A 57,671-nucleotide genomic window follows, 5' to 3' on the forward strand; every position below is an offset into this window, starting at 1 on the left:
AGGGTGAGGGGCTTTTGATCCTGGCGCAGAACATCAACTCCCCGCCCCACCATGCGCCTCTTCAAAAAAGTAATCCTTCCAGCTCCCCGCCTTGTTTTTCAGCACGCCCAATTCCTGCAATTTCTCGGCATAGATAAACGTACGTTGCGGTACCACCGTGAAGTCGATCTCCGGATCGTTGACGATCTGCTCTACCAGCGCCAACGGCAGTTTCGACTGTTCGACCCGAATATAGGCCTGCGCAGCTGCCGGTTTGTCAGCCTTGATGATCTTCTCGGCCTCGGCCAGGGCGTCGTAGAACGCCTTGTAGGTCTTGGGATTTTCGTCGTGGAATTTTTCCGTGGTGTACAGCACGTTGAACGTCGCCTGGCCGCCGAGTACGTCGTAAGAGCTCAGCACTTTATGCACGTTGGGGTTCTGCAGCGCCTGGTACTGGAACGGCGGGCTGGAGAAGTGCGAGTTGATTTCCGAGCCACCGGCAATCAGCGCGGCCGTCGCGTCGGGGTGCGGCAGGCTGACGGAGATGTCGTCGAATTTCTTGTACTGGGCATCACCGAACAGCCTGGCGGTTTCGATCTGCAGGGTGCGTGACTGGAAGCCCACCCCGGCAGCAGGCACGGCGATGCGGTCTTTTTCGCTGAAATCCTTGAGGGTCTTGATCTTCGGATTGTTGGTCAGCAGGTAGTTGGGCATCGAGCCGAGTGCGGCGATGGCCTTGACGTTCTGTTTGCCTTTGGTGCGATCCCACACGGTGAGCATCGGCGGTACGCCGGCCGAGACCACGTCGAGCGAACCGGTCAACAGCGCTTCGTTCATCGCGGTGGCGCCGGAGATGCTGTTCCAGTCGACCTTGATGTCGAGGCCCTGGGCTTTGCCGTGTTTTTCGATCAATTGCTGGTCGCGGACCACGTCGAGAATCAGGTAACCGATGCCGAACTGCTGGGCGATGCTGATCTTGCCTTCGGCCTGAGCACCGGTGCTGAACAACGCTGTGCCCGCCAGGGCGGCGGCCAACAGGGTCAATGCGGAACGTTTCAACGGTGTGGCCATGACAACCTCGCAGCAGGGGGTGGTTTGCTGAAAGGCCTGACTTTATCGCTATAAAAAACAGAACTTAAATATCTTTATTGCATATCGTTAGCACCGGCCGCCTAACGCAAACCTTACGTTGGCTCCCGCGTTATCGTTCACAGCCTGACACAATTAATCCCCCGGCAAAATCCGTGTCGGCACAAACACCCCCCGCTGCGTTACATCAACAGCCATGGGGGTTTCAAAGGGTTTGCCGTGCCCGCCAGCCCTTGTATCTGCGGATCACCCGAGCGTTTTAAAAGGCAATCAGATGGCCGAGCCTTGCTATCATCGCGCACACTTTTATGACGGTTTGATGGCGGGAAGGTCTTTTTGTGAGCGCTCTTTTCAACCGGTTGCGGCAACCGCACGCCCGACTGTTTTCTCTGCTGCTGTTGGTATTGATCGTGCCAATGGGCCTGCGCGCGGCGTTGGGCTGGTCGAGCACGCTGGGTTATCTGTCGGATCTGGCGGTGGGCAGCCTGTTGCTGGTATTGCTGCATCGCCGCGCGTGGTGGCTGGCTCTGCCGGTGCTGTTGTTGTGGGGCTTGCTGGCGGTGGCAACGGCGGAACTGGTCAGCGCAGTCGGTCGGTTGCCGACCCCTTCCGATGCCCATTACCTGATCGACCCGCAGTTCGTGGAGAACTCCAGCGGCGGCGGCCTGACGCATCCGGCGTTGGGCGTGACCCTGCTGCTGGCATTGCTGGTGTGGCTGCTGACCCGGTTTGCCGGCCGGGAGCGGCCGCTCACTGCCCTGCCCCGTGCAGCCTGGGGCGCACCGCTGCTGCTGTTCGCCGCGCATTGGGGGGCGCAGAACCTGTGGCCCAACGAAGCCGACCCATGGCGGCTGTATAACCTGCCACACCACCTGCTCGCCAGCGAAGTGGCCGATCTGCAGATTCGCACCGAGGAATGGCTGGACGGCGACGGCGAAGAACCCGCGCCGGCCATGGCCGGGCTGACCGACGTCGACCTCAACGGGGAAAAACTGCTGGCCGCACCGGGACAAGCGCGCAACGTGCTGATCATTGCGCTGGAGGGCATTCCCGGCGCTTACATCCGCGCCAACCGCGAGGCCATCGGCAGTCATTATCAGGAAGACCTGATGCCCAACCTCAGCCGCTGGGCCGAGCGCGGCATGAACACCCCGGATTACGTGTTACATACGCACCAGACCATTCGCGGTCTGTACGCCATGCTCTGCGGCGACTACGACAAACTCGACAACGGCACGCCCAAAGGCGTGGAAATGCTCACCCTCAACGAGCGCAATCAGGCCTGTCTGCCGGCACAACTGCGCGACCACGGTTTCAGCACGCATTACTTGCAAGGCGCCGGGCTGCGCTTCATGGCCAAAGACAAGATCATGCCGCATATCGGCTTCGATGCCACCCATGGCCTGGAATGGTTCAGCAACAGCAACTATCTGGAATTCCCGTGGGGCAAGGATGACAAGGCGTTCTTCGAAGGTGCACTGGATTACGTCGGCCAACTGAAGAAAAACAAACAGCCGTGGATGCTCACCCTGCTCACTGTCGGCACTCACCAGCCCTACTCCGCACCGGACGATTATCTGCAGCGTTACGAAACGCCAAAGCAGGCCGCCGTCGGTTATCTCGACGATGCACTGGACCAGTTTCTCAGTGCCCTCGAACGTAAGGGCGTGCTCAAGGACACGCTGGTGGTGATCACATCCGACGAATCCCACGGCATCGACGGCGTGCGTCTGGCCTCCTCGTGGGGGTTCAATCTGACTCTGGCACCGGAGCAGGCGCAACTGCCGCATCTGAACAAAGGCGTCTATGGTCACGTCGATCTGAGCACGTCGATTCTCGACTACTTCGACCTGCCAGTGCCCTCCGCGCTGAGTGGCCGTTCGCTGTTCCGTGACTACGACTCTGGCCGGGAAATCATGTCGTTCACCAATGGCAAGCTGCGCTATCACGATGGCCGCGGGATCTTCTCCGAATGCGACATGCCGCGTCGCTGCCGCTACTATCAAAGCCCTGGCTTCATCGCCGACAGCGCCATTTACAAGGGGCGCTACAGCGGTCATCCGGCCCGGCAGATTGCCGCCCGCGCCAATGCGCTGGATCTGTCGCTGCTGCGCACGCCGCTGAATCATCGCTATCAGTTCGGCAGCAACAACATCATCCCGCTGCAAGCGCAGATCAAGGATGACTGGGCCGACAACCTGATCGGCGCGCAGTATCTGGAAATGCCCAAGGGCTCGCACACCCGCGTACGCCTGACCGTGCGCGCGGTCGACCCGCAGCAAGCGGCGTACATACAACTCAAGGCCAAGGAGTTCGAACAGGACGTGCAGCTGGGCTTACCGGCGGAAATGGTCGCCACGGCGGATCAGCCGCTGGAGATGGACTTCAGCTTTGAAAACCCGCAACAGCGCAAGGCGTTTTCGTTTCATTTGCTCGGTTATGGGCAAGGCGCGGTGGAGGTCAGTGACTTCAGCGTAATCACTGAGCTGCCGGGACAAGAGGATATTCTCGACGACGTGCCCGATGACGACACGGCGCAATCGAGCTGATCCTGCTGATCAGAAGCCAGCGCAGCGCTGAGAGAGTTTGCCTATCGGCACGCAATAGCTGCGCTATTAGCTGGTTTGCCAACTCGGGTCTAGCCTTACAAGTCCGAAGTCGGCACCAGCCGGCCGCAGCAGACCTGATAGGGACTCGAACATGGCAAGCGAATCGAAATGCCCGTTCAACCACGCCGCTGGTGGCGGCACGACCAACCGTGACTGGTGGCCGAATCAACTGAACCTGAAAATCCTCAGTCAGCACTCGCCCAAGTCTGACCCGCTGGGCAAGGACTTCGACTATGCCAAGGCGTTCAAGAGCCTGGACTTCCAGGCGCTGAAGCAGGATATCAGCGCCTTGATGACCGACTCTCAGGACTGGTGGCCGGCGGACTTCGGCCACTATGGCCCGCTCTTCGTGCGCATGGCCTGGCACAGCGCCGGCACTTATCGCACCGCCGATGGCCGCGGTGGTGCCGGCTCCGGTCAGCAACGGTTCGCCCCGCTGAACAGTTGGCCGGATAACGTCAGCCTCGACAAGGCGCGCCGTCTGCTCTGGCCGATCAAGCAGAAGTACGGCCGCAATATTTCCTGGGCCGACCTCATCGTGCTCACCGGCAACGTCGCGCTGGAATCCATGGGCTTCAAGACCTTCGGTTTTTCCGGTGGCCGCGCCGACGTCTGGGAACCGGATGAAGACGTGTACTGGGGCTCGGAAACCGAATGGCTGGGCGGCGACAATCGTTACGGCAAGAGCAACGGCCCGGTGCAGGAACCCGGTGACGGTACGCTGGTAGCCGAACCGGACTTGCATGGTCGCGAGGAAAGCCGCACCGATCAGGGCGAACGCAATCTGGAGAACCCGCTCGCTGCCGTGCAGATGGGCCTGATCTACGTGAACCCGGAAGGTCCCGAGGGCAACCCGGACCCGGTCGCTTCGGCCAAGGACATTCGCGAAACCTTCGGCCGCATGGCCATGAACGATGAAGAAACCGTGGCGCTGATTGCCGGTGGCCACGCGTTCGGCAAGACCCACGGAGCCGGCCCGGCCGACAACGTTGGCCCTGAACCGGAAGCGGCCGGCCTCGAGCTGCAAGGCCTGGGCTGGAAAAACGCCTTCGGCACCGGCAAGGGCGCGGACACCATCACCAGCGGTCTGGAAGTGACCTGGACCACCACGCCAACCCGCTGGAGCAACAACTACCTGGAAAACCTGTTCGGCTTCGAGTGGGAACTGACCAAGAGCCCGGCCGGGGCGCATCAGTGGCAACCGAAAAACGGCGCCGGTGCCGGCACGGTTCCGCATGCCCATGACCCGAGCAAAAAGCTTTCACCCACCATGCTCACCTCTGACCTGGCGCTACGCTTCGACCCGGCTTACGAGCAGATCTCGCGACGCTTCCTGGCCAATCCCGAGCAATTGGCCGACGCCTTCGCGCGCGCCTGGTACAAACTGATCCACCGCGACATGGGCCCGCTGTCTCGCTATCTCGGCCCGGAATTGCCCAACGAAGAATTGCTCTGGCAAGACCCGCTGCCTGACGTCAGCCATGTCTTGATTGGCGACAGCGACGCCGCCGCGCTGAAAAGCAAAATCCTCGCCTCAGGCCTGTCCGTTTCGCAACTGGTCTCGACGGCCTGGGCTGCCGCCTCGACCTTTCGCGGCTCGGACAAACGTGGCGGCGCCAACGGCGGGCGTTTGCGTCTGGCACCACAGAAGTTCTGGCAAGCCAACCAGCCAGAGCAACTGGCCCATGTGCTGCAAACCCTGGAGGGCATTCAGGGTGAATTCAATGGCGCAAGCACCGGCAAGAAAATCTCGCTGGCGGACCTGATTGTGCTGGCGGGCAATGCCGGGGTCGAGCAAGCCGCACAGAACGCTGGTCATTCCGTGAGCGTGCCGTTCTCGCCCGGGCGCGTGGATGCCTCGCAGGAACAGACCGATGTCGAGTCGTTCGGCTTCCTTGAACCGATTGCCGACGGTTTCCGCAATTACAGCAAGGGCAAATACACCGTCGCGGCTGAAACCCTGTTGATCGACAAGGCGCAACTGCTGACCCTCACCGCCCCGGAAATGACCGTGCTGCTTGGCGGCCTGCGGGTGTTGAACACCAACGTCGGGCAGACCCGCCATGGTGTCTTCACCGATAAACCGGAAGCGCTGAGCAATGACTTCTTCACGAACCTGCTGGACATGGGCTTGGAGTGGCAACCAACAACGCGCGATGCTGATGAATTCGAGGGACGGGACCGCAAGACTGGCGCGCCGAAATGGACGGCAACCCGGGTGGATCTGGTGTTCGGTTCCAATGCGCAGTTGCGCGCGCTGGCCGAAGTGTATGCCAGTGCGGATGCGCAGGAGCAGTTCGTCAATGACTTCGTCAAAGCCTGGACGAAGGTCATGAACCTGGATCGGTTCGATCTGAAGTAACGGCCCCAAAAAACGCCGCTTGTTCAAGCGGCGTTTTTTATGCGTTGAATGTCAGGGTTTCTGACCGCCAAGCGCAGTATCAACCGATAGCCGCATACCCTTCGATCTGATCCGGCCACGCGGTCAGCACTTCAAACCCCGTCTCCGTCACCGCGACCATGTGCTCCCACTGTGCCGACAGCGAGCCATCCTTGGTCAACACCGTCCAGCCATCGGGCATGTTCTTCACATGGCGTTTGCCGGCGTTGAGCATCGGTTCGACGGTGAAAATCATTCCCGCCTTGAGCTTCATCCCTTGATTGGGAAAGCCGTAATGCAGAATCTGCGGTTCATCGTGGTAGATCTTGCCGATGCCATGGCCGCAATACTCGCGCACCACACTGAAGCCTTCTTTCTCGGCGAGGCTTTGAATGGCGTGGCCGATATCGCCCAGCGTGGCGCCCGGCTTGACCGCACGAATACCCGCGCACATGGCGTCATAGGTGGTCTTGATCAGATGTTGCGCTTCCGGCGTGGCCTCACCCACCACATACATGCGGCTAGTGTCGCCGAACCAGCCGTCCTTGATCACGGCGATGTCGAGGTTGAGGATGTCGCCATCCTTCAGCGGCGTAGCTGAGGGAATGCCGTGGCAGACCACGTCGTTGACCGAGGCGCAGACGGTTTTCGGGAAACCGTGATAACCGACGTTGGCCGGGACGGCTTTCTGTACGTTGACGATGTAGTCGTTGCACAGCCGATCCAGTTCATCGGTGGTCACCCCCGCCTTGACGTGGGGCACCAGCATTGCCAGCACTTCGGCGGCCAGTTTGCCGGCAGCGCGGGATTTCTCGATCTCGGCCGGGGTGTTGAGCTTGATCTGGTTTCTCATGCGAGGGCGACTTCCTGTGTCAGTTGGTGCAGGTCGAGCCCGCCAGTCTGTTCGGCGCGGATCAGCAGGCGGCAGATGGCGCTGTGGTCGAGGTTGGGGTGCAGCTCGGCGAGCATGCCGATGCGCATCCAGTGCTCGGCCTGCGCGTTGATCGAGCGGCTGAGTGCGTTGCTGGAGATGCGCAGGTTTTCGTGCATGTCTTCGGAAATTTTTACGATGCCCATGGGTGCGACCCGATACGAAATGTATATGGATCGTATATTAGCTGCGGGGGTTCCTGGATTGCAAATCCGGGTTGTGACTTTGGGATTTTTCAGGATCTGGAGGCTGGTGGTAAGAAGCATGCGGCCGGCTTTGGACTTGTAGTGACCCGGCCCCTCACCCCAGCCCTCTCCCCCTGGAGAGGGAGCCGATCTTTGTTAGCTTCTGAATTTGTGTTCAGCTCGGTACTCGGTGTGGCCATATGTCGCCCAAACACCGCGGTCAGTCCCCTCTCCCTACGGGCGGTCCGACGTTTCGGGAGGGCTAGGGTCAGGGACTTTTGATCTGCATTGATGGCTGGCTTGATCCCGACTCGCCAACAGATTCATCTCCCCCTCAACCGCCCAAATCGTCTACCATGCCGCCGCCGGTTTCCGCATGGGATTAATAGGGAATCCGAGGTGCTTGCTCAGCATCGATCGGAACTGCCCCCGCAACTGTAGGTGCCGAGCCTGCTCCACGACTGCCACTGGGTAACCCTGGGAAGGCCGGAGCCAGGCGATGACGCATCAGTCAGGAGACCTGCCGGCACAATGACTACTAACCGGCGGGGTGTCCGGGAAGGACATCGTGCCGTGCGCGTTTTTACGTGATGAACGGCCTTGCGCTATTTCCTGATGGCGCTTGATGGTGTGTTTCCAAACCGTACCCGCCCTCCCCGTACGGTTCCATTGGAGACAGACCCATGCTTCTGCCCCGCATTGCCACCTTGATCACCGGTCTGAGCTTTTGCACCTTTGCGCAAGCGGCACCCACCGTTTATCCGCTGACGATCGAGAATTGCGGCAGCAGCCTGACCTTCCAGCACGCCCCCACCCGCACAGTCACTATCGGCCAGGCCGGTACGGAAATGCTCTATGCCCTGGGGCTGGGCCACAAAGTCGTTGGCACCTCGCTGTGGTTCAACGACGTGCTGGCCCAATACAAGGCGCAGAACGACACGATCGAGCGCCTCGCCGATAACGAGCCGAGTTTCGAAGCGGTGATCGGCAAGCGCCCGGAACTGGTCGCTGTAGAGCTGGAATGGATGGTCGGCCCGCAAGGCGCGGTCGGCACCCGCGAGCAGTTTCATGAATTGAAGATTCCGACCTACCTGCTGCCCTCCGATTGCGAAGCCAAGGACAACCTCGTCGGCTCCGATGGAACGCGGCTGGCGCCGTTTCGCATCGACAGCATTTACAAGAGCGTGAGCCAGCTGGCGCAGATTTTCGACGTGCAAGCGCGTGGCGAACGGCTCAACGAACAGCTCAAGGCCAGCCTAGCGCAATCGATCGCCACGGCGAAAACCCAGCAGCGCAAAGACGTCAGCGCAGTGGTCTGGTTTTCCAGCGCCGAGATGGACATCGAGCCGTTTGTGGCCGGGCACAAAGGCGTTCCGGATTTCATGCTGAGCACGCTGGGCGTGCGCAATGTGGTCGAGTCGGATGAAGAATGGCCAACCGTTGGCTGGGAAACCATCGCCAAGGCCAACCCGACTTTTCTGGTGATCGCGCGCATGGATCGCCGGCGTTTCCCGGCTGACGACTATCAGAAGAAACTCGCGTTCCTGCGCAGCGACCCGGTGACGCGCAACATGGACGCGGTGAAACACAACCGCATCATCATCCTCGACGCCATGGCCATGCAGGCCAGCCTGCGCACCTTCGACGGCCTCGCACAACTGGCCGCCGCCATCAATGCCTACGACCTGGCGCCATGAGCAGACGCCTGATCCGTACGCTGCTGGTTGTGCTGACGCTTGCGCTTGCGCTGATCGGCGGCGTGGCGATCGGTGAGACGTCGATCGAGCCGAGCGTGGTGCTGCAGGTGCTGGCCAACAAGCTGTGGGGCGCCGGTTATGTGCTCGACCCGATCGATGAAGGCATTGTCTGGAATTACCGCCTGACCCGTGCTTTGGTCGCTGCTGCCTGCGGCGCCGGACTGGCGACCTGCGGGGTGATCTTGCAGTCGCTGCTGCGCAATCCGTTGGCCGATCCTTATCTGCTGGGCATCTCTGCCGGGGCGTCGACTGGCGCGGTGATGGTCGCGTTGCTGGGGGTTGGTGCGGGATTGGTGTCGCTGTCGGCCGGCGCGTTTGCCGGTGCGGTGACGGCGTTCGTACTGGTCATTCTGCTGGCGCGGGTCAGCGGTTCGGCCAGTGGCACCGGACAGATCATTCTGGCCGGGATTGCCGGTTCGCAATTGTTCAATGCACTCACAGCGTTTTTGATTACCCGCTCGGCGAGTTCCGAGCAGGCTCGCGGGATCATGTTCTGGCTGCTCGGCAACCTCGGCGGGGTGCGCTGGCCGTCGGTGTGGCTGGCGGTGCCGGTAGCCTTGCTCGGGCTGGTCGTGTGCCTGTGGCATCGGCGCGCGCTGGATGCATTTACCTTTGGTGCGGATTCGGCGGCGTCGCTCGGCATACCGGTGCGCCGCGTGCAGATTCTGCTGATCGGCTGTGCGGCGCTGGTAACAGCCGTGATGGTATCGATTGTCGGTTCGATCGGTTTTGTCGGCCTGGTGATTCCCCATGCAGCGCGGTTGTTGCTTGGCACTGGTCATGCTCGATTGCTGCCAGCGAGTGCCTTGGGCGGCGCGGTGTTTCTGATCGCTGCCGATGTGCTGTCGCGGACCCTGATCAAGGGTCAGGTGATTCCGGTCGGAGTGATCACCGCGCTGGTCGGCGCGCCGGTGTTTGCGCTGATTCTGGTGGGCCGGAGATCGGCGCGATGACAGCGGTATTGAGTTGTTCGCAACTGAGTTTCAAGGTGCGTGGCGCTGAGTTGCTGCGAGCTGTGAGCCTTGAGGTGCAACGCGGCGAAACGCTGGGCATTGTCGGACCGAATGGCGCGGGCAAATCGACCCTGTTGAAGCTGTTGGCCGGTCTGCGCGACCCGAGCGCTGGCGAGGTACTGCTAGAAGGTCAGCGTCTGCGCAAAATGGCGCGCCGCAGCGTTGCGCAGACACTCGCGGTGGTCGAGCAACAGGCTGACACCGATGACGGCATTCGTGTGTTCGATGCGGTGGCGCTGGGGCGTACGCCTTGGTTGTCGGCGCTGCAACCGTGGTCGGCTGCCGACACTGCCATCGTTGAGCAGGCGCTGGTTGATGTCGATGCGGTGCATTTGCGTCAGCGCATCTGGCGCAGTCTGTCGGGGGGTGAGCGGCAACGGGTGCACATTGCTCGTGCCCTGGCGCAGCGTCCGCAGATTCTGTTGCTCGATGAGCCGGCCAACCATTTGGACATTCAGCATCAGCTGACGATTCTCAGCGTCGTGAAAGCGTTGCCGGTGACTACGTTGATTGCTCTGCATGATCTGAATCAGGCGCTCAAGTGCGATCGACTGGCGGTGCTTGAGCGTGGGGAGTTAGTGGCGCTGGGCAAGCCGCTGGAGGTGCTGACGCCGCAGCGCTTGCTGGAGACGTTTGGGGTTCGGGCGCGGTATTTGACTGATCCGTTTGATGGTGAGCGGATTTTGCGGTTTCACTCGTAGCTTTGGGGGGCAGGCCTTTTTTTGATTGGGTGCATATCCGTTGCTGCGGGTGCTGCGGCTGGCGGTTTCGCCCTTACGGCGAGGCACTTTTTCCAGACGCCGAAAAAGTACCCAAAAAGGCTTGCTCCTACGTACGGCCCTCGCAGGCTCGGGTTCCTTCGCTCCGGGATCGATCCGGGCGCAGCGGCTACGGTTTGCTGCGCTGCACCTCCTTCCGCTGTGTCTGGCTGCGCCAGACGGTCGCTGCGCTCCCACGCCCGGATCAATCCCTCCGCTCAGCCTTCCGATGTCGCTGGTTAGGCAAGATCAAGGGCACTCGAGCTAACGCTCATTGTTGAGTGGTTAGAAGCGGGGGGTTGGCTTGGGATTTGTGGTGGGGCTGCCCCTCACCCCAGCCCTCTCCCCCTGGAGAGGGAGCCGATTTGTGGGCTTTTCAGAAACTGCGTACGACTCGGTATCGCAGGTCGGCGTGGTTCTTACATCCACTCCGGTCAGTCCTCTCTCCCTCCGGGAGAGGGTTAGGGTGAGGGGCTTTTGACGTTGCTTTTGATCGATATGTATTGATCAAGGACTCATCGTCTGACCCACAGCCTTCGCGAGCAGGCTCGCTCCCACCGGGGAATGTGTGCAAGCCGATCAGGCCAGCTCTTTGCGCAGCTGCCGGGCGGCAGCAACCATGTGCACCAGCGCCGCTTCGGTCTCGGCCCAGCCGCGGGTTTTCAGGCCGCAGTCGGGGTTGACCCACAGCCGTTCGGCGGGTATCCGCTGGGCGGCTTTGCGGATCAGGCTGGCCATTTCGCCGGCCTCCGGAACCCGCGGCGAGTGGATGTCATAGACGCCCGGGCCAATGTCGTTCGGGTAGGCGAACGCCTCAAAGGCATCGAGCAGTTCCATGTCGGAACGTGAGGTTTCGATGGTGATGACGTCGGCGTCCATCGTGGCGATGGCCTCGATTACGTCGTTGAATTCGCTGTAGCACATGTGCGTATGGATTTGCGTTTCATCCCGCACGCCCGAGGCGCACAAGCGGAACGCTTCGGTTGCCCAGTGCAGATACGCCTGCCAATGCGCGCGGCGCAGCGGCAGGCCTTCGCGGAACGCCGCTTCGTCGATCTGCACGATGCGGATGCCGGCGGCTTCCAGATCGACCACCTCGTCGCGGATCGCCAGCGCCAGTTGCCGCGCCTGGGTTTCCCGGCTGACATCTTCACGCGGGAACGACCACATCAGCATCGTCACGGGACCGGTCAGCATGCCTTTCATGGCCTTGTCGGTCAGGCTTTGCGCATAGCGAATCCATTCCACGGTCATGGCCTGCGGTCGGCTGAGGTCGCCAAAAATCACCGCTGGTTTGACGCAGCGCGAGCCGTAGCTCTGCACCCAGCCGAAGCGGGTGAACATATAACCGTCGAGCTGTTCGGCGAAGTATTCGACCATGTCGTTGCGCTCGGCTTCACCGTGCACCAGCACGTCGAGGCCCAGACATTCCTGGATGTGTACGGCGTGGTGGATCTCGCTGTGCATGGCTTCGGTGTAGTCGGCGGCGCTGAGTGTGCCTTGTCTGAACGACTGGCGAGCGAGGCGAATCGCTGCAGTTTGCGGAAACGAGCCAATCGTCGTGGTCGGAAACAACGGCAGATTCAGACCAGCACGCTGCCTGGCGATGCGCTCGGCGAACGGTGACTGGCGCTGGCTGTCCCTGGCCGTGATGGCCGCCACACGCGCTTGTACTGCCGGCTTGTGAATCCGTGGCGAAGCGGCGCGGCTGGTCTGCACCGAGCGGCTTTGCGCCAACGCGCGCAGCACTTTCGGCGCTTGCGGTTGCTCGACCGCTTGCGCCAGCAGTGCCACTTCTTCGCACTTCTGCACGGCGAACGCCAGCCAGCTTTTCAGTTCGGCATCAAGCTGGTCTTCACGGCCCAAGTCGACCGGCGTGTGCAGCAGCGAGCAGGACGGCGCGACCCACAGGCGTTCGCCCAATCGCTCATGGGCATGCTGCAAAGTTGCGAGGGCATTTTCCAGGTCGCAACGCCAGACGTTACGACCGTTGACCACGCCCAACGACAGCACTTTATAAGCCGACAGACGATCAAGAATGGTCGGATACTGTTCTGGCGCGCGGACCAGATCAATGTGCAAACCGTCGACCGGCAGGTTCGCCGCCAGACCGAGGTTTTCTTCCAGGCCACCAAAATAGGTCGCGAGCAGTTTCTTCAGCGGATCGCGCTGAATCTGGTTGTAGGCACGCTCAAAGGCGTTCTTCCATTCCTGCGGCAGGTCGAGCACCAGAATCGGCTCGTCGATCTGCACCCATTCCACGCCAAGCGCCGCAAGCCGGGCGAAGATCTGGCCGTACAGCGGCAGCAGGCGATCAAGCAAATCGAGCTTGTCGAATTCGGCGCCTTTGACCTTGCCCAACCACAAATAAGTCAGCGGACCGATGATCACCGGTTTGACGTTGTGCCCCAGTTCGCGTGCCTCCTGGACTTCTTCGAACAGCTGTTCCCAGCCCAGTTGAAACTGTTGCTCAGCGCTGAATTCCGGGACGAGGTAGTGATAGTTGGTGTCGAACCACTTGGTCATTTCCTGCGCATGAGTGCCGCCGCAGCAGTCGTCGCTGACGCCGCGGGCCATGGCGAACAGGGTTTGCAGCGTGACCTTGCCGTCGTGCGGGCGAAAGCGTTCCGGGATCACGCCGAACATCAGCGAATGCGTCAGCACCTGGTCGTACCAGGCGAAATCGCCGACCGGGAGCAATTCGATTCCGGCGTTTTTCTGCAACTCCCAATGTACCTTGCGCAGCTCGCGACCGACGTCACGAAGCCCTGCTTCGTTCAGTTCGCCGTGCCAGAACGCCTCTTGCGCTTTCTTCAGTTCGCGGTCGCGACCGATGCGCGGAAATCCAGGGGAATGGGCCAGTGCCATGACAAACAACTCCAGTGCTTATTCGATGGCAGGTATTGTCGGGAGCAGCACGTAATGAAACAAACTCAATCTATTCCTGATGATCACAAGTTTTGTTCATGACTGACGTGTTGCGCAGGAGCTGTCGCAGGCTGCGATCTTCAGGTTATGGGACGCGAAGCGTCCCCGGCTGCATTCCCACGCAGAGCATGGGAACGATCAGGGCCCGTGCGGCACGACGCGGATTTCGTTCTATCGTTAGATCAAACCGGCTGCACCAATGCAGGACTAAGGGTTGCGACGGATGAGCGCTGAGCCTATGTTGCACGCGAGTCTTTCTTCGCGACCGGAACGCGATCAACACCATCAAGAGGTGAAGAAATGTCAAAGGATTCACGCCCTGCCGTGCTTGGGCTGATAGGCAATACTCCGCTGGTTCAGGTCACTCGTTTCGATACCGGCCCGTGCACGCTGTTTCTCAAACTCGAATCGCAAAACCCCGGCGGTTCGATCAAGGATCGCATCGGTCTGGCGATGATCGATGCCGCTGAACGCGACGGCCGTTTGCAAGCGGGCGGCACCATCGTTGAGGCGACAGCCGGCAACACCGGTCTCGGTCTGGCACTGGTCGGCCGCGCCAAGGGCTACCGGGTGGTACTGGTGGTGCCGGACAAAATGTCCACCGAGAAAGTCCTGCACTTGAAGGCCATGGGCGCCGAGGTGCACATCACCCGCTCCGATGTCGGCAAGGGCCATCCCGAGTATTACCAGGACGTCGCCGCGCGTTTGGCGAAAGACATTCCCGGCGCATTTTTCGCCGATCAGTTCAACAACCCGGCCAACCCGCTGGCCCATGAATGCAGCACCGCGCCGGAAATCTGGGCGCAGACCGAACATGATCTGGATGCGATTGTGGTGGGCGTCGGTTCGGCCGGTACGCTGACCGGCCTGAGCCGTTTCTTCAAACGGGTGCAACCGGATCTGGAGATGGTGCTGGCTGATCCGGTCGGTTCGGTGATGGCGCAATACAGCCGCGACGGCAGCCTGCCGACGCCCGGTTCATGGGCGGTTGAAGGCATCGGTGAGGATTTCATCCCGTCGATCACCGACCTCTCCAGCGTGCGCCACGCCTACTCGATCAGCGATGCGGAAAGCTTCGATCACGCGCGCCAGTTGCTCAAGGCCGAGGGCATTCTCGGTGGTTCGTCTACCGGCACCCTGCTCGCCGCCGCGCTGCGTTATTGCCGCGAGCAGACCGAGCCGAAACGCGTGGTCAGTTTCGTCTGTGACACCGGCACGCGCTACCTGTCGAAGGTCTACAACGACCAGTGGATGACCGATCAGGGCCTGCTGCAACGCAAAGGCTACGGCGATTTGCGCGACCTGATCGCCCGGCGTTTCGAGGACGGCCGGGTAATCAGCGTCGGCCCCGACGACACCCTGCTGACCGCGTTCCAGCGCATGCGCCTGGCCGATGTTTCGCAACTGCCGGTACTGGTCGAAGGCAAACAACTGGTGGGGGTGATCGATGAATCGGACATCCTCATGGCGGTGCACGAAGACGCCGCGCGCTTCAGCCAGTCGGTGTCCAGCGTGATGACCGACAAGCTGCAAACCCTCGCCCCCGGCGCGACGCTGGCCGAGCTGGAAGCAGTGCTCAGCCGTGGCCTCGTCGCGATCATCGCCGATGCAACGGGCTTTCATGGCCTGATCACCCGCACCGACATGCTCAACCAATTACGGAGATCCCTTGCATGAGTCAGCCCGACGATAAATCCCAAGGCTTCGCGACCCGGGTGATTCACGCCGGGCAACAACCGGACCCGACCACCGGCGCGCTGATGCCGCCTATCTATGCCAACTCCACTTATCTGCAAGACAGCCCCGGCGTGCACAAGGGTTTCGATTACGGGCGCTCGCACAACCCGACGCGCTTCGCCCTCGAGCGCTGTGTGGCGGACCTTGAAGGTGGCACCCGCGCGTTCGCTTTTGCCTCGGGGCTGGCGGCAATTTCCACCGTGCTGGAATTGCTTGATGCCGGTTCGCACATCGTCTCCGGCAATGATTTGTACGGCGGCACGTTCCGCCTGTTCGACAAGGTCCGCCAGCGCAGCGCCGGGCACCGCTTCAGTTTTGTCGATCTGGCTGATCTGTCGGCATTCGAGGCGTCGTTGCAGGACGACACGCGCATGGTCATGGTCGAGACACCGACCAACCCGCTGCTGAGCCTGTCGGACCTGGCCGCTATCGCCCGCATCTGCCGCGCCCGCGGGATCATCTGCGTGGCCGACAATACCTTCGCCAGCCCGTACATTCAGCGCCCGCTGGAGTTGGGCTTCGACATCGTGCTGCACTCGACCACCAAGTATCTCAACGGCCACTCCGATGTGATCGGCGGTATCGCAGTGGTCGGGCAGAACGCCGAACTGGCGGAGAAACTCGGCTTTCTGCAAAACGCGGTCGGGGCGATCTCCGGGCCGTTCGATGCCTTCCTGACCTTGCGCGGAGTGAAAACCCTGGCGCTGCGCATGGAACGCCACTGCAGCAATGCGCTGGATCTGGCGCAGTGGCTCGAGCAACAGCCGCAGGTCAAACGCGTCCATTACCCAGGCTTGAAGTCTCACCCGCAACATGAACTGGCGAAACGGCAGATGCGCGGTTTCGGCGGAATGATTTCCGTGGACCTTAACAGCGATCTCGCCGGTGCACGGCGCTTTCTCGAGAACGTGCAGATCTTCGCTTTGGCGGAAAGTCTCGGCGGCGTGGAAAGTCTGATCGAACATCCGGCGATCATGACCCACGCGACCATTCCGCCCGAAACCCGCGCGAAACTGGGGATCGGCGATGGGCTGGTGCGGCTGTCGGTCGGGGTAGAAGACGTCGAAGACCTGCGGGCCGACCTGGCCAGGGCACTGGCGAATATCTAGTTCTGCACTGACGTGAAGCCTGCAGACCAGACTTTACGTCAGAACGCTTTCGGCGGATTCGCCTCGTCGATCACGCAGCCCGCGCAGCGTCGTGCGTAACTCGGCGGGGTGCACCGGTTTCGACAGAATCGCAATCTGCCGATCGTGCAAAGCCGCCTGAATCCTTTCGACGTCGTGGCCGGTAATGATCATCGCAGGCACCGCCCAACCGCGCTGCCTGCGCACTTCATCGATGCATTCGATGCCGGTGGCGTGGGTGCCGAGGTCATAGTCGGCGACAAGGATGTCGCAGTCGGTGACCAGGTTTTCGGCCGACCACTCGGCTTGAACGACACAGCCCCAACGCTCGAGCAGCGTCGACGTCGCCAGCAACACGTTGCGATCATCCTCCACCAGGCACACCTTCAGCCCCGTCAACAAACCCACCTGCCGCACTTCACCACGGACAAGCCGTGACTGCGGCGCCGCTACGATTGGCAATCCGGCAAGAGTCATCGCCGTGCCGCACCCTACCCGCGAGCGCAGAGCAACGTCCACATCGATCAGTTCACCCAGACGCTTGATGATCGACAGGCCCAGCCCGACACCCTCGACATCTTTGTCGCGTACCTGCCGCACCCGATAAAACTCCTCAAACACCTTGTGCAGATGCTCTTCGGCAATGCCATTGCCGCAGTCATGGATGACGATAGCCAGCCCTGCCCCGCGTTTACGCACACCGATCAGCACCGGCCGCTGCGCGCCGTATTTGAAGCAGTTGGAGAGCACGTTCTGCACCATGGTCGCCAGCAGCGCCGGGTCGGTTCTGACCCAGTGGTGACAGGGACGCAAACGCAGTTCGACACCCGCCCAACGCGCCGCTTCCTGATGTTGGCGGACGATGTCCGCGAGCCATTCACCGAGGTTGAGCGTTTGCATTTTTGCTTCGACCCGGCCGTTATCGAGGGTGTAAAGGTCGAGGATCGAACGGAACAACTGCGAAACGTTGAGCAGTGAACGGTCGATGTTATCGACCAGCCGCCGCTCGTCATCGCCCAGGCGCGACTCGCGCAGACACGCGGTAAACAGTCCGATGGAATGAATCGGCTGACGCAGGTCGTGACTGGCCTGAGCCAGGAAACGTGACTTCTCCAGATTGGCCGCCTCGGCCTCCTCCGATGCCTTGCGCGTACGCTCGAGCAACAGGTGGGCGTAAAACGGGATCACGGTGCTGGTGATCATCAGCATCAGCACCATGAACGGTTGCGCCTGCCAGTACGGCGTCAGGCGATAGACCGCCAGCAGCGCCAGCAACGCCAGACCGGTGGCGACCGCCAGATAGCGTGAGCCATAGCGCATGCCATTGCCGAGGTTGACCCAGACCATCACCGCGTACAACGGCAGCGCGGCTTCGCCGCCGACTACCAGACCGAAACAGGTGCCGGTGTAATCGTGGATCATGGCAAAAATCCGCCGCGCCGGATAATGCCCGGGCCAGCGCGCAATGGCCTGACGGAACACGATGGAAACCAGCAAAAACAGGCTGATGTAGGTAATGACCGGCAGGTAGGTATCGACGCGATGGCCGGGCAGAAAACTCAATACGACCATGTAAACCACGGCGATGGCCGCGATGATAATGCGCAGATTGGCTTGATCGAGTTCGGTGTTTTTCTCGAATTTCATGTAAACGTCCTTGTGCAGCGTTCGTCAGTTTCGGAAGCAGCCTACAGGCAACCTTCGCGTCCGATGCTAAGGTGCCAGCCTTGATTAACGCTTGACCCAGGGAGGGTCGCGCCATGGCATGCCGGATCATCATAGCCGACGATCACCCACTGTTTCGCGAAGCGATGGTGCGCACTGTGCAGCGCTTGCTGCCCGAGGCGACCATCGAGGAGGCGGGAGACCTCGACGCTGTCACCGCATTGCTGGGTAGCGAGCCGGACACGTTGATACTCGACTTGCGTTTTCCGGGTTTGACCTGCATTACCCAACTCACCGAACTACGCCGACGCTTGCCGCGCACCACGCTGATCGTGGTATCGATGGTCGATGACCAGGCGCTGATCAGCGAGGTCATGAGCGCGGGCGTTGACGGTTTTATCGGCAAGAACATCGCCCCGGATGAAATCGGACAGGCGATTCTGGCGATCCGCGCGGGCGAGGTATTGGTGAAGTTTGCGCCGTCAGGCTTGCTGCCGCTGGAACCCGCCAGCGCCCTCAGCCCTCGTCAGCAGGAGGTTTTACGGCTGATCGCGCAAGGCAAGACCAACAAGGAAATCGCCCGTGAACTGGACATTTCACCCTTCACGGTGCGCATTCACGTGTCTTGTTTATTACGCGTCCTCGATGTGCCTTCGCGTGCTGCCGCCGCGGTGAAGTATGTCGGGCTGGTGTAGGCGCAGCTTGTCATCCGCCTACAAGCAATCGACGTGTAGCTGCAATACCGCCCTTCAACTGATCGACGATATCGTCTGAGGCGCAGCCCTCAGGGATCGACCTGAGCCATCAGCTCCGGCACCGATTCCGGCCGCCGCGCATAACGCTGGGCCAGCACCGCGCAGACCATCAACTGGATCTGATGGAACAGCATCAGCGGCAGGATCAGCACGCCGATGGTGCTGCCGGCGAACAGCACCTGCGCCATCGGCACGCCGGTGGCCAGGCTCTTTTTCGATCCGCAGAACAGAATGGTGATGCGGTCCTCCTGATTGAAGCCAAACGCCTTGCCAAGCAGGATCGACGCCAGCAGCACCAGCGCCAGCAGGATGCAGCAAACCACGATCAGCCCGAGCAATTCGAACAACGGAATCTGTTGCCAGATGCCCTCGTTGACCGCCTCGCTGAACGCGCCGTAGACCACCAACAGAATCGAGCCCTGATCGACGAACTTCAGCCAGTTCTTGTTGCGCCCGACCCAGGCGCCGATCCAGCGGCGGGCGATCTGTCCGGCAATGAATGGCAGCAGCAGCTGCACGCTGATTTTCACGATGGCATCGAGCGTCGAACCTCCATCACCGTGGACGTTGAGCAACAGCGTGACCAGCAACGGCGTCAGGAAAATCCCGAACAGACTCGACGCCGCCGCGCTGCAGATCGCCGCGGGAATATTGCCCCGCGCCAGCGAAGTGAAGGCAATCGCCGATTGCACCGTGGCGGGCAACGCGCACAGATACAGCATGCCCATGTACAGCTGGTCGCCGATCAACGGTGACAGCACAGGCTTGAGCGCCAGCCCCAATAGTGGAAACAGCACGAAGGTCAGACCGAACACCAGCAAATGCAGGCGCCAGTGGCCGGCACCGGCGATGATCGATTCGCGGGACAGCTTGGCGCCGTGCAGGAAAAACAGCAGCGCGATGGCGAGGTTGGTCAGCCAGCCGAAACCGACCGCAACCTGGCCGCTGGCCGGCAGAAAACTCGCCAGCAGGACCACGCCGATCAGCGTCAGGGTGAAGTTGTCGGGTAAAAAACGGGGGCGCGTCATGATAGTCATCCGGGGGTTGCCAGTGCTTGCCGACGACTCTAACGTGACTGGCAATTACCGACTAACGCCTAAGAGTCGCAAGATGCCGCCTAAAGGACAGACCAACAGCGTTCGCCGCAGCATTCCCGGGCTGCCCAGCCTGCCGCGGCCGCTATACGGCAGAACCGAATCGCTGCCCAATCGCGCCCTGACCCGCCGCCACATTCACCCGTGGGTGCAGTTGTCCTACGCGATTCAAGGCGTGCTCGAAGTGCAGACCAGCGCCGGGCGCTTCGTCGCCCCGCCGGAACGCGCCGTGTGGATTCCCGCCGGCGTGCCGCATCGGGTCTTCAGCGCGCCGCACACGGAGATGCGCAGCCTGTACATCGATTGCAGCGTTTCGGCCTGGGCCGCCGAACGTTGCCATGTGTTGGCCGTCAGCGATCTGCTGCGTGAACTGATCCGTGCGTTCAGTCAGGTGCCGGTTGAGTACGACGAGAACGGCGCCCACGGGCGTCTGGCGCAAGTGATCCTCGATCAACTGGCCGAGGCAGCGCCAATCGATCTGATGCTGCCGCTGCCACAAGACCCGCGCTTAAAGCAGATCTACCAGAGCCTCGAACAACACCCGGAACAACAAACCACCCTTAGTCACTGGAGCGAGCAATTCGGCGTCACCGAAAAAACCCTCACCCGCCTGTTCCTGCGCGACACCGGCCTGACCTTTCGCGCCTGGCGCCAACGCCTGCGCCTGCTCGGCGCGCTGACGCCATTGGAAAAAGGCGAACGGGTGACCGATGTGGCATTGGCGTGCGGGTATGACTCGACGTCGGCGTTCATTGCAGCGTTTCGGCAGCAGTTCGGGCAGACGCCGGGGGAGTTTTTCCGCTAGGTAAATCTCCGACACTTCGTTTTTCTCGAACCATTGCCCAGAAATAAACGATTTTTCCTGCGCATAAATCCGTCGTTAGCATGGCCCTGTCTGACCTCAAGCCCATCGACAGGGAGCGTGACATGCCAGCGACCAACCTCAATATCGGCGAACCGTGGATGTGGGGCGCCTTCATCGTTTTTGTGCTGGCGATGCTGGCACTCGACCTGTTCGTGTTTGGCGGGCGCAAGGCGCATCGGGTGTCAGTGCGTGAAGCGCTGGCCTGGGTGATTGCCTGGTGTCTGCTGGCGCTGAGCTTTGCCGGGTTGCTCTGGTGGTATCTGCACGGCGAGTTCGGCGGCGAGATCGCCCGGCAGAAAACCCTTGAATTCCTTACCGGTTATTTGATCGAGCAATCGCTGTCGATCGATAACATGTTCGTCTTCGTGATGATCTTCAGCTACTTCGCCGTGCCACCGGAATTGCAGCGACGGGTGCTGTTGTACGGGGTACTCGGGGCGATCGTGATGCGCGCGGTGATGATCTTTGCCGGGGTGTGGCTGGTGTCGCAGTTCGAGTGGCTGCTGTATGCGTTCGGGGTTTTCCTGATCATCACCGGGATCAAGATGCTGGTGTTTGCCGAGCAGCAACCGGACCTGGATAAAAACCCGTTGCTGCGCTGGGTCCGCAATCACATGCGCATCACCAGTGGTTTTCACGGCGAGCGGTTTTTCATCGTGCAGAACGGTGTGCGCTGGGCGACGCCGATGTTTCTGGTGCTGGTGCTGATCGAGGCCAGTGACCTGATGTTCGCGGTCGACAGCATCCCGGCCATTTTCGCGGTGACCACCGACCCGTTCATTGTCTTCACGTCGAACATCTTCGCGATCATGGGATTACGCGCGCTGTACTTCCTGCTCGCGGACATGGCTGATCGCTTTCATTTGCTCAAGTACGGGCTGGCCATCGTGCTGGTGTTCATCGGCGGCAAGATGGTGCTGATGCCGTGGTTCCACATGCCGGTGGAATGGTCGCTGGCGGTGGTGGGCGCGGTGATTCTGGGCTCGGTGTTGCTGAGCCTTGTCATCACCCGAAATGCTGAACGTAGCACCGAATGACACACCACAAAACCCTGTGGGAGCGAGCCTGCTCGCTAAGGCGTCGGACCAGTCAACATCGAAGTTGAATGACACACCGCTTTCGCGAGCAGGCTCGCTCCCACATTTGGATTGCGGTGATTGTTACTTGTCAGACTTGATGCTGGTCCATACACGGGTCCGCACGCGTTCGAGTTTCTGCGGCAACGGCTGAACCACGTAGAGTTTTTTCAGTGCTTCCGGGGTCGGCGTCAGGTTCGGGTTGTCGGTGATTTCCTTGTTGATCAACGCCAGCGAATCCTTGTTCGCGTTCGGGTAGCCGAGGAAATCACTGATTGGCGCGATCACTTTCGGGTCGAGCAAGTGGTTAAGGAATTCGTGGGCCTCGTTGACGTTCTTCGCGCTTTTCGGAATGGCGAAAGTATCGAACCAGATCGGCGCGCCTTCCTTCGGCAAACGCCAGTCGACCACCACACCATTGCCCGCCTCTTTGGCGCGGTTGCCGAACTGGTAGAAGCTGCCCGAGTAACCGATGGCCACGCAAATATCGCCGTTGGCGATGTCGGTCATGTACTTGGCCGAGTTGAAATAGGTCACGTACGGGCGAACCTTGAGCATCAGCGCTTTGGCTTTTTCATAATCGGCGGGGTTCTGGCTGTTCGGGTCGAGACCGAGATAGTGCAGCGCCAGCGGGAGGATTTCCGAGGGCGAATCAAGCATCGCCACGCCGCAGGATTTGAGCTTTTCCATGTTCTCCGGTTTGAACACCAGGTCCCAGCTGTCGACCGGTGCGTTGTCGCCCAGCGCCGCTTTGACCTTGGCGGGGTTGAAGCCGATCAACACGGTGCCGACCATGTACGGCACACCGTACTGGTTGCCGGGGTCGTTCTTGTCCAGCAGTTTCAACAGTTCCGGGTCCTGGTGGCTCCAGTTCGGCAATTTCGACTTGTCGAGTTTCTGGAACACACCGGCCTTGATCTGCGTGTCGAGGAACTGGTTCGACGGCACCACCAAGTCGTAACCGGAGTTGCCGGTGAGCAATTTGGCTTCCAGCGATTCGTTGGTGTCGAAGGTGTCCCAGGTCACTTTGATGCCGGTTTGCGCGGCGAAATCCTTGGGCACGGCGGGCAGGATGTAATCGGCCCAGTTGTAGACGCGCAGTTCGCGTTGCTCGGCCTGGACGGCGCTGGCCAACAGCGTCAGCCCACACACGGTGGCACCCAGAATACGTTTCATCGTGACCATGGTTGTTCCCCAAAAGCGGCGTGAGTTCGATGGTTTTTATGTTCTGTACACGGCAGTGGCCAAAATGGCGGCCAAGGGTAATAAGGTCGAGCGTTTCGTTGTGGCTTTGATTCTTGCCGAGAGTGCCAAGGGATCACAGTGGGGCATCGGCCAAAAGGGGATCGATATGGCCAATTTCGATGACCGCCGGGATGCGCAAACGACAATGCCCGGCACAGGGCCGGGCATTGATTGAACAGCGGATCAACTTAAGCCGTATCAGTCACCTTAGTCGGTATAACCCAATTTTGCCGCCCTGCTCTGCTGCGTTTGGCCACGGGTCGCCAGGCAGTAATACAGCGGCACGGTGACCACCAGGCCGACCAGCCAGGACAAGTCCGCGCCTTCAACCAGATTGGCGTAAGGCCCGACGTACAGCGAGGTGTTGGCGAACGGCAACTGCACGATGATGCCGATGAAGTAGGCAATGATTGCGTGCAGGTTGAAGCGCCCGTAGATCCCGCCATCGGCGCGGAAGATCGAACTGATGTCGTAGCAGCCGCGCTTGATCAGGTAGAAGTCGATCAGGTTGATCGAAGCCCACGGCACCAGCACCAGCAACAGCGCCAGAATCAGCCCGATGAAATGCGAGATGAAATCCGCTGAAGCGCCCAGCGCGACCACGCAGCAACCGGCGAGCACCACGCTCGACAACACCACGCGCACCTTGATGCTTGGCGTCCACTGGCTGGCAAAGGTCTGGATCGAGGTGATGATCGACAGCACCGCGCCGTACAGATTCAGCGCGTTATGGCTGATGATGTTGAGCAGAAACAGCACCATCAGGATCGGCCCCAGCCAACCGGTCGACTGCTTGACCGCCGACATCGCTTCGGTACCTTCCGGGGTCGCCAGCACCGCCACGGCGCCGAAGGCAAACGACAGAATGGTCCCCAGCGTCGCACCCAGATAAGTCGCCCAGAACGGTTTGGCAATGCCGATATCGGCCGGCAGGTAGCGCGAATAATCGGACACGTACGGCGAGAAGCTGATCTGCCAGATGATCCCCAGCGACACCGTTGCCAGCCAGCCGGACAAATTGAAGCTGCCGCGAGTAAAGAAGTCTGCGGGCAAGTCATTGGCGAAGATGTAAATGAAGCCGGCCAGCAACGCGCCACCCATCACCCAGGTGCCTATGCGGTTTAGCGTGTGGATGAAGTTGTAGCCGATCACCCCGATCGCCGTGGCCGCCAATGCACCGATCAGAATGCTCAGCGGCGCCGGCACCGACGGCGCAATACCGACGATCGATTTGCCCGCCAGGACGATGTTGGAAATGAAGAAACCGATGTAGATCAGCGCGGCAAAAAACACGATCAGCAGCGCGCCATAACGGCCGAACTGGCCGCGACTCTGGACCATCTGCGGAATGCCCATGCGCGGGCCCTGGGCCGACGCCAGCGCAATCACCACGCCGCCGATCATGTGCCCCAGCGCAATCGCCAGCAGCCCCCAGAACAAATCAAGATGGAACACCTGAACCACCATGGCGCCGGTGACGATGGGCAGTGGCGCAATGTTGGTGCTGAACCAAAGGGTGAACAGGTCGCGGGCCTTCCCGTGGCGTTCCGCGAGTGGGACGTAATCGACCGTGTGATTCTCGATCAACGGATCTTGCCGGGACATCTGGGACATATGCATGAACTCGAGTTTGTCTGTTCTTATCTTTGTATGAAGCCAAACCGGGGGGACTCTATGGTCGCCCCTCAGATGCAGACCATATTATGGTATTCCAAACTTTTCACAAGACTGATCCGTGATTTAACGCGCCATCTGATACGCCATCCTCGCCCATAGCAGCGCTGTCAAGCCAGCTGAAAGCCCCGTAAACACTGAGTTTCCGACGAACGCGGCACGTTTATCGGTTCAGCTTGAAAGCGCTTGCAAACTCAGATTACTGGTATACCATCAGACCATTAATTCAATAAAAACCGCTGCACAAACCCGAGGAATGACCAATGATCGATGCTGCCATTTACAAACAAGTCATGGGCTCGTTCCCGTCCGGCGTCACCGTGATCACCACGCTCGACGATGACGGCCAGATCGTCGGCCTGACCGCCAGCGCCTTCAGCTCGCTGTCGATGGACCCGGCATTGGTGCTGTTCTGCCCCAACTACAGCTCTGACTCCTACCCGGTGCTGATCAAGAACAAGCGCTTTGCCATTCACGTTCTGTCTGGCGGCCAGCAAAGCGAAGCCTACGCCTTCGCCCGTAAAGGCAAGGACAAGGCGCAGGGCATCGAGTGGACGTTGAGCGAACTGGGCAACCCGATCCTCGCCAATGCGACGGCGGTGATCGAGTGCGAACTGTGGCGCGAATACGAAGGTGGCGACCATGCGATCATGGTCGGCGCAGTGAAAAACCTGATCGTGCCCGAGCAAGTGGCCGGGCCGCTGGTGTATTGCCACGGCAAGATGGGGGCTTTGCCGGTGCTGGTTTGATTTCGAGTCCGCTCTGGATTCCATGTGGGAGCGAGCCTGCTCGCGAAAGCGGTATGTCATTCAACACAGATGTCGCCTGACATTCCCTCTTCGCGAGCAGGCTCGCTCCCACAGGTTTATACGGTGTCTGATGGTTATTGATTACGTACGAAACCGGCTCACCAACTGATTCAACGTCTGCGACAGCGCCGTCAGATTCTGCGCATCCTCACGGGTCGAATCCGCCAGACTCGCCACCAACTGCGCATCGCCATGAATCTGGCTGATGTGCCGATTGATATCCTCGGCCACCTGATGCTGTTCCTCCGCCGCCGTGGCGATCTGCGTGTTCATGTCGCGGATCACATCCACCGACTCGCGAATCAATTCAAAACTCGCCCGCGCCTCGTTGATCGACACCACGGTTTCCTGCGACACCTCAAGGCTGGCATGCATCTGCTTGCCCATCTGATGAGTACGCCGCGCCAGATTGCCCAGCAGCGCATCAATCTCGCCGGTTGAATCCGAGGTGCGTTTTGCCAGCGCCCGTACTTCATCGGCCACCACCGCGAACCCCCGCCCCTGCTCGCCCGCCCGCGCCGCTTCAATGGCGGCGTTGAGCGCGAGCAGGTTGGTCTGCTCGGCGATCGAGCGAATGGTGCCGAGGATCGACTGGATGTCGTTGCTGTCCTGCTCCAGTTGCTGCATCGACTCGGCGCTGTGACCGATTTCCTCGCTCAGACGGCCGACACTGCTCACCGCCGCATCGATCTGCTGCTGCCCGGTGTGGGCCTGACGCTGGCCGTTGTCTGCCGAGTCTGCGGCCTGACTGCAGGAGCGCGCGACTTCATTGGAAGTGGCGACCATTTCGTGGAACGCGGTCGAGACCATGTCCACCGCCTCGCGCTGACGCGACGCGACTTCGGCCATCTCCGCCGAGACTTCCGTGGCGCTGCCGGAGCTGCTGTGGATCTGCCCCGCCGCCTGGCCGATGCGCTGAATCAAGGTGCGGATCGCTTCGAGAAACTGGTTGAACCAGCCGGCCAGTTGCGCCGTTTCGTCCTGCCCGCGCACTTCCAGGCGTGCGGTCAGATCGCCCTCGCCCTGGGCAATGCCTTCCAGACCACTGGCGACGCCGCGTATCGGCTTGACCATCAACCCGGCAAACCACGCCCCGGCCATGGCAAACAGCAGCGCGCAGACGACAGCGATAACGCCGATGATCCACGTCAGCCGCGTGGCCCCGGCCATCACTTCACTGGCTTTGACCAGCCCGACAAACCGCCAGCCCAGCGCCTCGGACGGCCAGACCAGCGCCATGTAGCGCTCGCCGGCCAGTTCCACCTCCACCAGGCCTTTGCTCGCTTCGGCCAGTTGCCGGTAGCCATCACCCAGCTCGGTGAGTTTCTTGAAGTTGTGCGCCGGATCGCTCGGATCGACCAACACGGTGTTGTTGGCCTCCATCAGCAGCAGATAACCGCTGTCGCCGAGGCGGATCTGCTTGACCAGATCGGTCAGTTGCTTGAGCGAAACGTCGATATTTACCACACCGGCATTGTTGCCCAACTGGTTGTTGAAGCTGCGCACGGTGCTGACCAGCACCACATCATCGGCCGCCCAGTAATAGGCTTCGGTGCGCAAGGTTTTGCCGGGATTGGCCATCGCCGTTTTGTACCAGGGCCGCGTGCGCGGGTCGTAATTGGCCAGTTGCGCATCGCCCGGCCAGAACAGGTAACCGCCCTGCTCGGTGCCCAGCGACAGATAGGTGTACGCCGGATGCGCCTTGGCCAGCCCGGCGAACAGCTTGAACAACTGCTGATCCTGCGGCCCCATGGGCACTTGCGCGGCGTCGCTGCTCAGATAGCGTTTGAGGCTGCCGTCGATGCTCTGCAATTGCGGATGCTCGGCCAGATAAGCGACGTTCTGGCTGATACCCTCAAAGAACAATTGCATCGCGTTTTCGACCTGACGCACTTCGCGTCCGGTGCTGTCGACGAAATTGTCCCGCGCCCCATCGCGGACATTGAGAATGATCAGCGCCGCCACCAGCAACACCGGCAGACTGGCGATCACGGCGAATGCCATGGTCAGTTTTTGTTTGATGTTCATCTGTTGCGCCTTCCTTGTTCGAAGTGTCGGTCAGAAATATTTTGCGGATATCCCGTATTATGGTATACCAATATTCAATCAACCGACCAGCCGTCCTCGAAGGCGTGCCTGATGGGTGATAAAACTCGCGAGCGTTCAGCGCTCACGGCAGTTCGACAGGCCAGCAAGCGACCGGCCAATGACAAAAGACTCGAGGTAGCGTCATGAAATTTTCCCTGTTCATCCACATGGAACGCTGGGACGAAAGCGTCAGCCACCGCCAACTGTTCGAAGACCTCACCGAACTGACCCTGATGGCCGAGGCCGGCGGCTTCAGCACCGTGTGGATCGGCGAACACCACGCCATGGAATACACCATCTCGCCGAGCCCGATGCCGCTGCTGGCCTACCTCGCGGCGAAAACCACCACCATCCACCTCGGCGCCGGCACCATCATCGCGCCGTTCTGGCACCCGCTGCGCGTCGCCGGCGAATGCGCCCTGCTCGACGTGATCAGCAACGGCCGCATGGAAGTCGGCCTCGCACGCGGCGCCTATCAAGTTGAATTCGATCGCATGGCCGGCGGCATGCCCGCCTCCAGCGGCGGCCAGGCCCTGCGCGAAATGGTCCCGGTGGTCCGCGCCCTGTGGCAAGGCGACTACGCCCACGACGGCGACATCTGGAAATTCCCCACCTCGACCAGCGTGCCGAAACCGATCCAGAAACCGAACCCGCCGATGTGGATCGCCGCCCGCGACCCGGACTCGCACAACTTCGCCGTGGCCAACGGCTGCAACGTGATGGTCACGCCATTGATGAAAGGCGACGAAGAAGTCGTCGACCTGAAAAACAAATTCCAGACCGCACTCGACAACAACCCCGACGTACCGCGCCCACAACTGATGGTGCTGCGTCACACCCACGTGCACACCGCCGACGACCCGGACGGCTGGAAAGTCGGCGCCAAAGCCATCTCGCGTTTCTACCGCACCTTCGACGCGTGGTTCGGCAACAAGCAAACCCCGGTCAACGGTTTCCTCGCGCCGAGCCCGGAAGAGAAGTTTGCCGGACGCCCGGAATTTGAACTGGAAAGCCTGCACAAGACGGCGATGATTGGTACGCCGGAAGAAATCATTCCGCGGATCAAGTACTACCAGGAACTGGGCGTGGATGAGTTCAGTTTCTGGTGTGACAACAGCTTGCCGCATGCGGAGAAGAAGAAGTCGCTGGAGTTGTTTATCAAGCATGTGGTGCCGGCGTTTCGTTGAGTCACTGCTGATTGTTTGCCCCAGATAAAAAAGCCCCGAACAGTTCGGGGCTTTTCAGTTCAGCACGGCAGGGAAAAGGGGTAAACGGGGACAGACCACGTTTTCGGTTTACATTCTAAATGTGGTCTGTCCCCCATTTACCCTCCAGCCCTCCTAACTGATCGAAACGGGACAAATTCCATGTCGAGTTGTGAGAACATAAGATTCAAAACCATTTTCCTCAGGAATTATCTCAAGCAACTTACGATCATCAAACGTTATTACCAACTTTTCTCCTTTTTCTAAACCCGTCTCTTTCACACGACGATTCAATAGTTCAAAAAGGACGACAGCACTATGAAGATTTTCGCCGTGCCCATATTTCAACGCTCCCTCATCACCGCAGGCGAAGGGGCACTGGATCAGCACTGACACACTATTATCAAAAATCAGAACAAACGATCCTATTCCGACAATCACGCCTGTAAGAATTGCTGATTTAAACTCAGCCAAATCTCTCTGCTCAATCATTATTACCACCTCATCTTTTTGGCGGAAAGGTATCAGGTGCCAAAGGCAGATGTGTTTGTCCTTTCGTGCCGGTTCCGCCTGTCGCCGGGTTAATCGGTTGCCCATTTTTCACCGAGATCCAATAACCCCTCTCCAAGCTTGGAACAGGAGCGGAGCCAGCAGGCATTAATCGGATATACGTACTTCCCGGTGCTGATGGATCCGTATCCGGCGGAAAATAAATAATACTCCCTGACGTTTTTCCTGGCTTACTTGTCCACGTTAAAGGAGTTACCGGGCTTTGGGGGGGATTGGTGAATGCCTCAAGCTTTGGAGGCACCTTCCCGGGAGCGAAAACGGGGCCAGACCACGTTTTCCGTTAAATTGTTGGTTTTTTCGGCCGTCCCGGGCTCCCTCGCTGCACACATCGACCGATCATTGCCTCAACATTAATAGCAAACTTTGAACTGCCAAAAACATTATTTCCATTGGTCGCGTCACGAATCTGGTCAACCAATCCTGACTCTAAGTCATTTTTGAACAGTTCGCGATAAGCATCTGCCGGTTGCCGGCCCTGCCCTCCCAGCGCCAAATACTGAGCATGAAGGGTAACAATGTGTGATCGCTCTGATTGTGCGTTAACACGGTAACTTGACCAGCGATATTCTGCCGGATGATTTACCATTTTAGCTCTGACGGGATTCATTTCGATGTATCGATAACAGCACAACAAATATCGTTCATTCTCAACAAGGCAAGAACGATACCAGCCTTCCCACAAGCTCCCGCTGCGACTATACGTACGATTTATATATTGGGCGTATCTCTGCCCGACACCTTTCATCAGTAGGCTTGCGCTGTTGGCATTATGAGGACTGACTAACAAATGAATGTGATTGGTCATTAAGCACCACGCATGAATATCACAATAATTTTTAGAAGCCTGCTCGACCAAAGTCTCCAAATAAAAAAGGTAATCTTCTTCGGTAAAGAAACAGACAGATTTATTGTTTCCTCGCTGAATCAAGTGGAGCGGTACGCCTGGTATCAAAACTCGGGCTCTACGCGGCATCGATGAATCCTTTCAATTGGTCGAACTGAAAGCTTAGCGGGCCGAAAGGTAAACATGACGGCAAATTTTTACGTATTATAGCAGTCAATTACATTAAACGTGGTCTGCCCCCCCTTTACTTCCCCTTTACTTCCTTTACTTCTAAACGTGGTCTGTCCCGATTTCTCGCACCCGTTAAACGTGGCCTGACCGTCTTTAAGCCCTACAAGTCACGCATTTCATTCAAAACAATCAGAAGCCTCGAATAAATCAGTAGCGGAACCTCGACTACAACCTCATCATCCGATGCCTCTATAGCTAATGGAAGTAAAATATCAAATTTTCTTTCCTGAGACGCCTCTGAGAATATCGACGCATTTAAATGACTCCTTATTTTTTTAATATTTTTAAAATAAACGTTTTTCTCCAGTCCTTTTGACAAAATCGAAAATCCACATCGAAAAATCCTGAAAGTGTCGATCCCAAAACTTAACTGATAAATACCAACACCTAAAAACTCATGATCAATACCGGGAATAAAACTTCCATATCCGGACGCGTTTATACTATTTATTTGTTTCATAACCTTGATCAATGCAGTCTCCTCAGAAACTCTCTAAGCCCATCTTTAGTTGCTGACAGCCCCCTTCACACCCTGAAGGAGGAAACGGGGACAAGGAAACGGGGAAAGACCACGTTTTTTGGAGTGGTTTCTAAAAGTGGTCTGTCCCCATTTGTTTTTTGGAGTGCTTTCTAAAAGTGGTCTGTCCCCATTTGTTTGTGTCCCCATTTGTTTGTGACGGCAAATTTTTACGTATTATTGCAGTCAATTACATTAAATGTGGTCTGTCCCCCTTTAGCTTTCGAGTGCAACTTGAGTGCAGGAAAGGTGCTACCCGAGGGCAAACAGGGTGCAACAAACACCGGCGCAAGGCCGGTGCTGGGAAAGTCACTTGAGTGCAGCTAACTTAATTCAATTGATTTTAACTGTCCTTCCTCATCACACAAAATAACTACTGTGCCGTAGGGGCAATCCAGAGTTATTACTTTATTCTTATACTCTTCATCAGCATCCCTAGATGCCTTGCGAGTAGAACTGTCCAATCTAATTTCTACAAAATAACCCTCCCCATTAGCTTGATTTGGCAAGGCATCTTTATTGCCTTGCCCAGACAAGATTTTTTGAATTTCCTCAATATGAATTGAAGCCATAAGTCCTCCGCGAACTTAAGGTAACGGGACAAAATCGCCCTCACCTAATAAATTTTTAACTTGGTTAGGTCTAATTGGGCCAACGGAAATAATTTCATCTCGTCTCTTGGCACAGTAATTCGAATCAGCTTCCCTTCAACTTCTTGAATTACATTGATATGCCCTGTCCTTGCGTCCATAAACCGAGTGGCGCTGGGATTATTGGCAAGTATCTGCAATGTGTCGGCGTCAAGCTTTCCTGCAAGCTGACCCATTCGAGGGTCGTTGAGCTGGCCAAATACGCGATCCGCAATTGAGAATTTTTTTGCGGTACCAGCGATTTCGCCTGCGCCTTCCTTGACTATACCTTTTCCGCCTGCGGTCGTCTTGATTAGCGGACCCATTGTAGACGCTGCAGTCACGAGACCTTCAGCGGTAGCCATCGCCACTTCCCGGCTCATTCTGAACGTCTTAACCAGAGTGTCCGCGATTGCCGCGACGGAATGCCCTGCGGTGATACCCGCCAGCATATTCTGGAATCCAAAGTTCTCTGCAATCAACAGGTTGAAGAGTTGGACAGCTTCAGGGGATGCGGAAGCTGCCAAGTCTTTCAGTTGCTGCGCCTTCGCCTCGGCTTCAGCGACAAGTCTCGAAAGATTGTCACAGTTGGCGGGGTTCGCCGCACACTGAGCAACCGCCTGAATGTCTTGCTTCTGACTAAGGTCGTGATACTCCGCGTATTTCGTATTGGCACAGGCCGCGTCATTGCCACAAGCGGACAACTCGTGCGCAGCCCGCTCAAGGTCCGAGTGTGAAAGGTAATTGTATTGCGTCGCAGTCGCCGCGATGTTTGCTGCGATATTTGGGTCGGTGTCGGCAACTACGGCGGAGAGCACCGCGATCAGTTGTGACATTGCCAGGAGGTTAGCTTTGGCCTGATCGGCTCCCGGCATGTCCGGGTCGTAATTCTCCGGCAGTATCAAGTCTGCAAGATACTGAACCAGGTAAACGGGGACAGGCCACGTTTTCGGTTTACATTCTAAATGTGGTCTGTCCCCCTTTCTCCTTGGGGAGGAGAGGAAACGGGGTCATACCACGTTTCTGGAGTACTTTCTAAACGTGGTCTGTCCCCATTCGTTTTTTACCTAATAACTTTTAACTTGGTTAAATTTAATTGGACGAACGGAAATAATTTTCATTTTGTCTCTTGGCACAATAATTCGGATCAGCTTCCCTTCAACTTCTTGAATTACATTGATATGCCCTGTCCTTGCGTCCATAAACTGAGTAGCGCTGGGATTATTGGCATGTTTCTGCAAAGAATGGGAACGGGGATGGACCACGTTTTTGGAGTGTTTTCTAAACGTGGCCTGTCCCCATTTGTCCTCATCAGGCGCAGAGCCTGGAGTAGATTTGTGCGGATCCCTCAGGGTCTGTGCCATTTATCCCTTTTCGTACAAAGTTTACTGCTGAAAGGTCGCACCGTTATTTTTTAGCTGCGTCAGAAGCTCAATTAGGTCCGCACTATCTGACCTGGCGAGCAATACTGGGTCGTCGTATTCGTCCAAATTCTCCCGCAACCAGGATTCGCCAGCCCGAATGACATGAGCTTTCACCATAGCGCCGAATTCATCGCAAGAGACAATGACTTGCAATAATTCGGGACTGGAGCGAGCTAACCAATGCTCAATCAGCCTATTAGCGAATAGCAAAGCTTCACCTAGCCAGTTTAAATCAACATAGTCATCGATATGAATTGAATTGACGTAGCATTCATAGCCGGTGCGATCTTGAAGATAATCCAAACTAACTGCAATACTTGAGGACTTAAAAAAATTTAAAAATTCACAGCCATTACGCTGAAAGAAACCTTCCTCAGCAATTGAAGCCAAGTCATCGGAAAGCTTATCAGGCAGCCGCAGCATCGATAAGGCTGCTGTCATCGCCGCATTGCATTTCATGGTCGCTCTCCTAGATATTTTGTCATGCCTTTCTCTACGGCTTTCTTGAAATCAGGTCTTTCCAATAGCTTGTTAACGGACTTCGGAGCCCCCACAAAAGTATTGGAAATAGGATCATAAAGATATTTGGCGTTATCTACACCTTGATAGTGTAGTTGACCTGGCCTACCGCCGGGATCTGGGTTTTCCACATCAAGTCTTTCCTTCCCTACGCCTTTCCAAATCGTTTTGCTCCCCGCAATTTTTACGCCGTTTGCTCCCAGCATTCCGGTTTTCTTTGCGATGATAAGCGAAGCAAGATCTCGCGCAACTATTTTAACTGCTGGATTATTAATATCCAGCCCTACCGCCTCGATAAAACGTTCGATAGACGGCATAGCAACTTTGGCTGTCGGATCAGCGCTCGCATCAAGATTGAACTCATGGAACGAATTCATAATCTTCCTTAGATCCGCTGGAAGATCAACTTCGTAATCACCACGCATGAAACCCGTCGTTGCATTGTAAATATCACGCAATGCTATCTGGCAACCGCTTATATCGACATCACAGACCGCGTTTAGCACCTCCTGATTTGCCAGATGCGTTTCAAAATACTTAGCTGACACACCGTCACAACTGTTTGTTTTTTTACATGTCGCAAGCTCATTGGCAAGCGCCTGCATTTCGGTGTGATTCAGGTAGTTGAACTGTGTTGCATTTGCTGTGACGTCTGCAGCGACCGAGGGATCACCGTTGGTAAATGCTGCGGTTAACACGCCGACCAACTGTGAAGCGGACATTAAATTATTTACGCCATTCTTATACTCGAGACTATTAGTATCGACATTTTTTGGTAGTAAATTTTCTGCAAGGAAATCGACAAGCGCTTCGTTTGCGCCTGCGGCGATTGCACCAGTTCGAAAATCACCGCCGGATGCCTCAGCCATTAAACCGCCAAGGGCAGCGTGCATAACTATTTTGGAGATTTTTCCGTTTTCAAAGACGGTTATGTCTCCTATTTTATTTGCAGTGATCGCGCCGCCGATGCTAACTGCTGATCCTAACGCGGAAACCATCAGATTATCTTTGAGACTACCACCCATGATTGCTGTTTTAGCCAGCGCGTCTGCCAATGCCTTTGTAGCGACCGTTTCAGCGCTCGACAGATCGAACTTCAGTTCAGTTGGAACATAGCCTAACTTTGCCGCGATCCCGGCAGTGACACCGGCAAGTACATAACCTTTTAAACTTTCTGATGAAAAAACCTCCTTAAATGCTGTACCAATATTTCCCTTGTTGTTGATTGCGCTTACAGCAGCCGTACTCGCCATTGAAGTCAAAACAGCTGACGCAATGACATTTCCAAGGCCGGCAGCAGTTGTCGCCGTCGCCGCTGCCATCGTGCTACCCATAGCTGTCGCGGAAGTCGCGCCCATGGCCCCGCTTGCGGAAGCTACAGCTGTGCTTGCAGCGCCAGCTGTAATGACGCTAACAATAATAATTACCGCCAGCATCGCGGCCGGCCCCATGCCTGAATTGCTATATTTGAAGGAGTCGTGGGTTTCTTTAATCAAGCGCCAATCAACATCACCCCGCTTTTCCGCATCTTTGAGCCACGCCAACCCCGGGTCAGCGTTGACCATCGCATCAATAGTTTGGCTGATGCTTTTTTGGTTTATATCTTTTATATCGATATTCAAACCATTGACGGCATTGATGACCAAATTGCCGTTCGCTAGGATTTCGGTTTGACGCAGTATTTCGTCGGTCTTTCCCTCGCCTTTGGAAGAGCTCCAAGCCATACTGTTCTTGCTTTTTTCATGACTTTCTTGATGTAGGTCCTTTACGCCTTCAAAAGTAATTTTTCCACCACTGATCAAGCTAATGTCTTGGCCACTATCGAGACTGGCTGCTTGATAACGCTGGTCTCCCCCGCTTAATAGCGTTATCTTTCCACCCGTGGTGATCTCGGTACTGATATTACGCACATCGGTGACTTCATCTCTCTTGGTTTGACCACTACCGAAACGCCCCTTCTTTTTCTTATCGTAAAGAGAATAGTCGCTATCTTGAGCAGCTAATAATTCCAAGTTTCCGCCGGCAACCAGATAGGCTTCTTCACCTGCGGTAATGCGGCTTGAGACCAACGTGACGTCTTGCCCCCCGTTCAATGTGAAGTTCCCACCGGCGCTAATAGTCGAAGCGACTTGACTGACATGATCCTCTTGCTTGGTCACTTTTTTGCTTTTTGAATACGAGTGACTTTCATCGGCTGCTGACGTTATGACGATGTTTTCAGTAGCCGTCATGGAAACATCACGCTGTGCGCTTATTCCACTTGCGATTACCGCCAGGTCTCGCCCGCTTTTAAGCGTTAGATTACTTCCTGCTTCAATAGTCGCTCCAAGCTGCTTGATGATCTCATTTCTATTACGGCCAAGGATATCTGATTGTCGCTCTGCCACAGCGAGAATGTTGATGTCGCGTGTAGCATCAATGTACGTATCGCCCCCACTTTTAAGCGTACCCCCCGAATTTGTAAAATCACGGCCAGCAGAGACTGTCAGTTCGTTAGCAGCCTCAATTCTTGCGGCATTATCGGTAAAGTCGCGATGCTGATTTACATTGTCAATGCTCGTTAGAGTGCGTTCGTTAATGACGTCACCATCAACGCTAATCAAGCTTACGTCTCGACCGGTGATAATACCTCCAGACTTATTGACGATATTGTCGCCGGCCAATAGATCCAACCGCCCGCCAGCCTGAATCACTCCACTATTGATCAAGTCATTACCCGCAGTGGCGGACAGGTTGTTGGTAGCCTTGAGCGTACCAACGTTATCGAGATTCTCCCCAGCAATCAGCGTCACATCATTACCGGCAATCAGTGCCCCGGTCGGGCCGAGACGGCCATTGGCTTGCGCCAGATACACCACCGGCACCAGCACTTTTTCGCCGTTCACTTCGTGTTCTTCGAGCCAGACGATGTCGTGGGTCAGCGCGGCGACTTGCTGCGACGTCAGGCCGACGCCGACCGACAGGTTGAGCGCGTCCTTGCTGGCGATGGCGTTGTTCATCAAGTACTTGAACATGCCCTCGTTGGAGGTCTGGCCGTCGAGGAACGCCTGGCCGGTGCGCGCGGTGACGGCTTGCTGAATCAGGCGTTGCTCATACAGACCATCACCGAGGCGCTTGGCGCTCTGGTCGGGGTCGTAGCCAAGTTTTTCGAGCAGGTAATCGGAGCTCATGAACGACTTGAGGTCGGTGAGTGCCGGGTTGGTTTCGATCAGGTATTTGTGTGGGTTGGACGGTGCCTGGGTGTCGGGCAGGCCCGTCACGCGGGTGACCGGACGCGTGTCGATCGACTCCTTCATGTCGTTGTCACGGTCGTGCAGGCCCGGCCCGGCAGAATCCACCGGAACGTTGGTATCGATGCTGCTGGCGGCCGCTTTCGTTTGGCTCGGTTTGCGGTCGAAGGTGTCGACCATGCGCGTACTGTCGGAGACCGCAGCCGGCGCATCGATGAACAGATTGCGCGGTCCACCGCTGGTAGCAGCGACTGCGTGCTCCTGGATATCGACTTTCTCAGTGCTCACCGTCCAGGTCGGCGCTGGCCCGATGTTGCCGGCGACAGCGTCGCTGCTGCCCTGCCCGCTCAAACGGAACAAACCGTTCTCGCCGGTCGGCAAGGAAAACCCAGGCAGACTCAGCGGATTGACTTGCTGTTGAGCCAGGTCCGGTGGCAATTGACTGTTGATACGCACCACGGTGGTGTTGCTGTTGCTGACGCTGGTATCGGCGACTTTGTTGGTGCCGCCGGTGGCGCTGTAGTCCTGCTGGATAACGCTGTTTTCGATTTCTTTGGTGGCGTTGATCGAGACCTTGCCACCAGCCTGAATCACCGCGTTGCGTCCGGTGGTTGTGCCGGGCGCACCCGCGCCATCGACGCTCACTTCAACCGCGTCGCCTTTCTGGAACTGCGTCAGTTCGGTCGGTATGGCCATCAGGTTATTCGGGTCGTACAACGAGGGCGTCGACGTTTCGAAGCCGGCGCTGTAACCCGACATGGCCCGGCCATACTTGCGGCTACCTATGTTTTCGCCCGTCTCGGCGTCGACAATGACGATGCCGTTGCCCACGGTTTTGGCAATGGCTTTACGGATCAGGCCTTCCGGCGCAATCACGTAATACACAAACGGGAAATCAGGGTTGTTGCGCTGGTTGTACGGCATGATCACGTTGGCCATGAACTGCGCCGTGGTGCCCGTGCCCATTTCAAAGTTGTACTGACGGGTCACCTCGATGGTCCCGCTTTGGGTGCCGATGTTCTTCAGGCTGACCGCGGTGATGTCGATGCCGCCGCCCGCCGCTATCGTGCTTTTGCTGTTAAGGAACGTACCGCCGTGGAAGACGAAGTCCTTGCCGACGTTAAGGACGGCAGATGCGCTGTTATCGGTGTCGATGAACTGGTACGTCTCGCGAGTCGCAAGGAAGTTATTGAACGTGCCGCCGACGCAGTCACCGCAACTGGCCGCGATCAACCCCGAGATCAACTTGCGCTCAGCCGACGCCGTTGGCCCTTCGGTGCGGTTCTCGAACACATCGGCATCCAGCGTGAACCCGCCGCCGCTCTCCATCGCACCGGAAATGTTGTACACCCCCGCCGCTCGCGTGCCGCCGCTGTAGCCGGCGATCACCACGTTGCCCAGACCGTAGAAATCGCCGCTCTGGTTGGTCAGCGTGCCGACGCTGAGGGTCATGTCGTTGCCGCTGAAAATCAGGCCGCGGTCGTTCAGCAAGACCGGCGCCTTGACGATCAGGTTTTGCGCCGCACCAAGGGTGCCATGGTTGACGAGGCTGCCAGCGTTGACCGTCAGGTCTTCGCCGGACGTGATGCGACCAGCATTTAGCAGTTGCCCGTCAATCTGGATCGTCGACGTCGCACCTGCGGCAAAACTGCCGGCCGCGCCAAGGTTCATCGAAGCCGCAGACAGATAGGTGTCGCGCAGGCTGGTCAAGCGCCCGTTGCCGCCATAGTTGCCGGACAAGCGCATGTCGATCGATCCGTCACTGGCGATCAAGCCATCGTTGGTCCAGTTGCCACCCACGATCCGCAACGCATCCGAAGCCAGCAATTTACCGCTGGCGGTCTGGCTGAACTCGCGCACGTTGATGTTCAGGCGACCGGCCTGAATGACGTTGGAGTTGCTCCAGGTGTCGGCGTTGAGCTCCAGCAGGCCACCGGTGACGATGCTGCCGCCGGCGCCGATGACGTTGGCGGTGGAAATGTCGAACTTGCCGCGCCCAACGTGGTTGAGTTGCCCGCCGCCATTGAGGAAGCCGCCGAGGGCGAGGGTCATGTCGACGTTGGCGGTTTCCAGCACGCCGTTGCGGTTGTCGAGCAAGCCGCCGATCTGGAACAGGGTCTTGCCGGTGTTGCCCAGCGAACGCAGCCGGCCGTTCTGGTTGTCAACGCTGGCGGCCTTGACGGTCAGTTGAGTGGTGCTTTCGATGACGCCCGCGCCATTGCGCAGTGCGCCGCTGAGGCCGAAGTCGATGCGGTTGGCAGCGATCTGGCCACCGGCGTTTTCCAGGCTGGTGCCGGTAATGCTCAACAGGCCTTTGGAATAAAGCACGCCACTGCCGTTATCCAGCGCCGCCGTGGTGATACCCAGGTCTGCGGCTTGTGCGGAAATCCGCCCGCCGTTGTTGTTCAGCCCGGCCAGTGCCGACAGGGTCAGGCTCTGCGCCTGAACGATCCCGCCCTGACGATTGTTATTCAGATCAAACCCGTTGCGCAGCACGCCCACGGTGCGCGCTTCCAATGCGCCTTGGATGCTCGCCAAGGTGCCGCCACGGTTATCGATGTTTGCCGCTTTGACCAGGACATTGCCGTTCTGGGCGATGACCTTGCCGCTCTGGTTGTCGAAGTCGCCGCTGACGTCGAGGGTCAGTGCGGTTTCACTCTGAATCGAGCCCTTGCCGTTGCCCAGGCTGGCCGCCGTCAGTTGCACATCGGCGTTCTTGCTGTAGATCAGACCGTCGCCACTGTTGTTGACGACGCCAGTCGCGGAGAGCTGCAACTGATCATTGGCAGCGATCGTGCCCTTGTTGCTGTTGTCCAGCGAACCGGTGCGCGCCTCCAGGGTTTTCTGGCTGGCGATCTGGCCGTTCTGGTTGCGCAGATCGGTCACGCCCTTGATCAGCATCGGTCCTGCGGCGGCGAGTTTGCCGGCGGTGTTGTTCAGCTCGCCGCTCAGGTTGAGGGTGATCGCCGCATTGCTGGCGATCTGTCCGCCCTGGTTGTCGAGGCGCGAAGCAGTGGCGTTGAAGGCCTGCTCGGCATTGATTATCCCGCCGGCGTTGGTGAACGCCGTGCTGACGATATCCAGCGCCGCGCCACTGGAAATCAGGCCACCGAGGTCGTTGTTCAGCGCGCCGCCCAGCGTCAGGGTCTGCCCGGCTGCGCTACTGAGGTTGCCTTTGTCGCTGTTGTCGAGTGAGTTGGCCTTGATGTTCAGATCGCCCTGCGCGACCACGGCGCCGGCGTTGCCGTTGAGCAGTGCGTTTTTGAGATCGACCGATACATCGGCGAACTTGCTCGAGAGCGTACCGCCGTTGCGGTTGTCCAGGCTGTCGCCATTGACGGTGAGGCCTTGCCAGCCCGACAGCAGGCCTTTCTGGTTGATCAGAGTGGTGCCGCGCAACAGCAGTTTTTCGCCGCTGATGATTTTGCCCGACGTGTTGTTCACCGCTTGGGCGATGAGATCGAAACCGAGGTTGCTGGAGATTTCGCCGCTCTGGTTGTTCAGGTCACGCAGACGCTTGAGGGTCAGCGGACCTTTGGCGGTGAGCCAGCCGCTCTGGTTGTCGAGGTCACCGTTGGCCAGGTCGAGGGTGACGGCTTTATCGCCGAGCAGGCGGCCGCCGTTCTGGGTCAGCGAGGTCAGGTGCAGATCGATGTCGCCACTGGCGGAGACTTCGCCGCCATTGCTGGAGTCCAGATCGGTGGCGGTCAGCGTCAGCTGGCCCTGGCTGTTGATCAACCCGTCGTCGCGGTTGTTCAACTCGCCACTGCTGAGTTCAAGGGTTTGCGCAGCACTGATCAGCCCTTTGGCATCGTTGCGCAGCAGGCCGTCTACGCTCAGGTCGAGGTCGCCACGGCTGACCAGGCTGCCACCGCTGTTATTGAAGCTTGCGGCCTGCGCATCGATGGCTGCGGCGCCGATCATGCCTTGCACGTTGTTCAGGGCTGCGGCGATACGCAGGGTCAGGCTCTGATTGCTCAGCAGCTTGCCGTTGCTGTTGTCGAGACTTTGCGCGGCAAGCGTAAAGGCTTCAGCGCTGGAGATTGTGCCGCCCTGGTTGTTGACGCCGTTGAGCTGCGTCAGCAGCAGCGTCCCCGGTGCGTTGATCAGACCACCGACATTGTTCAACTGGCCGTGGTTCAGATCGAGGCTCAGGCTTGAGTTGCTGAACAGTTTGCCGCCGCGTTGATCGAAGCCGGTGACCGAAGCTGTCAGAGCATTCTGGCTGCCAATGCTGCCGTCATCGCCGTTGGTGACCTGGCCGGCCGTCAGGTTCAGCGTGTCGGCGCTACTGAGCCGACCGTTGCTGTTATCGAAGGCGCCCGTGCCGATGCTGACGGCGCCTTTAGCGCTGAGGGTGCCCTGCGAGCGGTTGTCGAGGCTGGCGCTGTTGAGCACCAGCGCACCATCGGTAACGATCTGGCCGCCCTGGTTGACGACGCTACCGTCACTGTTCACGGTGAGATCGCCGGCGCTGGACAGACTGCCGCCGGAGTTGGTCAGTTGCGCCGTTTTGACGGTAAGCGCCTGTTCGCTGCTGACCTTGCCCTGGCTGTTATCGAAAGCGCTGCTGAGGGTCAATTGCAGGCCGTGCTGACTGAGCAATGATCCGCCATTGACCAGCGTGCGTCCGCGTAGATCGAGCGATGTACCGGCGTCGATCAGGCCTTTGCTGCGGTTGATCACCTCGTCGACGATCAGGGTCAGCGCCTTGCCGGTAAAGATTTTGCCGCCCTCGCTGTTGTCGAGCTTTGTGCCGCTGATGTGCAGATCAGCGTTGGTGCTGATTTCGCCGCCACGGTTATCCAGCTCGCCGACCGTCAGGCTCATGTCCTGGCTTGAACCGAGCAGGCCGTTCTGCCGGTTGTCAAGTTGATCAGCGTCCACTTTGAGTACACCGGTGGCGAACAACTGACCTTTCTGGTTGTTGACGGTGCGCGCCCCGACATTCACGTCTGCTTTACCGGCAATGCTGCCTTCGCCGTTGACCAACTCATCGGCGTTAACCGTCAGTTGGCCGTCAGCAATGACTGTTCCGAGCTGGTTGTTCAGAGCGTTGTCGGCGGTCAAAAGCAACACGCCACGGCTACTGATCAAGCCTTGCCCGTTATCGAGGCTGGCGCTGTGGCTGTCCAGCGAGGCGCCGGAAATCACACCTTTTACGTTGTTCAACGCCGCCGCAATACGCAGGGCCAGGCCCTGTTGGCTGAGCAGTTTGCCGTTGCTGTTATCGAGACTTTGCGCGGCGAGCGCAAAGGCCTGTTGGCTGGAGATTTCGCCATTCTGGTTGTTCACGCCGTTGAGGTTTTTCAGCAGCAGCGTGCCCGGCGCGTTGATCAAGCCGTTCTGGTTGTTCAACTGGCCGTTGCGCAGGTCGAGGGTCAGATCAGACTTGCTGAACAGTTCACCGCCCTGCTGATCCAGCCCGGTCAGCGAAACGTCGAGGGCCTGTTGGCTGGCGATGCGTCCGCTGGCGTTGTTGACCTGCCCGGCCTTGAGCGTCAGTGCCGCACCGCTGGTGAGCTTGCCGCCATCGCTGTTGTCGAACGCGCCGGTTTCGACGCGGCTGATGCCCTGGCCGAAGATCACGCCTTTGTGGCTGTTATCCAGGCTGGCGCTGTTGAGGGTCAGCGCTGCGTCAGTGCTGATCGAACCGCCCGAGTTGAGCAAGGCGCCGCTGCTGGTCAGGCGCAGATTGCCGGCGCTGCCGAGGCTGCCGCTGCGGTTGTCGATACGCGCGGCGGTGACGCTCAGCGCGCCTTCGGTGCTGATGATGCCAGCGTTGATCAGCGCATCGTCGAGGGTGATCACCAAGCCATTGAGGCTGCTCAGCGTGCCGCCGCTGTTGCCCAGCGTCGTGCCAGTAACGGTCGCCGCGCCTTTGACGGCGGAGATCAAGCCCTTGTTCTGGTTGATCAGTCTGGCGACGCTCAGACCGAGATCGGTACCGGCAAGGATTCTGCCGCCATCACTATTGTCCAGGCGCAGGCCTTTGACGTTCAGCAACAGGCTGCTGGAGATCTCGCCGCTGCGGTTATCGATGTCGTCAACACTCAGTGTCAGCGCTTTGGTGGTGCCGACCAGACCGCCGTTACGGTTGTCGAGGGTTTTACCGCTGAGGTTCAGGTTGCCTTGGGCAACCAGTTCACCGCCCTGCTGTTGCAGCAGACCGATGGTCGCCAGCAGGTCGCCCTGACTGGAAATCCGCCCGGCCGCGTTTTGAATCTCGGCGGCCGTCAGATTGAAAGGCCCCGCTGCGCTGACCAGACCGCCGCTGTTGTCCAGTCGGGTGCCTGCGTATGTCAGGCCGGCCTTGGCGCTGATTACGCCTTTGTCACGGTTATCCAGTTGCGCGACATTCACGCTCAACTGCTGATCAGCCTGAATCACCCCGGCCCGGTTATCGGCCACATCGCTGCGCAACGCCAGCGTGCTTTTGCCGATGATTTTGCCGTCGCGGTTATCCAGCGTACCGGCCTGCACATCGATGGCGCCTTTGGCCGAGATATCGCCCTTGTTGCGGTTGTCGAGCGTGCTGCTGATGCGCGCGGTCAGGCTGCCATCGCTGACCAGCGCACCGCCCTGGCGGTTATCCAGACTCGCGGCTTTGACGAACACCGCAGCGCCCGAACCGAGCACGCCGTCACGGTTGTCCAGCGCACCGCGCAGATCGATCGACAGGCCCAGGTCACCGAGCACCTGGCCGCTGAAATTGTTCAGCGCCCCGCCTGTTACGGTGATGTTTTTCGCGCTGAGCATGCCGCTCTGGTTGTTCAGGGTTTGCGTGGCGTTGACGCTCAGGTTGCGGCTGGCGGCAAGGCTGTTGCCGGCGTTTTCAACGATCTGTGCGCTCAGGCTCAGATCGCCGTTGGCATTGCGGCTGCCGTCAGGATTGACGCCGGCCTCAATGGTGCCAGCGTTGGTCAACTGCCCGCCGGCGCTGAGGGTGATGCTGTCGCGTGCGGCGAAGGTCTGGCGATTGGTCAGGTTGCCTTGGGTTTGCACGTTCAGCGCGGTGCCGGCGTAGATCGGACTTTTTGCATCAAGGCTGGCGGCTTTGACGTTGACCGCGCCGGCGGCCGAGGTGTCGGCCAGGCTCAACTGGCCGTTGGCGTCGAGCTGGATATCGCCGCCGCTGGCAATCAGCTTGCCGTCAAGTTTCACCCCGACGCCAGCTTCAGTGCCGACCAGTTTGATCGCCCCGGCATACATCCCACCGAGTGCCGAGGAGTCGATCGCCAGCTGCGGTTTGGCGCTGCCGTCATCGGCGCGCGCGGTGGCATTCAGGCTGTCGGCATTGACGTCGTTACGACCGGCAACAATCGCCAGGTTCTGCGCCTGAATCTGCGCATTGATTTTCGCGCTGCGGGTGATGATTTCGAAGCGATCAACATTGGTCGCGTTAATGCCCGCACCTTCGATGGCCACCGAACCCTGATCGACTTGAAAGCGATCCAGCCGGCCGTTTTCCAGCACCGGTTTACCAGTGGTCAGCGTCACCCGTGGTGCGTTGATAAAACCGCAGCCATTGCAGGTAATGCCGTAAGGGTTGGCGACAATCACCCGCGCCGACTGCCCGGCCACTTCGGTGTAACCGCGCAATTGGCTCGGATTGCCGCTGATGACTTCGTTGAGAATCGCCTGCGCCGAACCGCTGTTCTTCAGGTTCGGGTTGCCAATGACGTGCCCGCCCAGTTGCGTGTTCGACGTTTGTGCAGAACCGTTGTTGAGGATGACGCCCTGCGCGCCGACGTTGTAATCGTGGAACTGGTTGTGCGACAGACCGCTGGCATTGGGCGTGGCGATGTTGACGATCGGCACACCGTTGCCGGCGCGATCCAGCGTGGTATTCGGGTTGGCGACGACGATGCCGTCAGCCTGCGCCCAGATCGGTTGCCAGAACATGACGTTCGCCAGCAGAAAGGCCAGGCCGCGCTTGGGCATGCCAAGGAACGTCTCCTGGTGGTTTACGGCTGCGCGGGGCTGATCGGCGAGCGAGTCGGGGTGACGAACGTCCATGTGGGCGATTCTCTAAAAGTCGTTATCAGATGAAAAAGTCGAGGCGGAAATAGATCGGTGCTTCGCGCTCGGGCAGCGCGTCCGGTCGTTCCAGGGAATGTGCGAAGGTCACGCTGGCGGCGACGTGCTGGCCGCGGACGAACAGCTCCAGCGAATTGCTCGACATGCGCCCGTGCTGATCGCCGTTATAGCGATCATTGGCAATCACACCCTGGTCGTAACCGAGGCTGGCGCCGTACTCGGCGAACACCGGTTGCAGCCAGTCGGCATTCACCGGACGGCTCCAGCGCAGGTCGTTGCGCCAGTAACCACCGCTGTCGCCGGACAGCGACTGGTCCTTGTAGCCGCGGATCGATGACGATCCGCCGAGGCTGGTGCGCTGCGAACTGAACAGCACGTCTTCGCTGCGTTGGCCGGTCATCAGGCTGCTGAAACTGAACGACTCGCCCCAGAGCTTGAATGGCTGCAGGTAGCTCAGGGTTGCGCTGTATTTGCGGTAGTGCGCTTCGGGTTCGCCGGGGCCGGGATCGTGGCTGCCCTGCGCATCGAAGGCGCCGATGCCTTCCTGCATGCCGGCGTCAAAGTTGACGAACGCGCTGCCGACACGGCGGCCGTGGTTGAAGCCGAACTGCGCTTCGCTGATGCGGTTGCTGCTCAGCTTGAGCTTGCTGTCTTCAATGAAGTTGTTGGTGCGCAGGTACGACAGGCCGGCGCTGAGGGAGGTCTTGCTGACCGCGTCGCGATGAATCACCCGCTCGGCGCGCAACTGATGGTTTTCGCTGTCGCCGGTCTGCTTGAAGTTGTAGCCGTTGGCGGCGATCTGCGAACGGTATTCGCTCTGGCTGTAGGTGTAGCTGAACGTCCACCAGCCCCATGGCAGGTTGTAATTGAGCATGGCGTTATTGGAGGTGTGCTGATGGTCAGTCATCGCATCGTGACCGCCGCGCAGGCTCAGCTGATCGGCCAGGCCAAGCGGGCTGTCCCAGTCGAACGTGGTGCCCCACTGCTGTTCGCCGGTGCTGCGCTGACCGTCGTTACTACGCGACAGGCCAGCGCGCCATGGCTTCTGCGGGTTGTTGGTAACGCGCACTTCACTGCCGCCGACGTTCTGCCCGGGGGCCAACTCCATTTTCGCCTGATTGGACGGCAGGCGATTGAGCTGATCGACCATTTGCTCGATCTCGCGCAGGTTGACCAACTCGCCGGTCTTGCCGGGAAACGCCATGGCCAGTTCGCGATCCGAGAGCCGACTGTTGTCGGCGCCCTTCATGCCCTCGAGCCGGCCTTCGACCACCAGCACTTGCAGATGCCCGCTGGACAGGTCCTGTTGCGGCAGATAGGCGCGGCTGGTGACCAGGCCCTTCTCGATGTAGTGGTCGGTGATGACTTTGAGCAGCTCATTGAGCTGGGGCACGCCGAGGCATGCGCCGATGTAAGGCTTGAGCAGGCGAGCCTTTTCGCCCTCGCTCAGGCTGTCTGCGCCTTTGAGTTCGATGTCCTTGATCGGGAAACAGCGGCTATCGGTGGGAGTTGCCGGTTGCGCTGGCTTGAGACCTTTGCCGGGCAAATCCTTGAGTTCTTCGAGACGGCGCTGCTGCTCTTCGAGCAGGCGATTCTGGCGGTCGCGGATAAGGTCGGTTTCACCTGGGGTGGGTGCAGCAACGGCGAAATGAAGCGGAGAAAGGCACAGCAACGCTACGCACAACCGCGCCACGAGGGCGGGTGAGGACATGTTCGATCCCTCGAGACGAAAGTGACATCAAAATAGTGGCGCGATATTAGATGGCCATCATTTTGACGTCAAACTTATGTTCTACCATTGGTCGGCCTCGAGGCGCTGTTGCGCGGGTAAAACCAGCACCTGCGTACAAGTGCAAAACCGTGGTTGCGCAGATAGTGAACGCGGCCCATTCGGCATTCAGTCATACCCACACACGATCACAAGGAGTTTTCATGAGCACCTTCACGACCCAAGACGGCACCGAGATCTATTACAAGGACTGGGGCAGCGGCAAACCCGTGTTGTTCAGCCATGGCTGGCCACTGGACGGCGACATGTGGGAATACCAGATGGAATACCTGAGCAGCCGCGGCTATCGCACCATTGCCTTCGACCGTCGCGGGTTTGGCCGCTCTGATCAGCCGTGGACCGGTTACGACTACGACACGTTTGCCGATGACATCGCCGGCCTGATCAACCATCTGGACCTGCGCGACGTGACCCTGGTCGGCTTCTCCATGGGTGGCGGTGACGTCAGCCGTTACATCGCCCGGCATGGCAGCGAGCGTGTGGCGGGTCTGGTGTTGTTGGGTGCGGTGACGCCGCTGTTCGGCAAGAAGCCCGACTTCGCCCAAGGCGTCGACAAATCGGTGTTCGACGGGATCAAGGCCGGCCTGCTGAAGGACCGCGCGCAGTTCATCGCCGATTTCGCCGCGCCGTTCTATGGCACCAATCAAGGCCAGACGGTTTCCGACGGCGTGCTCACGCAGACCCTGAACATCGCGCTGATGGCGTCCTTGAAAGGTACGGTGGATTGCGTCACCGCGTTCTCGGAAACCGACTTTCGTCCGGACATGGCCAAAGTCGATGTGCCGACGCTGGTAATCCATGGTGACGGTGACCAGATCGTGCCGTTCGAAACCACCGGCAAACAGGCCGCCGCGCAGATCAAAGGCGCCGAGCTGAAAGTCTATGCCGGTGCGCCGCACGGTTTTGCCGTGACTCATGCGCAGGCGTTGAACGAAGATTTGCTGGCGTTCCTGCAGCGCTGACAAAACTGCCCGGGCGATGAAGATTTCTTCGTCGCCCGGGCACCTTGCTTTGCTCGGGCGCGTCGCCCACTCCCCGTATTCAAAGGCTTTCGCCGCGCTGCATCAGAATTTTATCTTCACATCCCAGCTTAATAATATTTTACCGATATCCCCCCTCTCCCTAGTCTGACCTCAAGCCAAACGGACAAGCCAACAGCGGCCCGAATCCCACTGCCTTGCTAGGAAGGATGTAGAGATGACCACTGACATAACAACAATCGACACGCTGATCGTGGGTGCTGGCCAGGCAGGCGTCGCGATGAGCGAACACCTGAGCAAACTCGGCGTGCCACACCTGGTGCTGGAGCGCAGTCGCATTGCCGAACGCTGGCGCACCGGGCGCTGGGACTCGCTGGTCGCCAACGGCCCGGCGTGGCACGACCGTTTCCCCGGTCTGGAATTCGATGACGTCGATCCCGACGGTTTTGCGCCGAAAGAACGCGTGGCCGATTACTTCGAAGCCTATGCGAAGAAATTCAACGCGCCGATCCGCACCGGCGTCGAGGTCAAAAGCGTGGTGCGCAATGTCGGTCGCCCCGGCTTCACCGTCGAGACCTCGGAAGGCGTGATCGAAGCCAGCCGTGTTGTCGCGGCAACCGGGCCGTTCCAGCGGCCAGTGATCCCGCCGATCGCACCGCAGGACGCACGTTTGCTGCAAATCCATTCCGCTGATTACCGCAATCCGCAGCAACTGCCGGAAGGTGCGGTTCTTGTGGTGGGCGCCGGCTCATCCGGGGTGCAGATTGCCGATGAACTGCAACGCTCCGGCAAACAAGTCTATCTGTCGGTTGGCGCCCACGACCGGCCGCCGCGTGCCTATCGCAATCGTGATTTCTGCTGGTGGCTCGGGGTGCTGGGCGAATGGGATCAAGCGGCGATGAAACCGGGCCGCGAGCACGTGACCATCGCGGTCAGCGGCGCTCATGGCGGGCGCACCATCGATTTTCGTGGCCTGGCCCATCGCGGCATGACCCTGGTCGGGGTCACCGAGTCGTTCGAAAACGGCGTAGTGACCTTCAAGCAGGACCTGCTCGAAAACCTCAATCGCGGTGACGAAAATTATCTGGCCCTGCTCGACGCCGCCGATGCCTATATCGAGAGAAATGGCCTCGATCTGCCGCAAGAGCCAGAGGCGCGTAAACGCTTCGCCGATCCGGAATGCGTGAAAAATCCGCTGCGCAATCTGCATCTGGCCGAGGCTGGCGTGACATCAATTATCTGGGCCACCGGGTTTGCCGTGGATTATTCCTGGCTACAGGTCGCGGCTTTCGATGACAAGGGCAAGCCGGTGCATCAGCGCGGCGTGTCGGCTGAGCCGGGGGTGTATTTCCTCGGTTTGCCGTGGCAGTCGCGTCGCGGTTCGTCGTTCATCTGGGGCGTCTGGCATGACGCCAAACATGTCGCCGATCACATCGCCACCCAGCGCAAATACCTCGAATACCGCGATGCCGAACAGCGTGAAGCCGCGCTGCATTCAGCGGTCCACAGCCCGGTCGCCGACGCCGTCGACGCCTGATTCCTTTCGCGGCGCCAATGGCGCCGCCCAACCTGTTTTGAGGAGCGGCACATGAGCCAGCCTACACACACGCGCATCCGCATGTTCAACACCAAGGACACTTACCCGAACCAGACGCTCGACAACGATTTGTGCCAGGCGGTGCGCGCCGGCAACACCGTGTATGTGCGCGGTCAGGTCGGCACTGATTTCGACGGCAATCTGGTCGGTCTGGGCGACCCGCGTGCGCAGGCCGAACAGGCCATGCGCAACGTCAAGCAACTGCTCGAAGAAGCCGGCAGCGACATGAGCCACATCGTCAAGACCACCACCTACCTGATCGACCCGCGCTACCGCGAGGCGGTCTATCAGGAGGTCGGCAAGTGGCTCAAAGGCGTGTTCCCGATCTCCACCGGGCTGGTGGTATCGGCGTTGGGGCAACCGCAGTGGTTGATGGAGATTGATGTGATTGCGGTGATTCCAGAGTAAGGCATCTCACCGCGTCGCGGCCTTCGCGAGCAGGCTCGCTGCCACAGGGGAATGCATTTCAAATGTGGGAGCGAGCCTGCTCGCGAAAGGGCCAGAAAGGACAAACAAATTTCTGAGAAGGATCACCCAAATGACTTTTTCCATCACCGCCCGCTGCGCCGAAACCGGTCAGTTCGGCGTTGCCATCAGTTCCTCCAGCATCGCCGTCGGCGCCCGTTGCCCCTGGCTGCTGCCGGGCGTTGGCGCGGTGTCGAGCCAGAACATCACCCTGCCCTCCCTCGGCCCGGAAGTGCTCGGGCTGCTGGAGCAAGGCGTGAGCCCGGATGCTGCCCTCGACAAAGTGCTCACGCGCAACGGTTACAGCCAGTATCGGCAGATCACCGCGATCAACCATCTGGGCGAGACCGCGCATTTCAGCGGTGCGCAGACCCTCGGCGTGCACAATGCCGTCAGCGGCGAACAGTGCGTGGCCGCCGGCAACATGCTCGCCGGGCGCGAGGTGATCGAGGCAATGGTCAGCGCATTCGAAGCCGGCGAAGGCCAGTTGGCCGACCGCTTGCTCGCTGCGCTGCATGCCGCTCAGGCCTTGGGCGGCGAAGCCGGGCCGGTGCATTCGGCCGCCGTGGTGGTGGTGGGCGAGCAGACCTGGCCGATCGTCAATCTGCGCGTCGACTGGGCCGATGAAGACCCGATCGGTCAGTTGCAAACACTCTGGAACGCCTACGCACCGCAGTTGCAGGATTACATCGACCGCGCCCTCGATCCGGCCAGGGCACCGGGCTATGGCGTTGCCGGGGACGATCGATGAACAGCGTCGAACTGCTCAAAGTGCTGGTGGGATTCGACACCACCAGCCGCGAGTCGAATCTGCAACTGATCGAATTCGTCCGCGATTACCTCGCCGGGTTCGACGTGCCGAGCGTGCTGATCTACAACGATGAGCGCAGCAAGGCCAACCTGTTCGCCACGATCGGTCCGGTGGATCAACCGGGCATTGTCTTGTCCGGGCACACCGATGTTGTGCCGGTCGACGGTCAGCCGTGGACCCTGCCGCCGTTCGAGCTCAGCGAGCGCGACGGTAAATTGTTTGGCCGCGGCACGGCGGACATGAAGGGTTATATCGCGTGCGTGCTGGCCCTGGTGCCGGCGCTGGTCACGACGCCGCTGCGTCTGCCGGTGCACATTGCGCTGTCCTATGACGAAGAGGTCGGCTGCCTCGGCGTGCGTTCGTTGCTTGAGGTATTGCAGCAGCGCCCGGTCAAACCATTGCTGTGCATCATCGGCGAGCCGACCGAGCTGAAACCGGTACTCGGCCACAAGGGCAAACTGGCGATGCGCTGCGATGTGCAGGGTCATCCGTGTCATTCGGCCTATGCGCCGCTCGGGGTCAACGCCATCGAATATGCCGCCGAACTGATCGCTGAACTGGGCCGACTCGGCCAGCAACTGAAAGCGCCGCAGCATCACGATGCGCGCTTCGATCCGCCCTACAGTACGGTGCAGACCGGCGTGATCAACGGAGGCAAGGCATTGAACATCGTGCCGGCCGATTGTCGTTTCGATTTCGAGATCCGCGCCCTGCCCTCACAGGATCCGGCGCTGGTGGCCGAAGCATTGAAAGACTATGCCGAGCGCGAAGTGTTGCCGCGCATGCGTGCGGTCAGTGCGCAAAGCGATATTCGCTTCCGGGCATTGTCGGCGTACCCGGGGCTGGCCACCGATGCGCAGAGTCAGGCCGCTGAGCTGATTGCAGCGTTCAGCGGTTCTCGGAAATTCGGCACGGTGGCGTTCGGCACCGAGGGCGGACTGTTCGATGCCGTTGGCATTCCTACCGTGGTGTGCGGCCCCGGCAGCATGGTTCAGGGGCATAAACCCGATGAGTTTGTCAGCCTTGAGCAACTGCATGCCTGCGATCAAATGCTCCAGCGGATGCTGGTGTTCATCAGCCTCTGAGCCGCGCGCCGAAGCCTGTTTTTTTAAGGTTTCAAGCAACAAACTTACTAATTTATCTCGCGCCTCACTTTGCACATGATCACTCCAACAACAAGTGCGCCGTCCGTGCCGGCGCTTACCGAAGTACGTCCACGTACTCAACCTTGCCTTGGAGTTCGTCATGGCTAGCGCAACCGCATCTTCCGCTCCGCTCATTGAGAAACACACGATAGGCTACGTGCCTCCCGAAGATCGCCACGGCAAAGTCAGGGATCTGTTCACGCTCTGGTTCGGCGGCAACATCGCGCCGTTGCCCATCGTCACCGGAGCGCTGGGCGTGCAGCTGTTTCAGCTGAATCTGCTCTGGGGCATCGTGGCGATTCTCGTCGGCCATCTGGTCGGCGGCGTGCTGATGGCGCTGCATTCGGCGCAAGGCCCGCAGATGGGCATTCCGCAGATCATCCAGAGCCGCGCGCAGTTCGGCTCCCTCGGCGCCTTGCTGGTGGTGTTGATTGCCGGGGTCATGTACGTCGGCTTTTTCGCCTCCAACATCGTCCTCGCCGGCAAGTCGCTGCACGGTGTGGTCGACAGTGTTCCGGTGCCGGTGGGCATCGTCATCGGCGCGCTCGGTTCGGGGATCATCGGCATCATTGGCTACCGTTTCATCCATGTGCTCAACCGTATCGGCACCTGGGTGCTGGGCATCGGCATCGTGGTCGGTTTCGGCTATATCCTGACCCACATTCAGACCGATGATTTTCTCACGCGCGGCAGTTTCAACCTGTCCGGCTGGCTCGCCACGGTGTCGCTGGCGGCGTTGTGGCAGATCGCGTTCGCGCCGTATGTGTCGGACTATTCGCGCTACTTGCCGGCCGACGTGAAAGTGTCGTCAACCTTCTGGACGACCTACCTGGGTTCGGCATTGGGTTCGAGCCTGTCATTCGTGTTCGGCGCCGTCGCGGTACTGGCGACGCCGGTGGGCATGGACACCATGGACGCGGTCAAACTCGCCACCGGCTCGATCGGCCCGCTGATGCTGGTGCTGTTCCTGCTCAGCGTGATCAGCCACAACGCGCTCAACCTGTACGGCGCGGTGCTGTCGCTGATCACCTTGGTGCAGACCTTCGCCTATCGCTGGATTCCCACCGCGAAAAGCCGTGCAGTGATTTCGCTCATCGTCCTGCTGGCATGCTGTTTTGCCGCTGTCGGTGCGTCGGCAGATTTCATCGGCCACTTCGTCGACATGGTGCTGGTGCTGCTGGTGGTGTTGGTGCCGTGGACGGCGATCAACCTCATCGACTTCTACGCAATACACAAAGGTCAGTACGACATCCAGTCGATTTTCCAGGTCGATGGGGGCATCTACGGACGCTACAACCCGCAGGCCTTGCTTGCCTATGTGATCGGCATTGCCGTGCAGATTCCGTTCATGAACACGCCGCTTTACGTCGGCCCGGTGTCGGCGCACATCAACGGCGCGGATCTGTCGTGGCTGGTGGGCTTGCTGGTGACTTCGCCGCTGTACTTCTGGCTGGCCAGCCGCGATACCTCGTATCGTCGACGGATGATGGGCGCGAAGCTGGCGAGCAGTCTGTGAGCTGTTGACCAGACTGAAAAAGGAGGCCCGCCGGTGTGCGGGCCTTCTGCATTGTGCTGTGGTATTTATGGCTTGTGTCGGCTCTTTGGAAGGACAAGCCATGTTGCGAATACTCGGTAAAGCTTCGTCGATCAACGTGCGCAAGGTGCTGTGGACGTGTGCTGAATTGAACATTCCGTTCGAACGGGAAGACTGGGGATCGGGGTTTCAGTCAACGCATACGCCAGAGTTTCTGGCACTCAATCCGTGCGCGATGGTGCCGGTGATTCAGGACGATGATTTCACCCTGTGGGAGTCGAATACGATCATTCGTTATCTGGTGACGCGCTATGGCGGCGCGGACCTTTATCCCGCTGAGGCGCAGGCGCGGGCGCAGGTCGATCAGTGGATTGACTGGCAGGCTTCGGAGCTGAACCGGTCGTGGTCGTATCCGCTGATGGCGCTGGTGCGCAAATCCCCGGAGTACCAGGACAGCGCTGCGCTGGGCGCGGGTTGCCGGGACTGGGCGCGGAACATGGAGATTCTGGATCGACAGTTGCACAAGACCGGGGCTTACGTCAGTGGGCGGGAGTTTTCTCTGGCTGATATTCCGATCGGGCTGTCGGTCAATCGCTGGTTCGAAACGCCGCTGGAGCATCCTGATTTTCCGGCGGTTAGCGCTTATTACGAGCGGTTGAGTTTGCGTGAGGGGTATCGGTTGTATGGGCGTAACGGGACGCCGTGAGCGGTTGGATTTGGTGGAATGCCCGGGATTTTTTGACGCTGCAAAACCTGTGGGAGCGAGCCTGCTCGCGAAGGCTTTCTTTCAGGCGGTGAGTTTTTTTGGTTTGGGTACATATCCGTTGCTTCGGGTGTTGCTGCTGGCGGTTTCGCCCTTACGGCGAGTCCCTTTTTCAGACGCCAAAAAGGAACCAAAAGGCTTTGCTCCTGCGTTCGGCCCTCGCAGGCTCGGGTTCCTTCGCTCCGATGTCGCTGGTTAGGCAAGATCAAGATCAAGGGCACTCGAGCTAACGCTCATTGTTGAGTGGTTAGAAGCGGGGGGTTGGCTTGGGATTTGTGGTGGGGCTGCCCCTCACCCCAGCCCTCTCCCGAGGGAGAGGGAGCCGATGTTCGTGCTTTTCAAAATGTGCGTTCGACTCGGTTTTTCATGTCGGCGTATCTCTTCCATCCACCACGGTCAGTCCCCTCTCCCTCCGGGAGAGGGCTAGGGTGAGGGGCTTTTGATTTTCGGACTGAGTTCCAGCATCCCCCGGCAATCCAGGCTGAACCAAACGCTCGCTGCGCTCCCATACCCGGACTAATCCAGCATTTTGTCATTTATGCTTGAACGCCTCGCGCCGCCCTTGGCGTTCGGCTGTATAAGCCGCTTGCGGCTGGCTGATCAGGTCTTCCCGGCGTAGCGGTTCGCCGCAATGTGCGCACAGCGGCCCAAGACCTGCGGGATGGTTGCAGGGTTTGTGGGTGAAGATCACCGCCAACCCTTCCTCGGGCGCTTTGCACCAGGTTTCGCCCCACGCGCGCAAAGCCAGGATCACCGGGTAGAACGCTTCGCCCTTCGCGGTGAGGTGATATTCGTAGCGTTTCGGCCGTTCGTTGTACAAACGCCGCTCGACCAGCCCGTCCGCCTCCAGGCATTTGAGACGCGTGGCAACCATTTGCGGGGTGCCGCCGGTCTGCGCCTGGATCTCGTCGTAGCGATGATTGCCCATGAACAACTCGCGCAGAACCAGCACGGTCCAGCGATCACCGACGATGTTTTCGGCTCGTGAAATCGGGCACAGCGTGTCGGGCGCGCTATCGTTGATAGTCATCGGGGCTTGCCTCTTTTACAGTTACTATGATTATCATATCAACACGATGCCAGGACAAGCCCTGCGCACCGCTCTTTCCTTTTCGTGGAACAAGCCGCCATGTCGAACCCTGTTTATCCGCTGAACCGCACCGCCTATCTGCTGGTCGATCCGTACAACGATTTCCTTTCCGAGGGTGGCAAGGTTTTCCCTTTGCTCAAACCCATGGCGGAGCAGAACGGCCTGCTCGACAACCTGCGCAAACTCGATCACGCGGTGCGCAGCCTGCAGATTCCGGTGGTGATCGTACCGCATCACCGTTGGGAAAAAGGCGACTACGAAAACTGGGATCACCCCACGCCCACGCAGTGCAAGATCATGCACATGCACCATTTCGCCCGTGGCGAATGGGGCGGCGAATGGCATCCGGATTTCGCCCCGCAGGACGGCGACATTGTCGTTCAGGAGCATTGGGGCTCAAGCGGATTTGCCAATACCGACCTGGATTTTCGCTTGAAGCAGAAAGGCATCACCCACGTCATCATCGTCGGCCTGCTGGCCAACACCTGCATCGAAGCCACCGCCCGCTATGCAGCGGAACTTGGCTACCACGTCACGCTGGTGCGCGATGCGACCGCCGCGTTCAAAGCGGAAATGATGCACGCCGCCCACGAGCTCAACGGCCCGACGTTCGCTCATGTCATTACCGACACCGACGCGTTGATCGCCAGCCTCGAATCGCAATGAGCACATGCCTGACTGCGGCCGAGTGCAGCCGCGGTCAGGCATCCGCCGGCACCACTCCGCGCTCTTCGAGCAAGCGCACAAACATGCTCAAGCTGCGCGACACCGCACCCCGACGCCAGACCAGCCAGGTAGTCAGGTAACGAAAATCCGCGGTCAGCGGCCAGACGCTGACGGTGGCGCTACCGGGCATGCTTTGCAGCATTTTGCGCGGCATCAGCGCCAGCCCGGCGCCGGCACTGACACAGGCGAGCATGCCGTGGTAGGACTCCATTTCGAAGATCTTGCCCGGCACGGCGGCATCGGTGCTGAACCATTTTTCGAAGTGATGCCGGTAAGAGCAGTTGGAGCGGAAGGCGTAGATGTTTTCGCCGTTCACATCCGCCGCACGCTGCACCGGGGCGTGATTGAGCGGCGCGATGATCACCATTTCTTCCTCGAAGGCCGGCACGCCTTCCAGGGTCGGGTGCAGCACCGGACCATCGACGAACGCCGCCGCGAGGCGCCCGGACAGCACACCGTCGATCATGGTGCCGGAGGGGCCGGTCGACAGGTCGAGATCGACTTTCGGGTGCAATTGGTTATATGCCGCCAGCAGTTCGGGTATGCGCACCGCTGCCGTGCTTTCCAGCGAGCCCAGGGGAAACGCCCCCTGCGGCTCTTCGCCGGCGACCGTTGCCCGCGCCTCCTGCACCAGATCGAGAATCCGCCGCGCGTACTCAAGAAAACTCCACCCGGCCGGTGACAGGCGCAGGCGGCTTTTCTCGCGGATAAACAAATCGACGCCCAGATCCTGCTCCAGTTGCTTGATGCGCGTGGTCAGGTTCGACGGCACGCGATGGATCTGCGTGGCGGCGGCGCTGATGCTGCCATGCTCGGCAACGGCTTTGAAGATTTCCAGTTGCACCAGATCCACAGGCATTCTCCAATCGTGAAAGAAACGATCTTTATTATTCAGTTTCCAGAAAACAAACACCACCCTACTCTAGGCCCATCCACTGAACATACGCAGGACGACGCCATGAGCCAGATTTCCAGCCAGACCCACGCTATCTCGATCAACCCAGCGACCGGTGAGCAGATCGGCCACTATGCATTCGAATCCGCTACCGCCCTCGATGCTGCGCTGACCCGCGCCGCTTACGGCTTCGGCAAGTGGAAGCGCAAGCCGCTGCAGGATCGTTCTCGTTTGCTGACCGCCCTCGCCGGCGCGCTGCGCGACACCGCTGAGGCCATGGCGACCATGATCACTCAGGAAATGGGCAAGCCGATTGCTCAGGCCCGCGGTGAAATCGAAAAATGCGCCAAGCTCTGCGAGTGGTACGCCGAACACGGCCCGGCCATGCTCGACGCCGAACCGACTCAGGTCGAGGGCGGTAAGGCGCGTATCGAATACCGCCCGCTCGGGCCGATTCTGGCAGTGATGCCGTGGAACTTCCCGATCTGGCAAGTGCTGCGCGGCGCCGTGCCAGCGCTGATCGCCGGCAACACCTATGTGCTCAAGCATGCGCCGAACGTGATGGGCAGCGCTTACCTGCTGCGCGACGCGTTCACCCGCGCCGGTTTCGCCGATGGTGTGTTTGAAGTAATCAACGTGACGCCAGAAGGCGTGTCGACCGCCATCGCCGACCCGCGCATCGCTGCGGTGACCCTGACCGGCAGCGTCCGCGCCGGTATGGCCATCGGTGCTCAGGCCGGTGCAGCCCTGAAAAAATGCGTGCTGGAATTGGGCGGTTCTGACCCGTTCATCGTGCTTAACGACGCTGACATCGATGAAGCCGTGCAGGCTGCCGTGATCGGTCGCTATCAGAACTCCGGTCAGGTCTGCGCAGCAGCCAAGCGTCTGATCATCGAGGTAGGC

At 59.1% G+C, this 57,671-nt stretch carries 42 protein-coding genes, 1 pseudogene and 1 riboswitch (1 of these 44 running past the window's edge); of the genes and pseudogenes, 22 read left to right on the plus strand and 21 right to left on the minus strand.

Features of this window, described 5'->3' with window-relative positions:
• Positions 1-33 precede the first annotated feature (33 nt).
• On the minus strand, positions 34-1,050 hold the full coding sequence (locus ACGSLL_RS25315) for an ABC transporter substrate-binding protein (RefSeq protein ID WP_394506970.1): 1,017 nt from the start codon (positions 1,048-1,050) through the stop codon (positions 34-36).
• A 356-nt stretch (positions 1,051-1,406) separates the two neighbouring features.
• Between ACGSLL_RS25315 and ACGSLL_RS25320 the strand changes: the two genes are divergently transcribed.
• Entirely contained in the window at positions 1,407-3,617 is a 2,211-nt protein-coding gene (locus tag ACGSLL_RS25320) for an LTA synthase family protein (protein WP_394506969.1), read from the plus strand.
• 151 nt (positions 3,618-3,768) lie between these two features.
• Positions 3,769-6,039, plus strand: a complete 2,271-nt coding sequence (gene katG / locus ACGSLL_RS25325; RefSeq protein ID WP_394506968.1) for a catalase/peroxidase HPI — start codon at positions 3,769-3,771, stop codon at positions 6,037-6,039.
• Positions 6,040-6,118: 79 nt separating this feature from the next.
• Here katG and map read toward each other — a convergent pair whose 3' ends face one another.
• Both map and ACGSLL_RS25335 read right to left on the minus strand, forming a co-directional pair.
• A complete protein-coding gene (gene map, locus ACGSLL_RS25330; protein ID WP_394506967.1) occupies positions 6,119-6,910 on the minus strand; it encodes a type I methionyl aminopeptidase in 792 nt (263 codons plus the stop codon).
• Positions 6,907-7,134, minus strand: coding sequence for a ParD-like family protein (locus tag ACGSLL_RS25335; protein ID WP_394506966.1), 228 nt, complete (start codon positions 7,132-7,134; stop codon positions 6,907-6,909). The genes map and ACGSLL_RS25335 overlap by 4 nt, the downstream gene beginning before the upstream one ends.
• A gap of 388 nt (positions 7,135-7,522) precedes the next feature.
• Positions 7,523-7,715, plus strand: a riboswitch (cobalamin riboswitch).
• A 141-nt stretch (positions 7,716-7,856) separates the two neighbouring features.
• On the opposite strand from ACGSLL_RS25335, the gene ACGSLL_RS25340 reads away from it, so the two are divergent.
• The 3 genes from ACGSLL_RS25340 to ACGSLL_RS25350 are packed head-to-tail and all read left to right on the plus strand — an operon-like array spanning position 7,857 to position 10,644.
• Positions 7,857-8,870, plus strand: coding sequence for an ABC transporter substrate-binding protein (locus ACGSLL_RS25340; protein ID WP_394506965.1), 1,014 nt, complete (start codon positions 7,857-7,859; stop codon positions 8,868-8,870).
• On the plus strand, positions 8,867-9,883 hold the full coding sequence (locus ACGSLL_RS25345) for a FecCD family ABC transporter permease (protein WP_394506964.1): 1,017 nt from the start codon (positions 8,867-8,869) through the stop codon (positions 9,881-9,883). Before ACGSLL_RS25340 ends, ACGSLL_RS25345 begins: the two co-directional genes overlap by 4 nt.
• Positions 9,880-10,644, plus strand: a complete 765-nt coding sequence (locus ACGSLL_RS25350; RefSeq protein ID WP_394506963.1) for an ABC transporter ATP-binding protein — start codon at positions 9,880-9,882, stop codon at positions 10,642-10,644. The genes ACGSLL_RS25345 and ACGSLL_RS25350 overlap by 4 nt, the downstream gene beginning before the upstream one ends.
• 636 nt (positions 10,645-11,280) lie before the next feature.
• On the opposite strand, the gene metE is transcribed toward ACGSLL_RS25350, so the two are convergent.
• Entirely contained in the window at positions 11,281-13,569 is a 2,289-nt protein-coding gene (gene metE, locus ACGSLL_RS25355; RefSeq protein ID WP_394506962.1) for a 5-methyltetrahydropteroyltriglutamate--homocysteine S-methyltransferase, read from the minus strand.
• Positions 13,570-13,929: 360 nt separating this feature from the next.
• On the opposite strand from metE, the gene ACGSLL_RS25360 reads away from it, so the two are divergent.
• Both ACGSLL_RS25360 and ACGSLL_RS25365 read left to right on the plus strand, forming a co-directional pair.
• Entirely contained in the window at positions 13,930-15,306 is a 1,377-nt protein-coding gene (locus ACGSLL_RS25360) for a pyridoxal-phosphate dependent enzyme (RefSeq protein ID WP_394506961.1), read from the plus strand.
• Positions 15,303-16,475: a cystathionine gamma-synthase gene (locus tag ACGSLL_RS25365; RefSeq protein ID WP_394506960.1), complete on the plus strand. Its 1,173-nt coding sequence runs from the start codon at positions 15,303-15,305 to the stop codon at positions 16,473-16,475. Before ACGSLL_RS25360 ends, ACGSLL_RS25365 begins: the two co-directional genes overlap by 4 nt.
• A 33-nt stretch (positions 16,476-16,508) precedes the next feature.
• Here ACGSLL_RS25365 and ACGSLL_RS25370 read toward each other — a convergent pair whose 3' ends face one another.
• On the minus strand, positions 16,509-18,140 hold the full coding sequence (locus tag ACGSLL_RS25370) for an ATP-binding response regulator (protein WP_394506959.1): 1,632 nt from the start codon (positions 18,138-18,140) through the stop codon (positions 16,509-16,511).
• A gap of 113 nt (positions 18,141-18,253) precedes the next feature.
• Here ACGSLL_RS25370 and ACGSLL_RS25375 point away from each other — a divergent pair, with 113 nt between their 5' ends.
• Positions 18,254-18,853, plus strand: a complete 600-nt coding sequence (locus ACGSLL_RS25375) for a LuxR C-terminal-related transcriptional regulator (protein ID WP_394506958.1) — start codon at positions 18,254-18,256, stop codon at positions 18,851-18,853.
• Between the two features lie 89 nt (positions 18,854-18,942).
• On the opposite strand, the gene ACGSLL_RS25380 is transcribed toward ACGSLL_RS25375, so the two are convergent.
• On the minus strand, positions 18,943-19,941 hold the full coding sequence (locus tag ACGSLL_RS25380) for a bile acid:sodium symporter family protein (RefSeq protein WP_394506957.1): 999 nt from the start codon (positions 19,939-19,941) through the stop codon (positions 18,943-18,945).
• Positions 19,942-20,023: 82 nt separating this feature from the next.
• On the opposite strand from ACGSLL_RS25380, the gene ACGSLL_RS25385 reads away from it, so the two are divergent.
• Entirely contained in the window at positions 20,024-20,812 is a 789-nt protein-coding gene (locus tag ACGSLL_RS25385; protein WP_394506956.1) for an AraC family transcriptional regulator, read from the plus strand.
• 122 nt (positions 20,813-20,934) lie between these two features.
• Positions 20,935-21,909, plus strand: a complete 975-nt coding sequence (locus tag ACGSLL_RS25390) for a TerC family protein (protein ID WP_394506955.1) — start codon at positions 20,935-20,937, stop codon at positions 21,907-21,909.
• A gap of 123 nt (positions 21,910-22,032) precedes the next feature.
• On the opposite strand, the gene ACGSLL_RS25395 is transcribed toward ACGSLL_RS25390, so the two are convergent.
• A complete protein-coding gene (locus tag ACGSLL_RS25395) occupies positions 22,033-23,133 on the minus strand; it encodes a polyamine ABC transporter substrate-binding protein (RefSeq protein ID WP_394506954.1) in 1,101 nt (366 codons plus the stop codon).
• On the opposite strand from ACGSLL_RS25395, the gene ACGSLL_RS25400 reads away from it, so the two are divergent.
• Positions 23,126-23,368, plus strand: a complete 243-nt coding sequence (locus ACGSLL_RS25400; protein ID WP_394506953.1) for a hypothetical protein — start codon at positions 23,126-23,128, stop codon at positions 23,366-23,368. The genes ACGSLL_RS25395 and ACGSLL_RS25400 overlap by 8 nt on opposite strands.
• 32 nt (positions 23,369-23,400) lie before the next feature.
• Here ACGSLL_RS25400 and ACGSLL_RS25405 read toward each other — a convergent pair whose 3' ends face one another.
• Positions 23,401-24,807 carry a purine-cytosine permease family protein gene (locus ACGSLL_RS25405; RefSeq protein ID WP_394506952.1) on the minus strand — a complete coding sequence of 469 codons (1,407 nt, stop codon included), beginning with the start codon at positions 24,805-24,807 and terminating at the stop codon, positions 23,401-23,403.
• A gap of 323 nt (positions 24,808-25,130) precedes the next feature.
• On the opposite strand from ACGSLL_RS25405, the gene ACGSLL_RS25410 reads away from it, so the two are divergent.
• Positions 25,131-25,616 (plus strand): flavin reductase family protein, encoded by a 486-nt coding sequence (locus ACGSLL_RS25410; protein ID WP_090284134.1) that lies wholly within the window; start codon positions 25,131-25,133, stop codon positions 25,614-25,616.
• Positions 25,617-25,757: 141 nt separating this feature from the next.
• Here ACGSLL_RS25410 and ACGSLL_RS25415 read toward each other — a convergent pair whose 3' ends face one another.
• Together ACGSLL_RS25415 and ACGSLL_RS25420 are read right to left on the minus strand one after the other, a co-directional pair.
• Positions 25,758-26,525 (minus strand): methyl-accepting chemotaxis protein, encoded by a 768-nt coding sequence (locus tag ACGSLL_RS25415; protein ID WP_394508384.1) that lies wholly within the window; start codon positions 26,523-26,525, stop codon positions 25,758-25,760.
• Between the two features lie 90 nt (positions 26,526-26,615).
• Positions 26,616-27,704, minus strand: a pseudogene (locus ACGSLL_RS25420) (HAMP domain-containing protein); the annotation flags it as partial.
• A gap of 203 nt (positions 27,705-27,907) precedes the next feature.
• On the opposite strand from ACGSLL_RS25420, the gene ACGSLL_RS25425 reads away from it, so the two are divergent.
• Entirely contained in the window at positions 27,908-28,951 is a 1,044-nt protein-coding gene (locus tag ACGSLL_RS25425) for an LLM class flavin-dependent oxidoreductase (RefSeq protein ID WP_208937775.1), read from the plus strand.
• 153 nt (positions 28,952-29,104) lie between these two features.
• Here the strand turns inward: ACGSLL_RS25425 and ACGSLL_RS25430 are convergent, their stop codons facing one another.
• The 9 genes from ACGSLL_RS25430 to ACGSLL_RS25470 all read right to left on the minus strand — a co-directional run bounded on the left by ACGSLL_RS25430 (position 29,105) and on the right by ACGSLL_RS25470 (position 46,684).
• Positions 29,105-29,566: a hypothetical protein gene (locus ACGSLL_RS25430; protein ID WP_394506951.1), complete on the minus strand. Its 462-nt coding sequence runs from the start codon at positions 29,564-29,566 to the stop codon at positions 29,105-29,107.
• A 253-nt stretch (positions 29,567-29,819) separates the two neighbouring features.
• A complete protein-coding gene (locus tag ACGSLL_RS25435; RefSeq protein ID WP_394506950.1) occupies positions 29,820-30,512 on the minus strand; it encodes a transposase in 693 nt (230 codons plus the stop codon).
• 202 nt (positions 30,513-30,714) lie between these two features.
• The gene (locus ACGSLL_RS25440) at positions 30,715-31,086 is read right to left on the minus strand and encodes a hypothetical protein (protein ID WP_394506949.1); all 372 of its coding nucleotides are present in this window, start codon (positions 31,084-31,086) and stop codon (positions 30,715-30,717) included.
• Positions 31,087-31,454: 368 nt separating this feature from the next.
• Positions 31,455-31,703 (minus strand): hypothetical protein, encoded by a 249-nt coding sequence (locus ACGSLL_RS25445; protein ID WP_394506948.1) that lies wholly within the window; start codon positions 31,701-31,703, stop codon positions 31,455-31,457.
• Positions 31,704-31,747: 44 nt separating this feature from the next.
• Positions 31,748-32,635 (minus strand): hypothetical protein, encoded by an 888-nt coding sequence (locus tag ACGSLL_RS25450; protein WP_394506947.1) that lies wholly within the window; start codon positions 32,633-32,635, stop codon positions 31,748-31,750.
• Between the two features lie 192 nt (positions 32,636-32,827).
• The gene (locus ACGSLL_RS25455; protein ID WP_394506946.1) at positions 32,828-33,124 is read right to left on the minus strand and encodes a hypothetical protein; all 297 of its coding nucleotides are present in this window, start codon (positions 33,122-33,124) and stop codon (positions 32,828-32,830) included.
• A gap of 21 nt (positions 33,125-33,145) precedes the next feature.
• Positions 33,146-33,643: a hypothetical protein gene (locus ACGSLL_RS25460; protein WP_394506945.1), complete on the minus strand. Its 498-nt coding sequence runs from the start codon at positions 33,641-33,643 to the stop codon at positions 33,146-33,148.
• Positions 33,640-44,952, minus strand: coding sequence for a two-partner secretion domain-containing protein (locus tag ACGSLL_RS25465; RefSeq protein ID WP_394506944.1), 11,313 nt, complete (start codon positions 44,950-44,952; stop codon positions 33,640-33,642). The genes ACGSLL_RS25460 and ACGSLL_RS25465 overlap by 4 nt, the downstream gene beginning before the upstream one ends.
• Positions 44,953-44,977: 25 nt before the next feature.
• Entirely contained in the window at positions 44,978-46,684 is a 1,707-nt protein-coding gene (locus tag ACGSLL_RS25470) for a ShlB/FhaC/HecB family hemolysin secretion/activation protein (RefSeq protein WP_394506943.1), read from the minus strand.
• A 221-nt stretch (positions 46,685-46,905) separates the two neighbouring features.
• Between ACGSLL_RS25470 and ACGSLL_RS25475 the strand changes: the two genes are divergently transcribed.
• The 7 genes from ACGSLL_RS25475 (at position 46,906) to ACGSLL_RS25505 (ending at position 54,000) form a co-directional block, all read left to right on the plus strand.
• Entirely contained in the window at positions 46,906-47,724 is an 819-nt protein-coding gene (locus tag ACGSLL_RS25475; protein ID WP_394506942.1) for an alpha/beta fold hydrolase, read from the plus strand.
• 235 nt (positions 47,725-47,959) lie between these two features.
• On the plus strand, positions 47,960-49,279 hold the full coding sequence (locus tag ACGSLL_RS25480) for a flavin-containing monooxygenase (protein WP_394506941.1): 1,320 nt from the start codon (positions 47,960-47,962) through the stop codon (positions 49,277-49,279).
• Between the two features lie 51 nt (positions 49,280-49,330).
• Positions 49,331-49,747, plus strand: a complete 417-nt coding sequence (locus tag ACGSLL_RS25485) for a RidA family protein (RefSeq protein WP_039763092.1) — start codon at positions 49,331-49,333, stop codon at positions 49,745-49,747.
• A 130-nt stretch (positions 49,748-49,877) separates the two neighbouring features.
• The gene (locus ACGSLL_RS25490) at positions 49,878-50,555 is read left to right on the plus strand and encodes a DUF1028 domain-containing protein (protein WP_394506940.1); all 678 of its coding nucleotides are present in this window, start codon (positions 49,878-49,880) and stop codon (positions 50,553-50,555) included.
• Positions 50,552-51,700 carry an acetylornithine deacetylase gene (gene argE / locus ACGSLL_RS25495; protein ID WP_394506939.1) on the plus strand — a complete coding sequence of 383 codons (1,149 nt, stop codon included), beginning with the start codon at positions 50,552-50,554 and terminating at the stop codon, positions 51,698-51,700. The genes ACGSLL_RS25490 and argE overlap by 4 nt, the downstream gene beginning before the upstream one ends.
• 160 nt (positions 51,701-51,860) lie before the next feature.
• The gene (locus ACGSLL_RS25500; protein ID WP_394506938.1) at positions 51,861-53,276 is read left to right on the plus strand and encodes a purine-cytosine permease family protein; all 1,416 of its coding nucleotides are present in this window, start codon (positions 51,861-51,863) and stop codon (positions 53,274-53,276) included.
• Positions 53,277-53,376: 100 nt separating this feature from the next.
• Entirely contained in the window at positions 53,377-54,000 is a 624-nt protein-coding gene (locus ACGSLL_RS25505; RefSeq protein ID WP_394506937.1) for a glutathione S-transferase family protein, read from the plus strand.
• Positions 54,001-54,589: 589 nt separating this feature from the next.
• Here ACGSLL_RS25505 and ACGSLL_RS25510 read toward each other — a convergent pair.
• Positions 54,590-55,087, minus strand: a complete 498-nt coding sequence (locus ACGSLL_RS25510) for a winged helix-turn-helix transcriptional regulator (RefSeq protein ID WP_394506936.1) — start codon at positions 55,085-55,087, stop codon at positions 54,590-54,592.
• A 99-nt stretch (positions 55,088-55,186) separates the two neighbouring features.
• Between ACGSLL_RS25510 and ACGSLL_RS25515 the strand changes: the two genes are divergently transcribed.
• Entirely contained in the window at positions 55,187-55,813 is a 627-nt protein-coding gene (locus tag ACGSLL_RS25515) for a cysteine hydrolase family protein (protein WP_394506935.1), read from the plus strand.
• Between the two features lie 34 nt (positions 55,814-55,847).
• Here the strand turns inward: ACGSLL_RS25515 and ptrR are convergent, their stop codons facing one another.
• A complete protein-coding gene (ptrR, locus tag ACGSLL_RS25520) occupies positions 55,848-56,726 on the minus strand; it encodes a putrescine utilization regulator PtrR (RefSeq protein WP_394507133.1) in 879 nt (292 codons plus the stop codon).
• A 105-nt stretch (positions 56,727-56,831) separates the two neighbouring features.
• Between ptrR and ACGSLL_RS25525 the strand changes: the two genes are divergently transcribed.
• Positions 56,832-57,671, plus strand: the 5' portion of a protein-coding gene (locus ACGSLL_RS25525) for an aldehyde dehydrogenase family protein (RefSeq protein ID WP_394506934.1). 552 nt of this gene lie beyond the right edge of the window; 840 of the gene's 1,392 nt are visible here — the first part of the coding sequence; the start codon lies at positions 56,832-56,834; the stop codon falls past the right edge of the window.

Origin of the sequence: Pseudomonas retamae, assembly GCF_043496865.1 — a bacterium.
Taxonomy (GTDB): Bacteria; Pseudomonadota; Gammaproteobacteria; order Pseudomonadales; family Pseudomonadaceae; genus Aquipseudomonas; species Aquipseudomonas retamae.

Coding starts and splice junctions, on each gene's coding strand:
- ACGSLL_RS25315 (WP_394506970.1), bottom strand. CDS start 1,050: ATGGCCACACCGTTGAAACGTTCCGCATTGACCCTGTTGGCCGCCGCC.
- katG (WP_394506968.1), top strand. CDS start 3,769: ATGGCAAGCGAATCGAAATGCCCGTTCAACCACGCCGCTGGTGGCGGC.
- map (WP_394506967.1), bottom strand. CDS start 6,910: ATGAGAAACCAGATCAAGCTCAACACCCCGGCCGAGATCGAGAAATCC.
- ACGSLL_RS25335 (WP_394506966.1), bottom strand. CDS start 7,134: ATGGGCATCGTAAAAATTTCCGAAGACATGCACGAAAACCTGCGCATC.
- ACGSLL_RS25340 (WP_394506965.1), top strand. CDS start 7,857: ATGCTTCTGCCCCGCATTGCCACCTTGATCACCGGTCTGAGCTTTTGC.
- ACGSLL_RS25345 (WP_394506964.1), top strand. CDS start 8,867: ATGAGCAGACGCCTGATCCGTACGCTGCTGGTTGTGCTGACGCTTGCG.
- ACGSLL_RS25350 (WP_394506963.1), top strand. CDS start 9,880: ATGACAGCGGTATTGAGTTGTTCGCAACTGAGTTTCAAGGTGCGTGGC.
- metE (WP_394506962.1), bottom strand. CDS start 13,569: ATGGCACTGGCCCATTCCCCTGGATTTCCGCGCATCGGTCGCGACCGC.
- ACGSLL_RS25360 (WP_394506961.1), top strand. CDS start 13,930: ATGTCAAAGGATTCACGCCCTGCCGTGCTTGGGCTGATAGGCAATACT.
- ACGSLL_RS25365 (WP_394506960.1), top strand. CDS start 15,303: ATGAGTCAGCCCGACGATAAATCCCAAGGCTTCGCGACCCGGGTGATT.
- ACGSLL_RS25370 (WP_394506959.1), bottom strand. CDS start 18,140: ATGAAATTCGAGAAAAACACCGAACTCGATCAAGCCAATCTGCGCATT.
- ACGSLL_RS25375 (WP_394506958.1), top strand. CDS start 18,254: ATGGCATGCCGGATCATCATAGCCGACGATCACCCACTGTTTCGCGAA.
- ACGSLL_RS25380 (WP_394506957.1), bottom strand. CDS start 19,941: ATGACGCGCCCCCGTTTTTTACCCGACAACTTCACCCTGACGCTGATC.
- ACGSLL_RS25385 (WP_394506956.1), top strand. CDS start 20,024: ATGCCGCCTAAAGGACAGACCAACAGCGTTCGCCGCAGCATTCCCGGG.
- ACGSLL_RS25390 (WP_394506955.1), top strand. CDS start 20,935: ATGCCAGCGACCAACCTCAATATCGGCGAACCGTGGATGTGGGGCGCC.
- ACGSLL_RS25395 (WP_394506954.1), bottom strand. CDS start 23,133: ATGGTCACGATGAAACGTATTCTGGGTGCCACCGTGTGTGGGCTGACG.
- ACGSLL_RS25405 (WP_394506952.1), bottom strand. CDS start 24,807: ATGTCCCAGATGTCCCGGCAAGATCCGTTGATCGAGAATCACACGGTC.
- ACGSLL_RS25410 (WP_090284134.1), top strand. CDS start 25,131: ATGATCGATGCTGCCATTTACAAACAAGTCATGGGCTCGTTCCCGTCC.
- ACGSLL_RS25415 (WP_394508384.1), bottom strand. CDS start 26,525: ATGGCCGAAGTCGCGTCGCGTCAGCGCGAGGCGGTGGACATGGTCTCG.
- ACGSLL_RS25425 (WP_208937775.1), top strand. CDS start 27,908: ATGAAATTTTCCCTGTTCATCCACATGGAACGCTGGGACGAAAGCGTC.
- ACGSLL_RS25430 (WP_394506951.1), bottom strand. CDS start 29,566: ATGGGCAACCGATTAACCCGGCGACAGGCGGAACCGGCACGAAAGGAC.
- ACGSLL_RS25435 (WP_394506950.1), bottom strand. CDS start 30,512: ATGCCGCGTAGAGCCCGAGTTTTGATACCAGGCGTACCGCTCCACTTG.
- ACGSLL_RS25445 (WP_394506948.1), bottom strand. CDS start 31,703: ATGGCTTCAATTCATATTGAGGAAATTCAAAAAATCTTGTCTGGGCAA.
- ACGSLL_RS25450 (WP_394506947.1), bottom strand. CDS start 32,635: ATGCCGGGAGCCGATCAGGCCAAAGCTAACCTCCTGGCAATGTCACAA.
- ACGSLL_RS25455 (WP_394506946.1), bottom strand. CDS start 33,124: ATGGCACAGACCCTGAGGGATCCGCACAAATCTACTCCAGGCTCTGCG.
- ACGSLL_RS25460 (WP_394506945.1), bottom strand. CDS start 33,643: ATGAAATGCAATGCGGCGATGACAGCAGCCTTATCGATGCTGCGGCTG.
- ACGSLL_RS25465 (WP_394506944.1), bottom strand. CDS start 44,952: ATGGACGTTCGTCACCCCGACTCGCTCGCCGATCAGCCCCGCGCAGCC.
- ACGSLL_RS25470 (WP_394506943.1), bottom strand. CDS start 46,684: ATGTCCTCACCCGCCCTCGTGGCGCGGTTGTGCGTAGCGTTGCTGTGC.
- ACGSLL_RS25475 (WP_394506942.1), top strand. CDS start 46,906: ATGAGCACCTTCACGACCCAAGACGGCACCGAGATCTATTACAAGGAC.
- ACGSLL_RS25480 (WP_394506941.1), top strand. CDS start 47,960: ATGACCACTGACATAACAACAATCGACACGCTGATCGTGGGTGCTGGC.
- ACGSLL_RS25485 (WP_039763092.1), top strand. CDS start 49,331: ATGAGCCAGCCTACACACACGCGCATCCGCATGTTCAACACCAAGGAC.
- ACGSLL_RS25490 (WP_394506940.1), top strand. CDS start 49,878: ATGACTTTTTCCATCACCGCCCGCTGCGCCGAAACCGGTCAGTTCGGC.
- argE (WP_394506939.1), top strand. CDS start 50,552: ATGAACAGCGTCGAACTGCTCAAAGTGCTGGTGGGATTCGACACCACC.
- ACGSLL_RS25500 (WP_394506938.1), top strand. CDS start 51,861: ATGGCTAGCGCAACCGCATCTTCCGCTCCGCTCATTGAGAAACACACG.
- ACGSLL_RS25505 (WP_394506937.1), top strand. CDS start 53,377: ATGTTGCGAATACTCGGTAAAGCTTCGTCGATCAACGTGCGCAAGGTG.
- ACGSLL_RS25510 (WP_394506936.1), bottom strand. CDS start 55,087: ATGACTATCAACGATAGCGCGCCCGACACGCTGTGCCCGATTTCACGA.
- ACGSLL_RS25515 (WP_394506935.1), top strand. CDS start 55,187: ATGTCGAACCCTGTTTATCCGCTGAACCGCACCGCCTATCTGCTGGTC.